44 protein-coding genes (1 of these 44 running past the window's edge) are annotated in these 57,671 nt (G+C 44.2%); 19 read left to right on the forward strand and 25 right to left on the reverse strand.

Annotated features, from left to right (window positions below; all coding sequences use genetic code 11):
* Positions 1-102: 102 nt before the first annotated feature.
* The 7 genes from QVC79_RS13425 to QVC79_RS13455 all read right to left on the reverse strand — a co-directional run bounded on the left by QVC79_RS13425 (position 103) and on the right by QVC79_RS13455 (position 8,033).
* Positions 103-1,281, reverse strand: a complete 1,179-nt coding sequence (locus QVC79_RS13425) for an AIR synthase related protein (RefSeq protein ID WP_270592440.1) — start codon at positions 1,279-1,281, stop codon at positions 103-105.
* Positions 1,282-1,433: 152 nt separating this feature from the next.
* Positions 1,434-2,150 carry a LytR/AlgR family response regulator transcription factor gene (locus tag QVC79_RS13430; protein ID WP_270592442.1) on the reverse strand — a complete coding sequence of 239 codons (717 nt, stop codon included), beginning with the start codon at positions 2,148-2,150 and terminating at the stop codon, positions 1,434-1,436.
* Between the two features lie 11 nt (positions 2,151-2,161).
* Positions 2,162-3,226: a sensor histidine kinase gene (locus QVC79_RS13435; RefSeq protein WP_270592445.1), complete on the reverse strand. Its 1,065-nt coding sequence runs from the start codon at positions 3,224-3,226 to the stop codon at positions 2,162-2,164.
* 139 nt (positions 3,227-3,365) lie between these two features.
* The gene (locus tag QVC79_RS13440; RefSeq protein WP_087420952.1) at positions 3,366-4,586 is read right to left on the reverse strand and encodes an ABC transporter permease; all 1,221 of its coding nucleotides are present in this window, start codon (positions 4,584-4,586) and stop codon (positions 3,366-3,368) included.
* Positions 4,587-4,741: 155 nt separating this feature from the next.
* Positions 4,742-5,485, reverse strand: a complete 744-nt coding sequence (locus QVC79_RS13445; RefSeq protein ID WP_270592446.1) for an ABC transporter ATP-binding protein — start codon at positions 5,483-5,485, stop codon at positions 4,742-4,744.
* 21 nt (positions 5,486-5,506) lie between these two features.
* On the reverse strand, positions 5,507-6,676 hold the full coding sequence (locus QVC79_RS13450; RefSeq protein ID WP_270592447.1) for an efflux RND transporter periplasmic adaptor subunit: 1,170 nt from the start codon (positions 6,674-6,676) through the stop codon (positions 5,507-5,509).
* Positions 6,677-6,701: 25 nt separating this feature from the next.
* Positions 6,702-8,033: a TolC family protein gene (locus QVC79_RS13455; protein ID WP_270592450.1), complete on the reverse strand. Its 1,332-nt coding sequence runs from the start codon at positions 8,031-8,033 to the stop codon at positions 6,702-6,704.
* Positions 8,034-8,677: 644 nt separating this feature from the next.
* Here QVC79_RS13455 and QVC79_RS13460 point away from each other — a divergent pair.
* From QVC79_RS13460 to QVC79_RS13510, 11 genes are all read left to right on the forward strand, one after another.
* Positions 8,678-10,045: a Gfo/Idh/MocA family protein gene (locus QVC79_RS13460; RefSeq protein WP_124317638.1), complete on the forward strand. Its 1,368-nt coding sequence runs from the start codon at positions 8,678-8,680 to the stop codon at positions 10,043-10,045.
* A 190-nt stretch (positions 10,046-10,235) separates the two neighbouring features.
* Complete coding sequence (locus tag QVC79_RS13465; protein ID WP_270592452.1) at positions 10,236-10,760, forward strand: RNA polymerase sigma factor; 525 nt, start codon at positions 10,236-10,238, stop codon at positions 10,758-10,760.
* 56 nt (positions 10,761-10,816) lie between these two features.
* On the forward strand, positions 10,817-11,992 hold the full coding sequence (locus tag QVC79_RS13470; protein WP_270592455.1) for a FecR family protein: 1,176 nt from the start codon (positions 10,817-10,819) through the stop codon (positions 11,990-11,992).
* 94 nt (positions 11,993-12,086) lie between these two features.
* Positions 12,087-15,392, forward strand: coding sequence for a SusC/RagA family TonB-linked outer membrane protein (locus QVC79_RS13475; protein ID WP_270592457.1), 3,306 nt, complete (start codon positions 12,087-12,089; stop codon positions 15,390-15,392).
* Between the two features lie 19 nt (positions 15,393-15,411).
* A complete protein-coding gene (locus QVC79_RS13480; protein WP_270592459.1) occupies positions 15,412-16,908 on the forward strand; it encodes a RagB/SusD family nutrient uptake outer membrane protein in 1,497 nt (498 codons plus the stop codon).
* Positions 16,909-16,933: 25 nt separating this feature from the next.
* The gene (locus QVC79_RS13485) at positions 16,934-17,626 is read left to right on the forward strand and encodes a DUF4843 domain-containing protein (RefSeq protein WP_270592461.1); all 693 of its coding nucleotides are present in this window, start codon (positions 16,934-16,936) and stop codon (positions 17,624-17,626) included.
* A gap of 45 nt (positions 17,627-17,671) precedes the next feature.
* A complete protein-coding gene (locus tag QVC79_RS13490; RefSeq protein WP_270592464.1) occupies positions 17,672-19,351 on the forward strand; it encodes a hypothetical protein in 1,680 nt (559 codons plus the stop codon).
* Between the two features lie 29 nt (positions 19,352-19,380).
* A complete protein-coding gene (locus QVC79_RS13495; protein ID WP_270592467.1) occupies positions 19,381-20,307 on the forward strand; it encodes an ABC transporter ATP-binding protein in 927 nt (308 codons plus the stop codon).
* 25 nt (positions 20,308-20,332) lie between these two features.
* Positions 20,333-22,648 carry a Gldg family protein gene (locus tag QVC79_RS13500; RefSeq protein ID WP_270592469.1) on the forward strand — a complete coding sequence of 772 codons (2,316 nt, stop codon included), beginning with the start codon at positions 20,333-20,335 and terminating at the stop codon, positions 22,646-22,648.
* Between the two features lie 23 nt (positions 22,649-22,671).
* Positions 22,672-23,592: an ABC transporter ATP-binding protein gene (locus QVC79_RS13505; RefSeq protein ID WP_270592471.1), complete on the forward strand. Its 921-nt coding sequence runs from the start codon at positions 22,672-22,674 to the stop codon at positions 23,590-23,592.
* 20 nt (positions 23,593-23,612) lie between these two features.
* On the forward strand, positions 23,613-25,910 hold the full coding sequence (locus QVC79_RS13510; protein WP_270592474.1) for a Gldg family protein: 2,298 nt from the start codon (positions 23,613-23,615) through the stop codon (positions 25,908-25,910).
* Positions 25,911-25,956: 46 nt separating this feature from the next.
* Here the strand turns inward: QVC79_RS13510 and QVC79_RS13515 are convergent, their stop codons facing one another.
* From QVC79_RS13515 to QVC79_RS13560, 10 genes are all read right to left on the reverse strand, one after another.
* Positions 25,957-27,378, reverse strand: coding sequence for a monomeric [FeFe] hydrogenase (locus QVC79_RS13515; RefSeq protein ID WP_270592477.1), 1,422 nt, complete (start codon positions 27,376-27,378; stop codon positions 25,957-25,959).
* Positions 27,368-27,622 carry an NADH-quinone oxidoreductase subunit NuoE family protein gene (locus tag QVC79_RS13520; RefSeq protein WP_118304432.1) on the reverse strand — a complete coding sequence of 85 codons (255 nt, stop codon included), beginning with the start codon at positions 27,620-27,622 and terminating at the stop codon, positions 27,368-27,370. Before QVC79_RS13520 ends, QVC79_RS13515 begins: the two co-directional genes overlap by 11 nt.
* A 36-nt stretch (positions 27,623-27,658) precedes the next feature.
* Positions 27,659-28,843, reverse strand: a complete 1,185-nt coding sequence (locus QVC79_RS13525) for a SpoIIE family protein phosphatase (RefSeq protein ID WP_124317635.1) — start codon at positions 28,841-28,843, stop codon at positions 27,659-27,661.
* Positions 28,844-28,854: 11 nt separating this feature from the next.
* Positions 28,855-30,573: a [Fe-Fe] hydrogenase large subunit C-terminal domain-containing protein gene (locus QVC79_RS13530; protein ID WP_270592484.1), complete on the reverse strand. Its 1,719-nt coding sequence runs from the start codon at positions 30,571-30,573 to the stop codon at positions 28,855-28,857.
* Positions 30,564-30,812: a (2Fe-2S) ferredoxin domain-containing protein gene (locus QVC79_RS13535; protein WP_018338306.1), complete on the reverse strand. Its 249-nt coding sequence runs from the start codon at positions 30,810-30,812 to the stop codon at positions 30,564-30,566. Before QVC79_RS13535 ends, QVC79_RS13530 begins: the two co-directional genes overlap by 10 nt.
* Positions 30,813-31,077: 265 nt before the next feature.
* On the reverse strand, positions 31,078-34,083 hold the full coding sequence (gene secDF, locus QVC79_RS13540; protein WP_270592487.1) for a protein translocase subunit SecDF: 3,006 nt from the start codon (positions 34,081-34,083) through the stop codon (positions 31,078-31,080).
* A 97-nt stretch (positions 34,084-34,180) separates the two neighbouring features.
* The gene (locus QVC79_RS13545; protein WP_124317881.1) at positions 34,181-34,606 is read right to left on the reverse strand and encodes a retropepsin-like aspartic protease; all 426 of its coding nucleotides are present in this window, start codon (positions 34,604-34,606) and stop codon (positions 34,181-34,183) included.
* Between the two features lie 466 nt (positions 34,607-35,072).
* Positions 35,073-36,473, reverse strand: a complete 1,401-nt coding sequence (gene creD, locus QVC79_RS13550; RefSeq protein WP_124317880.1) for a cell envelope integrity protein CreD — start codon at positions 36,471-36,473, stop codon at positions 35,073-35,075.
* A gap of 65 nt (positions 36,474-36,538) precedes the next feature.
* Positions 36,539-36,841, reverse strand: a complete 303-nt coding sequence (locus QVC79_RS13555; RefSeq protein WP_151411517.1) for a winged helix-turn-helix domain-containing protein — start codon at positions 36,839-36,841, stop codon at positions 36,539-36,541.
* A 20-nt stretch (positions 36,842-36,861) separates the two neighbouring features.
* On the reverse strand, positions 36,862-37,515 hold the full coding sequence (locus tag QVC79_RS13560) for a hypothetical protein (protein ID WP_124316727.1): 654 nt from the start codon (positions 37,513-37,515) through the stop codon (positions 36,862-36,864).
* A 371-nt stretch (positions 37,516-37,886) separates the two neighbouring features.
* On the opposite strand from QVC79_RS13560, the gene QVC79_RS13565 reads away from it, so the two are divergent.
* Both QVC79_RS13565 and QVC79_RS13570 read left to right on the forward strand, forming a co-directional pair.
* Positions 37,887-40,925, forward strand: coding sequence for a SusC/RagA family TonB-linked outer membrane protein (locus tag QVC79_RS13565; protein WP_270592495.1), 3,039 nt, complete (start codon positions 37,887-37,889; stop codon positions 40,923-40,925).
* Positions 40,926-40,937: 12 nt separating this feature from the next.
* Positions 40,938-42,704: a RagB/SusD family nutrient uptake outer membrane protein gene (locus tag QVC79_RS13570; RefSeq protein WP_270592498.1), complete on the forward strand. Its 1,767-nt coding sequence runs from the start codon at positions 40,938-40,940 to the stop codon at positions 42,702-42,704.
* Between the two features lie 357 nt (positions 42,705-43,061).
* On the opposite strand, the gene mdh is transcribed toward QVC79_RS13570, so the two are convergent.
* Together mdh and QVC79_RS13580 are read right to left on the reverse strand one after the other, a co-directional pair.
* On the reverse strand, positions 43,062-43,997 hold the full coding sequence (mdh, locus tag QVC79_RS13575) for a malate dehydrogenase (protein ID WP_027202820.1): 936 nt from the start codon (positions 43,995-43,997) through the stop codon (positions 43,062-43,064).
* A 197-nt stretch (positions 43,998-44,194) separates the two neighbouring features.
* A complete protein-coding gene (locus QVC79_RS13580; protein WP_270592500.1) occupies positions 44,195-45,610 on the reverse strand; it encodes an MATE family efflux transporter in 1,416 nt (471 codons plus the stop codon).
* Between the two features lie 96 nt (positions 45,611-45,706).
* Between QVC79_RS13580 and QVC79_RS13585 the strand changes: the two genes are divergently transcribed.
* Together QVC79_RS13585 and QVC79_RS13590 are read left to right on the forward strand one after the other, a co-directional pair.
* Complete coding sequence (locus tag QVC79_RS13585) at positions 45,707-46,678, forward strand: D-alanine--D-alanine ligase (RefSeq protein ID WP_124316729.1); 972 nt, start codon at positions 45,707-45,709, stop codon at positions 46,676-46,678.
* A gap of 16 nt (positions 46,679-46,694) precedes the next feature.
* On the forward strand, positions 46,695-47,219 hold the full coding sequence (locus tag QVC79_RS13590; protein WP_124316730.1) for a hypothetical protein: 525 nt from the start codon (positions 46,695-46,697) through the stop codon (positions 47,217-47,219).
* Positions 47,220-47,342: 123 nt separating this feature from the next.
* Here QVC79_RS13590 and mnmA read toward each other — a convergent pair whose 3' ends face one another.
* From mnmA to QVC79_RS13620, 6 genes are read right to left on the reverse strand one after another with little or no spacing between them, the layout of a single operon-like run.
* Positions 47,343-48,473 (reverse strand): tRNA 2-thiouridine(34) synthase MnmA, encoded by a 1,131-nt coding sequence (gene mnmA, locus QVC79_RS13595; protein WP_270592502.1) that lies wholly within the window; start codon positions 48,471-48,473, stop codon positions 47,343-47,345.
* 10 nt (positions 48,474-48,483) lie between these two features.
* Positions 48,484-49,242: a tRNA (guanosine(46)-N7)-methyltransferase TrmB gene (gene trmB / locus QVC79_RS13600; protein ID WP_270592505.1), complete on the reverse strand. Its 759-nt coding sequence runs from the start codon at positions 49,240-49,242 to the stop codon at positions 48,484-48,486.
* Positions 49,229-49,708, reverse strand: coding sequence for a gliding motility lipoprotein GldH (locus QVC79_RS13605; protein ID WP_270592507.1), 480 nt, complete (start codon positions 49,706-49,708; stop codon positions 49,229-49,231). Before QVC79_RS13605 ends, trmB begins: the two co-directional genes overlap by 14 nt.
* Before the next feature lie 14 nt (positions 49,709-49,722).
* Positions 49,723-50,343, reverse strand: coding sequence for an NUDIX hydrolase (locus QVC79_RS13610; protein WP_124316733.1), 621 nt, complete (start codon positions 50,341-50,343; stop codon positions 49,723-49,725).
* Positions 50,344-50,392: 49 nt separating this feature from the next.
* On the reverse strand, positions 50,393-52,153 hold the full coding sequence (locus QVC79_RS13615) for a gamma-glutamyl-gamma-aminobutyrate hydrolase family protein (protein ID WP_270592511.1): 1,761 nt from the start codon (positions 52,151-52,153) through the stop codon (positions 50,393-50,395).
* 58 nt (positions 52,154-52,211) lie between these two features.
* Positions 52,212-53,102: a S66 peptidase family protein gene (locus QVC79_RS13620; RefSeq protein WP_270592515.1), complete on the reverse strand. Its 891-nt coding sequence runs from the start codon at positions 53,100-53,102 to the stop codon at positions 52,212-52,214.
* A 91-nt stretch (positions 53,103-53,193) separates the two neighbouring features.
* Between QVC79_RS13620 and metG the strand changes: the two genes are divergently transcribed.
* The 4 genes from metG to QVC79_RS13640 form a co-directional block, all read left to right on the forward strand.
* A complete protein-coding gene (metG, locus tag QVC79_RS13625; RefSeq protein ID WP_270592517.1) occupies positions 53,194-55,224 on the forward strand; it encodes a methionine--tRNA ligase in 2,031 nt (676 codons plus the stop codon).
* A gap of 437 nt (positions 55,225-55,661) precedes the next feature.
* The gene (locus QVC79_RS13630; RefSeq protein ID WP_087420982.1) at positions 55,662-55,901 is read left to right on the forward strand and encodes a hypothetical protein; all 240 of its coding nucleotides are present in this window, start codon (positions 55,662-55,664) and stop codon (positions 55,899-55,901) included.
* 184 nt (positions 55,902-56,085) lie between these two features.
* Positions 56,086-56,667: an RNA polymerase sigma-70 factor gene (locus tag QVC79_RS13635; protein ID WP_167513902.1), complete on the forward strand. Its 582-nt coding sequence runs from the start codon at positions 56,086-56,088 to the stop codon at positions 56,665-56,667.
* A gap of 361 nt (positions 56,668-57,028) precedes the next feature.
* A protein-coding gene (locus QVC79_RS13640; protein ID WP_270592520.1) for a FecR family protein crosses the window boundary here: on the forward strand, positions 57,029-57,671 show its 5' portion. Its footprint extends 521 nt past the window's final position; only the first 643 of its 1,164 coding nucleotides appear in the window; its start codon is at positions 57,029-57,031; its stop codon lies beyond the right edge, outside the window.

The raw sequence follows: 57,671 nt of genomic DNA on the forward strand, positions 1-57,671 counted from the left end.
GCGAAACTAACTACTGGTTATCAATCAATTATCAAACAAAAAAAGTTTGCCTGCAGGCATCCTTTTATTTTATATATAGGTTTTAAGGATCAAACCCACGGTTCAGTATATGAACTTCCCGAGTCCGCTGATTATCGTGAGCTTATTACCTTTTCCCTCATCGTTATCGTAGCAACGACCGACGATTTGGGCATCGATGTTAAAGCTTTTGGAAATGGCGATGATGTCATCTGCAATCTCTTCGTCCACGTAGATTTCCATACGGTGACCCATATTGAATACCTTGTACATTTCGTCCCACGGGGTTCCCGATTGTTCCTGAATTAATTTGAACAGGGGAGGAACGGGGAACATATTGTCCTTCACGATATGCATGTTCTCCACGAAATTCATCACTTTGGTCTGGGCCCCACCGGAGCAGTGTACCATACCGTGAACTTGTTTCCGGTATTTGTCAAGTACTTGCTTGATTACCGGGATATACGTGCGGGTCGGGGACAATACCAGTTTCCCGGCATCAATGCCCAATCCGGCAATTTCGTCTGTCAGTTTACATTTTCCGGAGTAAACGAGTTCTTCCGGCACGGAGTTGTCATAGCTTTCCGGGTATTTCGTCGCCAGATATTTGGCAAACACGTCATGCCGGGCAGAAGTTAGTCCGTTGGACCCCATCCCACCGTTGTATTCTGTTTCGTAAGAGGCTTGCCCGTATGACGAAAGTCCTACAATTACATCTCCCGCCTTGATACGGTCGTTAGAGATCACGTCCGAACGTTTCATCCGGCAAGTCACCGTGGAGTCCACGATAATGGTCCTCACAAGATCCCCCACGTCTGCGGTTTCGCCTCCGGTAGAATAAATGTTTACTCCCAGTTTCCGGTATTCCTCGATCAGCTCTTCCGTTCCGTTGATGATGGCTGCGATAACTTCTCCCGGTATCAGTTTCTTGTTTCTCCCGATCGTGGAAGAGAGCAGGATATTATCCACGGCACCCACGCAGAGCAAGTCATCGATGTTCATGATCAAGGCGTCTTGTGCGATACCTTTCCACACGGATAAGTCTCCGGTTTCTTTCCAGTACATGTAGGCGAGTGAAGATTTGGTTCCGGCCCCGTCGGCGTGCATGATGTTGCAGTAGCTTTTCTGTCCTCCGAGGTAATCGGGGATGATTTTGCAGAAAGCTTTCGGGAAAATACCTTTGTCGATATTTTTTATGGCGTTATGCACATCTTCTTTGGATGCGGACACTCCTCGCTGGTTATATCTTTCGTCTTTTCTCATGGCAATTGAAAATTGAAAATTGAAAATTGAAAATTGAAAATTGAAATGTTTTCATGAATTTCTCATTTCCAAGAATTCAAATTTTCCTAATACTAATTCTATTTATCTGTTCGCAAAGGTAGATATAATTTTCAATTTTCAATTTTCAATTTTCAATTAATTGCTCGTTTATCCAGCAATTCCATGAAACGTTCCTTGTAGGAATCGGAAATAGGGATGTAGAGTTTCCCGAACACGATTCGGTTCCGTTCGATAGTTTTAATTTTGTTGATATTGACAATATAGGAACGGTGTACCCGGATGAATATATCGCCGGGAAGATGGTCTTCAATACTTTTCATGCTCATCAGCGTGAGAATACCGCCCTCCTTGTCCTCGGTTTGGATACGAATGTAATCTTTTAGTCCTTCGATGTAAAGAATATCCTTCAACTGGATCTGGATCAATTTGTAATCGCTTTTCACGAAAATAGAATCCGGCACGTTGGTGGAAACGTTCTCCGCCCGGCTCATCTCAATCCAACGTAAGGCTTTCGTGGCAGCCCGGAGAAATTCCGTGTAATTGAACGGTTTTAGCAGGTAATCCAGTGCGTCAACCCGAAAGCCTTCCAGCGCGTATTGTTCGAAAGCGGTGGTAAAGATGATTTTCACTTTGTTGCCCACGAGACGGGATAGTTCCAACCCGTTGAGTTCGGGCATCTGAATATCCAGAAAAACCAAATCTATCGGTTCTTCCTCTATAACGGAAAGCGCTTTCACGGCACTATCACATTGTGCGATCAGGTGTAGGAACGGTGTCCGGCTCACGTAGCTCTCTAGCAAATCCAAGGCTAACGGTTCATCATCCACAATGAGGCAATTCAGAGTCATGTCCTTTCATTTTAAAGTTGAATAAGCAATTCCGTGATAAATCGGTTGTTAAGGGTTTCAGCCTTAAAGATATATTTTCCGGGATAGAGTAACTCCAGACGGCGTTTTAAGTTGGTTAACCCGATACCGGAGCCACTCCGGTCGTTGTCTTTTTTAGGATAGTTACTGTTTTCCACGAGACAGTTGATCCGGTTATTCCCCTGCAGTTCGAATTTGATGTTTATAAATGATTCCTGCGTGCTACTGACCCCGTGTTTGAATGCGTTTTCAATTAGCGGGATAAACAAGAGCGGGGCGATCATGATTCCGTTGCCTCTTTCCGGGATGGAAACTTCCAGCCGTGTGTTTTTAGGTAAGCGGAGGCTCATTAGCTCGATATAGCTTTTCATGAACTCGAATTCTTTATCTACCGACACGAAATGCTGGTTGTTCTCGTATAGCACGTGACGGAGCATACGACTGAGATCATGGACGGCATACTGGGCCTTGTCCTGATTGATAGCGATGAGTGAATAGATATTATTCAACGTGTTGAACAAGAAGTGTGGGTTCAACTGGCTTTTCAAGTTTTGGAGTTCTGCCTCAGCTTGTGCTTTTTTCAGTTCTTGTTTCTCGTTCTCGGTTTCATACCATCCCCCGGTCATTTTGATTGCCACGCTGAGGGCGACGGTCAATGCCATGAGCATCATGTCCCGGGCGATAAACACGTACCGAGGCGGTTTAGGTAAGGACTCTTGTAACTCTTTCAATGCTTTCGGAACGGGTTCAGATAAATGTTTCCGGTGAAAGTCCTGCCAGAAATGAAGACTAGCCCCTAGGAGCATCACGAGAACGATGTTACTTAGAATAAATGTTGATACTTTTCTGCGGAAAAGCTGCCGTTCGATCAGCCAGAGAAAATTCGTGTAGAATATGATCAGGCAACTTAACGGGACGAAACAATATCCCAAATATCTGTTCAGGGTAATTGAAACACCTTCTCCGCGATAGAAGAAAAAGGGAAGGGCAAAGAATATTCCCCATCCAAGCACGTGGATGGCTCCCGTTAATATCTTCTTGTTCCGTGTCTTTTGCATTATATCGTCTTTCTCCACTTGCAAAGGTATAAAAAAAGTTACAAGTTACAGGGTTGCAAGTTACAAGTTTATGGAAGAAGTTCTGTCGAACCGGTAACTTAAAAACTTGCAACCTGTAACTGCCGGGTTCCCCGGCAATCTATTCGTATCGTATAGCATCGATTGGGTTTAACTGGGATGCCTTTTGTGCCGGATACCAGCCAAAGAATATTCCGGTAACCGTGCAGACCAGGAAGGAAAGCACGACAGAATACATCTGGATGTATATGGGCCAGCCGATAGCGTATTTAATAATAAGTGATGAACCGATTCCAAGAACTACCCCGATAATACCTCCCGTGACGCTGATAATGACCGCCTCGATAAGGAATTGGAATAGGATGTGTCGTCCTTTTGCCCCGATGGACATGCGAAGGCCGATTTCCCGGGTTCGTTCGGTGACGGATACATACATGATGTTCATGATTCCGATTCCGCCGACAAGTAAGGATATTCCGGCGATACAGGCCAACAGGACGGTCATCAAGTCGGTTGTCGTACTCATCATGGAGCTGAGTTCTTCTTGCGAGCGCACGTGGAAATCGTCTTCATCTCCAGTAGCTATTTTATGGTTTTGGCGCAAAATGGCGGATATTTCCTCGATAGCCTCTTCCGAATCGTCTTCCGTGACGGCCGAGGCGAATATTCCTTGAATGTAGGTGATGGCCAATAGACGTTTCTGTATAGTGGTATAGGGGGCGATAATCATATCATCCTGATCCTGTCCCATGGAGTTATATCCTTTGGGTGTCAATACCCCGATGATGCGGAAGGGGGTTTTGTTGAACCGGATGGTCTTTCCCAGTGGTTCTTCTCCCTTCGTGAATAGGTTATCGACAACGGTTTGTCCCACGATACATACTTTTGCGGAAGTTTTGATGTCGTGATCCGTGAACATCTCACCTTCCCCCACGCTGAACTTTCGGATGTCAAGATAATCTTGGTTTACTCCGTAGATGGTTGTCGGGGCATTATTGGCTCCGTATATAACCTGACCGCTTGAATTCACGGAAGGGGTGCATTTGTCGATCAAGTCCACGTCACGAACGATCGCCTCGTAATCTTCCAGTTTCAGCGTTTGCATACTGCTGGCACTTTGACGGACTCCCCCGAACTTCCCGTTTCCGGGATGGATCATGATCATGTTGGAACCCATCTCTGATATTTGGTCACGAATGCTACGCTTTGAACCTTGTCCGATAGCCAGCATGGAAATCACGGACCCCACCCCGATAATGATTCCTAACATGGTCAGGAATCCCCGGAACTTATTGTTTGCCAAGGCTCGTAAAGCAATTCGTATTAAATTTGCGTAGTTCATCTTTCAATTTTAGATTTATGATCCTATTAATTTCTTGATTTATGATTTTAGATCCTATCGATTAAGTGATTTAATGATTTTCGATTAAGTGATTTTAATCACCCAATTATCGAATCGGCAATCACGAAATCTTTTTCATTCTAAACTCTAAATTTTTAATCGTTCTCCTTCGGTAGTGCGTCCAGCGCTTCCTTGGCCGAGGCCACGTTCTGGTTGATCGTGTCTTCCGTGATGTGGCCGTCCCGCAGGACGATGTTGCGACTGCTGAACTGGGCGATTTCGGGATTATGAGTCACGAATATAATGGTTCTTCCTTCTGCGTGAAGGCGTTGAAAAAGCGTGAGGATCTCGAATGAGGTTCGGGTATCCAAGTTTCCCGTTGCCTCGTCGGCCAGTAGGATCACCGGGTCATTCACGATTGCTCGTGCGATAGCTACACGTTGTTGCTGTCCGCCGGACATTTGGTTGGAACGATGGTTGACTCGATCGCTTAAGCTCACCGCTTTTAATGCTTCCATGGCTTTCTCCCGACGTTCGCGAGAAGAAAAGGCCGGGTTGTAAAGTAACGGTAATTCCACGTTTTCCAAGGCGGTTGTTTTGGGTAACAGGTTATAGGACTGGAACACGAAACCGATCTTGCGGTTTCTCAACGTGGCCCGGTCATTTTTTCCCATGTCTCTGACCGCGATACCATCGAGGTAATAGTCCCCCGAGGTGGGAGTGTCGAGACATCCGAGGATATTGAGCAGGGTGGATTTCCCGGAACCACTCGTACCCATTATCGTCACGAACTCTCCGGCACGGATCGAGAATGATATACCGCGCAAAGCATGAACGGTTTCTGATCCCACCTTAAAATCCCTCCTCAGGTTTTCTATTTTTATAATATCATTTGTCATGAGTTCAATCTTATACGGTAACTATTTTTTCTTTTGTCCCGGACGTGGCGGCATGAACGGGTTGGATTCCTCGCTGCCTCCTTGGGGGGCCATGTTTTTACTGCGTTGGATTCCCACGATCAAACGAGCGCCTTCCGGTAGACCGTCTTTCACTTCCGAGTATATTCCGTCGCTGACTCCAACTTTGATTACTTTAGGAACGATACCTTCTGCCGTTTGTAACCAAACGACTTTTTCACCTCTTCCCGCTTGCGGGGCTTGTGCGGTTTGCGGGTCTTCCGGGTTGGCCTCCGGGGTAAAGCGGAAAGCCTTCAACGGGGCCAGCAGGATATTGTCTTTCTCCATCGTGTAGACCGTGATGTTGGCGGTCAATCCCGGTTTCAGTTTCAGTTCCGGATTCGGGGCATCAATAACCACCTCGTAAGTGACCACGTTGGATTCTGTTGTCGGGTTTAGACGAACTTGAGTCACGCCGCCCTCGAACGTGTCATCCGGGAAAGCGTCAACTGTGAATGTCACGCGTTGTCCTTCGAGTACCTGACCGATGTCAGCCTCGTCCACGTCTGCGATCACTTGCATCTTGCGCAAATCGTTTGCGATCGTGAACATGGTCGGGGTTTCGAAACTGGCAGCTACCGTTTGTCCCTCTTCCACTTCTCTGGATAGAACAACCCCGTCAATCGGTGAGGTGATCGTTGCGTAATCGAGGTTTGATTGAGCCTTTACCATCGTGGCTTGTGCTTTCTCGTAAGCTTGTTGTGCTTTCTCGTATTGATATAATGCTTCCTCGTATTCTGTTTCACTAATCAAGTTCTTTTCGTGTAACTGGCGCAGGCGTTTGAAGTTTTTATCTTGGTACTCGAATTCGCTTTTGCTTGATTTCAGGTTTGCCATTTCCGATTTCAACTCGGCTTCTAGTAGTTTCCTGTCGAGTTCCGCGAGTAATTGTCCTTTTGTTACGACTGAATTGTAGTCCACGTAGATGTGTGAAATCGTTCCGGATACCTGTGTACCCACGTCCACCTTGGTAATCGGTTCTATCGTTCCCGTGGCGGTCACCGTGTTGTTGATGGATCCTTTTTTTAGTTCGACAGTCTCGTATGTCGTCACTTTTTTATCTCCCGAGCGGAAGAAGAAAAAGGCCCCGACAATAACAGCTATGACGATGATTATGGTAACAATCTTTTTCATGTTGTTCTATAATTAATATTTTACATTAGATTTCGATAGGTTGATTGCGGTAGAAGTTGAGTAGTTTGAGTGAAAGAATCGCCTCGAACTTTGCTTGAATCTGTTCCTGCAAGGCGGAAAGATAATTATTTTTTTCTGTGAGTAATTCCACCGTGTTTTTCATACCGGCGTCGAATTGGGCTTGAACGAGGTTGTAACTCATCGTGGCCGATTTCACGCTGTTCGTGGCAGCGACGTACCTGCTTTGCGCGGAGATTACGTTCTGGTGGAGTGTCTCTACCGTTTTCCACAGTTCTTTGCGTGTATTCAGTTCTTCCAGACGGGCTGTTTCCGTTTGTAATTTTGCTTTTTCAACGGCTGATTTGATCTGGCGATTTTTAGAAATGGGGATACTGATGTTGATCCCCACGTTCTCGTTTAATCGATTATTTAGTTGTTTTGAAAAAGAGTGGTCTGATTCCGAGTCATGGTTCGTGCCCACGGATGCGTTGAGCGAGATGCTGGGTAAGCGATCTCCTGCCGCGATCTTTTCTTCCAGCTGTGCCGATTCCACGTTCAATTGGCTGTTTTTCATTTCCGGCATGGTTTCTAGGGCGATCTGGTAAACTTCCAAGAGGGAAGGTGCGGGGGTGAGTACTTGCGTGTCCTCCAGTTCCGGGAAATAGACGTCGAAACTATCTGTCGGTTCCAGTTCTAACAATTGTTTCAATTGCAATTTATTCAAGGTGAGCGTGTTTTCTGCCATCGTCACGTTGTACTGATCGTTGCTGTACTGTGCCTCAATCTGGGCATAATCGCTGGCGGCAATCGAACCGGCTGCTAGTAATTCTTTGGAACGTGCCAGCTGGGCGGCAGAAGTTTCCAATGTTTGTCGGTTGGTTTTTAGCGATTCGTTCGCGTAAAGTATTTGCAGGTAGGCCTCGGTGACGGCAATTTCGATGTCATTTTCGGCCATGTTTACCTGATACTCCTGTGCCGTGTTCGTGATTTGCTGTTGACGGATGGAACGGGTTAATTTACCCCCATTATAGATTGTCAGTCCGCCGTTCAAGGTGTAGCTGCCCGTGTAGGCGTTCTGCGATTTGAATTTACCATCTGTTTGTTCTGTTTTCTGGTGTCCCCAGCCTTGAGAACTACTAAATGTCAACGAGGGAAAAAGCTGGGCTTTCGCCTGTAACAAATCCACGTTAGCGCTTTGTTGCGTTACTTTTGCCGATTGCACCTGAATGTTGTTTTTCCGGGCGTAATCGATGCAATCCTTCAAATTCCAGGAAGAAGTGGGCTTTTCCTGAGAAAAGCCCACTAAGGACGGAATGATTATAAAAAGGATGGTTGCAATGTTAGTCTGTATATTCATCTTGTTTTCTTTTTTTGCTTTTTACAAAGATATAAGGTGTTGAAAGCGAATACAATTAATTTAGATATTGAGAGATTTTTTCCCGATGAATGAGTGTTTTTTGTCGACGAGAACAGGTATGTTCAGTTTCTCGTTTATCCGGGGTAATACCACTGAAATACTATTGTAGTTTCCTAAAATTGAGTAAACCGATTTTAGGAAACTACACTGGTATTACTTTGGGATTAGGCTATATTTACTAAGCATTCACCTGAAAGTTACTTTATAGTTCATTTAGACCATCGAGCATTCAACCTGCATTCATCTTGCATTTATCCTCGATAAAATTAGTTCTTGATACGATTATGTTTGCATATCGGGTATTTCGTGTAGTATATTAGCTATTTGGAGAGATATACTTGGTTCATTGGCTAGGTATAGCCATTATATATCCAAGAATATCGAAAGGATAGCGAGGGATGGTTTGTTATGCGAATTAGATGAAACGTGTTTATTGGTAAAAACAAATGAACTAATGGCTGGGAGAGGTATTAATGTTATTTAAAATTTATATCTTTACACGTGATATGTTTGTTGTGTTTTTAATTTGACAATTTATGAGGAAAATAACGTTTGTATGTGTCGTGGCAGCCATTTTGTGCGGGATGATCTGTTCCTGTACTAATGGTGTATCAGAAAAAGAGACGAAGAAAAGTTTAATGATTGAGGTGCCTGTTCCCGAGCGTCCCGCTGGGCAGAAGGATGTAGTAAATTTGGTAACGCCGAAACTGGATACCGTGCGGGTAGGGTTTATCGGTTTGGGAATGAGGGGACCCGGTGCGGTGGAGCGGTTCCTGCATATACCCGGAACGAAGGTGGTTGCCTTGTGTGATATTCGCCCGGAGCAAGTGGAGAAATGTCAGGGAATTCTGAAGAAAGCAGGGATTCCGGAGGCTGCCGGTTACTCCGGGAGCGAGGATGCGTGGAAACAGCTTTGTGAACGGGAGGATATTAATTTAGTGTATATTGCTACGGATTGGCTACATCATGCCCCGATGGCGTTGTATGCCATGGAACATGGGAAGCACGTGGCGATCGAGGTGCCTGCCGCCATGAACATGGAGGAAATTTGGGCGTTGATTAATATGGCAGAGAAGAAACAGTTGCATTGCATGATGTTGGAGAATTGCGTGTATGATTTCTTTGAATTGACGACGTTGAATATGGCACAACAAGGTGTGTTTGGTGAAATCTTGCACGTGGAAGGGGCTTATATTCATAATTTGGAGGAATTCTGGCCTTATTATTGGAATAACTGGCGTATGGATTATAACCGGAAACACAGGGGAGATGTTTATGCTACTCACGGTATGGGACCGGCTTGTCAGTTGCTGGATATTCACCGGGGGGACAAAATGAATTACTTGGTATGTATGGATACGAAGGCTGTTTCTGCTCCCGAATATTTGAAGAATAAGACCGGGGAGGACGTGAAAGACTTCAAGAACGGGGATCACACGATCACGTTGATTCGCACGGAGAACGGGAAAACCATCCAAATTCAGCATGACGTAGTGTCGCCTCGTCCGTATAGCCGGATGTACCAATTGACGGGAACGAAAGGGTTTGCCAATAAATATCCGGTTGCGGGATATGCTTTGAAACCAACACAAATTTCATCAGATGTGGCTCCCGATCACGAGGATTTGAATTCTCACGGTTTTGTTCCGGAGGATGTGAAGAAGGCCCTGATGGAAAAATATAAACACCCGATTCAGATCGAGTTGGAAGAGCAAGCCAAAAAAGTGGGGGGACATGGTGGAATGGATTTTATCATGGATTACCGTTTGGTATATTGCTTGCGGAATGGATTACCGTTAGATATGGACGTGTATGATTTGGCAGAATGGTGTTGTTTGGGCGAGCTGACGGCTCTTTCTTTAGAGAATAACAGTGCCCCGGTGGCGATTCCCGATTTCACCCGTGGTGGTTGGAACAAGACGAAAGGGTATCGTCACGCGATGGTGAAATAACTAATAATTTAGAAATATCATTATTTTCGAGGCTGTTGGGTGCAGCCTCATTTTTTTGATTGATAAAGAAAAAATAGAATTTGGCTGATGGATTGATTTTTTTTATATTTTTGGGAAAACAAAGGGAGTGGTTTGGAGCATGGTGTCTCAAGATAAATATAGTATAGAGAAATTGGTAAAAAAAGATCCGATGGCTTTTCGTGCTTTTCATCAAGAGCATGTTAGGTTGTATTGCCAATTCGGATTGCGATTTATTGATGATATGGAGGCCGTGCGGGATATTGTGCAAGAGGCGTTTATTGCCATGTGGGAACGGATAACGACTTTTCGGGAAGAGGCTCACGTGAAAGCTTTTCTTTATGCCACGATTCGTAACAAGGCTATCAATTATTTGCGGGACAGGCAGGTAGAGATAAAAAGTCGGGAAAAGATGTTTCAGTTGCAATGTGAAGCGGAATTTCGAGATATAGCGATAGAAGAAGAAATGTACGATTTCCTTTGCAAGAGGATAGAGAGGTTGCCGATAATGCAACGGGATGTATTGTGGATGCACGTGGACGGGTTCTCGAATGAAGAAATCGCAAAAAAATTAAATATATCTGTAAATACTGTATTGACTCATAAACAGCGGGCTAAGAATGAGTTAAAAAATTATATTCAATATTTTGCCTTGTGTATGGCAATTTTTTTGAAAAAAAATGAAGATCCCATGTAGTCGTTTTTTACCGGAAGCGTGTGTATATATAAAATTAAGTCAACAACACGTCTGGTATGAACGAGAAAGATGTATACGGAGAAATAGAAAAATATCGTCTTTTACTACAAAAATATTTTGAGGAGACGCTGGAACCGGAAGAACGGCGGCAGTTAGCCGTATGGTTATGGGCGGATCGAAAAAATCGGGACTTACTTGCAAAACTACGTGGAGACCGTACTTTGCATGATCGATTCGAAGAGTATGAAAAGATAGACGTGGTACGAGAGTTCGAACTATTGACTCTGCGTTATGATCGGGTAAAACGAAGAAGGATGATTATCCGGTGGAGTGGGGTAGCTGCGGTTTTGATTATAGCTTTTTGTTCGATTCCGTTATTCCGGTTGTCGGATTCACAATTGCAGGATGAATTGGTTGTGAAGGAAGGAAAGCTACAAGCGATGTTAACTACCGCAGATGGAAATGTTATTTCGATACAGGAAAGAATGGCTTTGCGGGATTTAGGGGTATTCCAAATCAGGGATTCCGTGAAAGAATTGATTTGCGGGCCGAATCTGCCGGCAAGAGATTCTTTACGCTATAATCGATTGAAGGTACCGAGAGGGGGTGAATACACGTTAGTATTGGCGGATGGGTCTTATGTGAGGCTGAACTCGGAGTCGAGCATTCGTTTCCCGGAAAGGTTTTCCGATTCGTTTCGGGAAGTTGAAATTGAGGGGGAGGCTTACCTTGAAGTGAAAAAAGATTCGACCCGTCCTTTTATCGTTCATGTAAAAGAGTTGGAAATAGAAGTGCTGGGAACTCGTTTCGGGGTGCGGGTATATCAAGATGAAAGCATGGCCAGTACGACTTTGGCGGAAGGGCGGGTGCGTGTCGTCGCCGGGAAGTCAAAGGTGGTGTTAGTCCCCGGCGAACAGGCCTACTGGACAGAAGGAAAATTGCGAAAGCGAGAGGTGGATGTGAATGCGGTCTTGGCGTGGGTGGATGGCCTGTTCGTTTTTAAACATGATGAATTATCGTATGTTATAAATCAATTGTCTCGTTGGTATGACGTGGAATTCCGCTTTAAAGATGAAAAATTAAAAGAGTTCCAGTTTACGGGAACGGTGAATCGAGATGAAGGTCTGGATGGTATTTTAAATTTAATGGAAAGGATGAATGTGGTCTCTTTTGAGAAAAGGAACGGATATATTTGGGTGAAAGAAAACGACAAAGTCAAAGCATATAATTAATTGGGGTAAATTACGTTTGACTTTGCCATTTTAAATTTAACATGACAAAATTATGGAAAAAAATCGAAGATTTCGATCTTTGAAGGATCGTATTATGCGAAAAAAAATGTTCGCTCGTGTGGTGAAGGTTCTTATCGGGATAATTCTGGTTTTTCCCGCGCAGGCTCAAGAGAAACAACAACGTGTTTCATTGTCCGTGGAGCAGCAGACCGTGGTTGATATTTTTAAATTGTTGGAACAGCAGGTCTCTTACAAATTCTTGTATCATGATGCCGACATCTTGAAGTTAGGTAAAAAGAATTTGACTTTAAAGGATGTGTTGTTAACGGTTGCGTTAGATTCTTGTCTGAAAGGGAGTGCTATCGGGTATGAATTTGTTGGGACTTCTATTGTTTTTAAACGGTTGGAACGGCGGGAAGAGAGTCGAGCAGTAAGAATCACTGGTGCCGTGGAAGATGAATTCGGTAATTCCTTGCCCGGGGTAACCGTGCTTGTGGAAGGTACGACAATAGGCGTGACGACTGATGAAAACGGAAATTTTGGTTTGGTTATTCCCCAGTTTAAAGAGGTGTCTCTTGTCTTTTCTTTCGTGGGGATGAAAAAACAGGTGGTTAAGTTAAGTATGGACTCTTGGGGAGTGAAACAGGAAAAGTTGAAAGTCGTGTTAGTGGAGGAGAATGTTCGTATGGAGGACGTGGTTGTCACTGGATATGCCAATCTTTCCAGGCAGTCTTTCACGGGAAATGCGAAGACCGTGACCGCAGATGAGTTGAAGAAAGTTTCACAAACGAATGTGCTCAAGTCTCTTCAAGTGCTGGACCCGTCTTTTCGTTTGACCGTGAATAACGAGATGGGGTCAAACCCGAACGCTTTGCCTAATATCAGTATCCGGGGGGCATCCGGGATCGGGGTTACCGAGTTTGACTCGGAAGATCTTTCTGAAACGGCATTGAGGAACAATCCGAATTTGCCGACATTCATTATGGATGGTTTTGAGGTTAGTGTTGAGAAATTGTATGATTTGGATATAAACAGGATCGAGTCAATTACATTGTTAAAAGATGCGGCCGCAACGGCAATATATGGTTCCCGTGCTGCGAACGGGGTGGTCGTGATTACGACGGTGGCTCCTCAGCCGGGCGAGGTTTTGATCACGTATAATTACAATCTGGAAGTTCAATTGCCTGATTTACGTGATTACAATTTAATGAACGCGAGGGAAAAGTTGGAGGCCGAAAAGGAGGCAGGGCTTTTTGATGAGAACGTGTGGGGGATTCGGTACTATAACGAGAAACTTCGTTTGCTGGAAAAAGGAGTAGAAACGGATTGGTTATATAAACCTTTGCGTAATGTGGCTAACAGTAAGCATTTTATTCGTCTGGAAGGTGGTGCTAAAGGATTGCGCTATGCCATTGATATGAACTATTACGGGAATAACGGTGTGATGAAGGATTCCGAGCGGAAGGTGTACGGGATTGGTTTTGAATTGCAGTATCGTGCCGGAAAGTTAACATTCAGGAATGCAACCGGGTATACCGGGGTAAATGAAAAAGAGTCTCCTTATGGGAGTTTTTCTGACTACACGACGATGAATCCTTATCTGCCTTATCTGGATGATGACGGGACGATGTTGGAGATTATTCCGGTTCCGGGAAGTACGGATGTTCCGAATCCCCTGTACGATGCGACGTTAGGAAGTTATGATAAGAAGAAAACGGAAGAGTTTTATAATAATTTCAGCGTGCAGTATTTCCTGTCTCAAAAACTGAATTTCAAGGCCACGTTGGCTTTAACTCGTAAGATTGGAAACTCTTCGGAATATATTTCGCCTCAGGCCGGGAAATACGCCACGACTACTTACAAGGGGGAGTTGACCTTGGGAGATAATTCCGAGACTTCGATAGACGGTAGTTTGTTTGGTTATTATAACGATATTATTAATAGTCACAACATTAATTTCGTATTCGGGGTGAATCTTCGGGAACGGAAGAATGACGAGGAAACCTATTATTTGAGGGATCTTCCAGCGGGAGGTTTTTCAAGCCCGCAATTTGCGAGGGAAATGGCCAAGTCACCGAATGCTTTCGGTCAGACAAATCGGCTTTTCGGGGCGATGATGTCGTTGAATTACACGTATGATAATATTTATTTGATGGATTTGACGGGACGTTTGGACGGGAACTCTTCTTTCGGGAGCGATTCGAGGTTTGCTCCGTTCTGGTCTGTCGGTCTGGGAATTAATATTCATAACTATCATTTTGCGCAGAATTTGGAATGGCTTTCCGAGTTTAAGATCCGGGGGTCTTACGGGATTACCGGTAAGGCTGATTTCCCGGCAAAGACGGCTCGCACGGTTTACACGATGAATAGTGATTACGTGTATGCCACGGGGGTAGGGGGAAATATTACCGCCATGGGAAATAAGAAGTTGAAATGGGAGAGGACGAAAATCAGTGACATCGGTATTTCGTTAGGCTTGCTAGGTGACAAGTTGAGAGTGAACGGGTCATATTATGTGCGCCGGACTTTGGATTTAATTGCCGATATGTATATCCCGTCATCTTCCGGTTTCCTTTCTTATAAAGATAACGTGGGAGAGATTACCAATAAGGGATTTGAGTTAGATCTTCGTTGGAGAGTGTTTAGTACAAATAAGATGCAACTATATGTGAATGGTAATCTTGCAGCAAATAAGAACCGGATCGAAAAAATTTCGGAGGCGCTGAAATCTTATAATAAACGGGTGGAAGATAGTTATGCGCAAAATGCGCTGATAGACCGGAAACCGATGTTGAAATTTGTGGAAGGAGCCTCGACGACCTCGATTTATGCGATGCGTTCTTTGGGTATAGATCCTCAAACGGGTAAGGAGATGTTTATTTCTAAAGACGGTACGGTTGGGAACAAGTGGATCGCATCAGAGAACGTGGCAGTAGGTAATACCGAACCGAAAATAAACGGCTCTATCTCCACGAACTTTTATTACAGGGGATTAACTCTTGATCTTTATTTTACATATACCTATGGGGGACAGCAGTATAATCAAACATTGCAATCCAAGATTGAGAATGCCAATATTGAAAAGAATGTGGACAAACGGGTGTTTACCGATCGTTGGAAAAATGAGGGAGATATTTGTCAGTTCAAGAGTTTGAAGGACTACCGGGAGACGACGAATCCTACCACTCGTTTCGTGCAGGATGATAACACGTTGACATTTCAGTCCCTATCTTTAGGCTACGAGTTACCTGATAGGATTGTACAGAAACTGTATCTGAATAAAGTAAGATTTTCATTTAACATGAATGATGTTTTCCGTCTTTCAACAATCAGGCAAGAAAGAGGATTATCCTATCCTTTCTCTAGAGGTTATAGTTTTTCGCTGAATATTGGTATTTAAATCGACAAAACAGATGTTTATGAAGAAATATATCATTTTAAGCCTATTGTGTATAGGTCTTGGTGGTTGTAACTCTTGGTTAGACGTGACGTCCGATCAGGAAGTGTACGAGGAATCGATGTTCGAGGAGAGCAGGGGATATTACACGGCATTAAACGGGTTGTATATCCTGATGTCGGAAGGAACGTTATATGGGGCAAACTTGAGTTATGGAGCTATGGAGGCTTGGTCTAGAAGTTATGATCTAGATAATAATAACTTGACGACATTTTTGGATCTGGCAAATCTTAAATATGAGAATTCGGGACCGAAGAGTTTGGGGGAGGCTATCTGGTTACGTTGTTACAAGATTATTGCGGAGGCGAATAATTTGATTCAAGCTTTGGAGGCGGACAAAAATGTCGTGTTCAAACACGGGGATGCCACTCGTAACATGGTACTGGGGGAGGCTTATGCAATCCGCAGTTTAATGCATTTTGAGGTTGTACGTGTATTCACGAAAGCTCCTGTGATTGATGGGGGTGGCGTGACGGCAACCGTGCCTTACGTGACGGAGTACCCGTCTCGCGTGAATCCGCCTGTTCCCACGAAAGAGATCTTGGCATCCGTTATCAAAGAGTTGGAGAAGGCGAGAGAGTTGGTAAAACCGTTTGATACGGAGTCTGAGTACCCGGGTTCTCTCTCTTATTTAGATCGAAATGTTGATCGTCGTTTAAAGTTAGAGGTAACCGGAGATATAACTGTGACTCATGCCAGCGAGGAATTCTTTCGGTATCGGGCAGATCGATTGGGATATTACCCGATGACCTTGTTATTGGCAAGGGTGTGTCTGTATGCGGGAGATAAAGACAAGGCGTACGAGTATGCCAGCGAGATCGTGGAGATGGTGAATACCCAGACCATTTACGATTTCACGGCTCCGGGATTTATCGGTAATCCGGAAATTGCAATTTCTTCCGTTCATCCGAGGCTTCATGAAGAAATTATCTGGGGGCTTTATAATTCGAAATTAACGGATCTGACGGAGAGCTATTTTGGAGAAAGTGTGACAACCAATAAGTTGAGAATCAAGGATCCGAATGATCTTTTTGATAATGCGAATGATGTGCGCCTGAAGGCTATCGTGGATCGGATGCCGACCAAGTTTTCGATAACCGGTAGTAACGAGTCTGATATGAAGCGGGCGAGTACGACAATTCCGGTGATGCGAATCCCGGAAGCCTATTTTATTGCGGCAGAGTGTGTCTTCGAAAAAGATAAGGAGAAAGCCCTTGAGTTGTTTCATACCGTGTTGAAAAAACGTTTGAACGAGGTGTATTCTTTACCTGCGGACGTGGATAGGGTGCGGTTTATGGATGCTTTGGTGGAGGAATATCGACGGGAATTCTTGTGCGAGGGGCAATTAATATTTCTTTACAAGCGACTCAATATCCCGATACGGATTACTGGGGGAGAATTTGCTCATGATGGAAAGTTAGTGATACCTGTACCCGATACTGAAGCGGGAATTGAATAAATATTGATAATTAAAACAGAAAGATATGCGTACATGTTTATTTATTCTTTTAAGCGTGTTGTTTGTGGTCGGGTGTGAAAAAGAGAAAGCGGATCTTTTTACCGATACGAGATATATAAAATTCCGATTCTATAATGACTTGGGAGAGGATTATTACAAGTTGAATTATTCTTTTGCTTATGAGCCGGATGACGTGCAGGAAAAAGAGCTGAAGATTCCGGTAGAATACAGGGGATACACGTTGACAGAAGGTTTGGCCTATGCCGTGGCTGTTGACACGGGGACAACGTTACCACAGAGAGGATTTAATCTGACCGTGAACCAGATTTTTCAGGCAGATTCGAGTTCCATTGATTCTTTGACCGTGGTGTTGTTTCGGGATGAGAGTTTGAAACAGGAAAGTAAGAAGTTAAGAATCAAATTGATTTCCAATGAGAATTTTCAAACTTATATGTCAGATTCTCTGTTCGTGGAAATTACGGTAGATGATATTTTCACGAAGCCATCTTGGTGGGATTTGGCTGTGGAAGAGGCTTATCTTGGGAAATATTCGGCGCTTAAATATCAGGAGTTTATTGACGAGACCGGTATTGTTGACTTCGGAGAGTTGGATGCTTCCGAGAAGAGGCATTATGCCCTGTTGTTCAAGCGGGCTTTGGAATGGGAACCTCGGATGGATGAAGATGGAAAACCGATGTCAGTGACGATTACTGGATGATGGGTTTATGTAGTAATGGTAATAATAGATTTAAAATCACGAGATATGAAAATAAGGATAATTATGATATGCCTTTTGGGGTTGGTATTGTTGAATGCCTGCCTGGAGGATCACACGAATCTGGATTACAATGACGTGATGTTGCCGGATACGGTGAGAGTGATTGATAAGGTGAGTGGGAAAGCAACAACCTTGTCACATTCTGAAATGTTTCAAGGATCGTTTTCCCTGTTGGCCGGGACGGAAGTTGAGTTAGAGGCAGAGGTCGTCTATTCCGGTGGAGCGGAATTGGGCTACGAGTGGCAATTCGATGGAAGTATTATCGGAAACGAGAAAAAGTTGCATCACGTGTTCACGAAAGAGGGACGTTTGATTTTACTTGTTTACCGGGGCGATAAAACAAAAGTGACGGATTATCATATGCTTATCAATCTGATCCAGCCTTTCGGTAGTGGAGTTTACGTGTTGGCAAAACAGGGTGGGAAGACCGTGGTGGACTTTATGCGGTATTACACGGAGAAAGAGAGCGTGACTTTCTTAGGGCAGCCAATGGAAATGAATATACCTTATTATGAGGAACAAGAAAATGTTTTCTCGTTGTATAATGATGGAGAAGAACTTCAAGGTAGCGAACCGGTGAAACTGGTTTGGGGACAAGGGAAAGATAAGACACAAGTGATGCAGGTACTGGATCGGGATTGGCGTCATTCGATGGCATTTTATGGGAAGACGATAGAAAAGGTTGTCGGGATGGACGATGAGTTTGTCGGAGAACCAGTAAATCTTTTCGTGAAGGGTATGGTGAACGTGGGAATGTCAACCTTATTATACGGGGAGCAAGGGGATGTTTATGTTCGGACAAATTATGACAATGGAACGCCTAACACGGGAAGATTCAGTTCTCAACGGTTACGGTTTGATGATCCGAACGATGTACCCGATCAAGGATGGATGGACGTGGAGGCTAATCTTGTAGTAGCGGATAAACAAGTATCGAACAACTGGGCGATTATTCATGAGAAGAGTAAAGAGAGATTCCTGTTTTTCTCGGTCAGTAGTACTTTTATGCCGGATGATACGGGAGGGGTTGATTATTCTGTCGTGCTTCAGTTTCCGGAAATTAGACTGAAAGATAACGAGGTTGCGTTACACAAGTTTGACAAGGACGTGATTGCCGTGTTGCCACCGTTGGGTTATCCTCAACGTACGCATATTATTTACAAGGACGGGGCAAACTATCGTTTACAGGCACACACAATTTCAGCCAGTATTTATAGTGTTCCACACACGGTGAGATACACGATCGACGGGAATACTTTGTTGGGGGCAGACGTGGCAGCTTTGTTGGACAAAGAGGGAACAATTGTCATGAAGAGTCAGAATGATTCCCGGCAGGATATTTTCTATGTCATATCAGAGAATACGATCTATCAATTGGATGCTAACGGGGGAAATAAGTCCGTACTCTATTCTTTCGAATCGGGACGTAAGATTACGAATTTCTTCCGGTTGACCCCTTGGGCCTCTCAATCGGCAGCTCCGGCAACGCAATATTTTAGTGGGTGGTTGTTTGCGGTTGCTTTTGATAACGGGGAGTTTAAGATCGGAAGATTGTATAAAGATCCGTTGAAACCCAATGAAATGCAATGTACTTACTTGTTGGAAAAGAAATATGATGGTGGGGTAGCCGACATTAAGTTCATTTATAGTAACGTGATCATGTAGATGGAGTAATTGTATGTAAATCACATAGTATGGAAAAACCAATTTTACAGGTAAAGGATTTGTCCCATCGCTATAACGTGCAGTGGGCAATCCAAGGGATTAATTTTGAAATATCAAAACATGGTATTTATGGTTTACTCGGCTCTAACGGAGCCGGTAAATCAACCACGATGAATATTATCTGCGGGGTACTTAAACAGACCCGGGGTAGTGTGTTGATCAAGGGGATAGATGTGCGAGAGAATCCTGTCTCGGCGAAACGCTGTATCGGCTTCTTACCACAAAAGCCCCCTTTACACATGGATCTTTCCGTGTATGAATATCTCATGCATGCGACCCGGATGAGGCACGTGCCTTCCTCCGAGCGGAAAAAAGCGGTGAAAGAAGTGATGGAGCGTTGTGGTATTGCCCATTTTGAGAATCGTCTTATTCGCAATTTGTCGGGAGGTTACCAGCAACGTGTCGGGATTGCGCAGGCGATTGTTCATAAACCGGAATTCGTTGTGTTGGATGAACCCACGAATGGTTTGGACCCCAACCAGATATTGGAGGTTCGACGTTTGATTCAAGATATATCGAAGGAGTGTACGGTGATTCTTTCTACGCATATCCTTTCCGAGGTACAAGCTGTTTGTGATCACGTGTATATGATCGAGCAGGGAACTATGGTCTTCTCCGGTTCGCTGGAAGAATTTGATAATTATATTATTCCGGATTCTTTTGTCGTGTCATTGGCCTCTCCGCCCGTGACGGAAGATTTGAAAGTGATACAAGGGGTAAAAGAAGTTGAAGAGTTGGGAGGAATGAATTTCCGGGTACATTTCACCGGAGAGGATGCCAACCCGGTGATGGAGTTGATGGTAAATACCAGCCGGCAGAGAGGGTGGAATCTGAAAGAAATTCGTTTAGAGAAAAGTTCTTTGGATGTCATTTTTGCTGAGTTATCCAAGAAGTAAAGCGTAACACTAAAAATTGAAAACGATGAATATGAAACGGAATAAATGGAGAATGATATTGGATATTGCAAGAACAGAGTTACAAACTCTTTTCTATTCTCCGATCGCTTGGTTGACATTGATTATTTTTGTCGTGCAGGCTAGTATGACTTTTTCAAGTGTATTCGGTACTTATGTCGAACGCTTTAATTTGGGATACCGTCCGGTGAACCTGACGCAGGGCATTTTCTCTGGTTTCAGAGGATTGTACTCCTCAATATTACCCTATTTGTTTTATTACTTCCCGCTTCTCACGATGGGATTAATGAGTCGGGAATTGAGTAGTGGGTCGGTTAAATTGCTTTATTCTTCACCGGTAAATAATATTCAGATTATTCTTGGGAAGTTCGTATCTATGATGATTTACGCCTTGGTATTCGTGGGGATATTGTTGGTGTTTATCATTTTCGGTGCTTGTACGATAGATCATTTTGATTTCTGGTTAACGGTGTCTGGGTTATTGGGTGTTTACCTGTTGATATGTTCTTATGCGGCCATTGGGCTTTTCATGTCTAGCTTGACGTCCTACCAGATTGTCGCCGCTTTGGGAACGTTGAGTATCCTGTTTGTGTTGAACATGGTTGGGGGACTATGGCAGGATATAGAGTGGGTGCGTGACATCACTTGGTGGCTTTCTATCAGTGGAAGGGCTAACGAGTTTATCAGCGGCTTGATATGTAGTGAGGATGTTCTTTATTTTGTTTTTGTAACCGGACTTTTCCTGACGTTATCTGTTTTGCGTTTGAATGCGATCCGGCAGAAAATATCTTGGAGAAAAGCGTGGAGTAGGTATCTGTTGGCTTTTCTGGTAACCTTTTCGTTGGGGTATATTACTTCTCGGCCGAAACTCATGTTCTTTTGTGATGCGACACGTTTGAAAGTAAATACGCTTACGCCCAATAGTCAGGAGATTATTAAGAAATTAAAAGGTGGGCTGACGATAACGACTTACGTGAATATCTTGGATGACCTATTTTACTTGGGACAACCTTCAAGTGTGAACTCTGATTTTCAAAACTTTAAAAAGTATTGGAGATTTAAGCCGGAGATCAAGATGAAGTATGTTTACTACTATGATCGGGGATATAGTCCTTCGCTTGACCGGTTGTTTCCGAATCTTTCGGATCGGGAGAGAATGTTGGAGTTGGCTCCCCGTTATAACATGGATTCGACTGATTTCAAGACCCCAGAAGAGATGAAACAGATCATTGATCTTTCCGGTGAGTACAATCGATTTGTACGTGTTGTTGAACGGGAAAGTGGAGAGAAAACTTTCTTGCGTGTATTCAATGATCCTTTATTAATGCCTTTCGAGTCGGAGATTTCCGTGGCTCTGAAACGGTTGGTGATGGATATGCCTTGGGTCGGATTCTTGACAGGACATGGCGAACGGGATATGGACCAAATCGGGGAAAGAGGGTATAATTTATTTGCCAAAAATAAATTGTTCCGCCATTCTTTGCCTAACCAGGGATTTGACGTGACAGGAGTGACTTTGGAGCAGGATATTCCAGATAGTATAAATATTATTGTTATTGCGGATATGCACACCGCGCTATCTGAAAACGAGATGCGACATCTGCAAAATTATATTGCCCGGGGTGGAAATCTTTTTATTGCGGGAGAGCCTACTCGTCAAGAGGCCATGAATCCTATCGTGGAACAGTTTGGTGTTCAATTTATGCCCGGACGGCTGGTTCGAAAATCCGAGCATTATGATCCCGATATGATATTCTCTTTACCGAGGCCTGCGGCGTGGAAATTATCTTATCCTTTCGGTTACTTGTTCCGGCGGTTTATCCCGATGCCTACCTGTGTGGGGTTGGATTATTCTTTGGCTGAAGAGAAAGGATTCGAGGTGACAACTCTTTTCACGAGTGACACGCTACATACTTGGAATGAGGTGGAAACCGTTGATTTTATTGATGATCCGGTAGAATTGAATCCGGAAGTCGGGGAGAAGGAAGATATATATGCGACGGGTATTGCGTTAGCACGGGAGATGAATGGTAAGGAGCAACGGATTATCATATTGGGAGATGCGGATTGTATCAGTAATGCAGAGCATAATATAAAACGGAAAGGAATCCCGGCTTATAATTATGCTGTGATTACCGGATCGTTCTGTTGGCTATCTGACGGGGTGGCTCCTTTTGATGTTCGTCGTCCTAAAGCGGTGGATAACAAAGTAAGTGTTACAATGGAAGGAATGACCGTGGTGAAAATTCTATTCCTCTGGGTTTTCCCCTTCTTGCTTTTGGGTATAGGAATTTTTATTTGGATAAGAAGAAAAGGAAGATAGTCAATTAATTAATGAATATAAATATGGATACTCCAATTGTACGCATAGAGAATCTATCCCATCGTTATAGTGTTCAGTGGGCCGTTCGGGATATAAATTTGGAAATCAGACAGCATGGTATTTATGGACTTTTAGGTTCAAATGGAGCCGGAAAGTCAACGATTATGAATATCATGTGCGGCGTGTTGAAACAGACGGAAGGTGATATATATATAAAAGGAATAAATACGAGAATAGATCCCGTTGAGGCAAAATGTCATATTGGCTTTCTACCCCAACAACCCCCTTTACATCCGGATTTGACGGTGGAGGAATATTTAGATTATTCGGCTCGGTTGCGCTATATCCCGCATAAGGAAATTCCGGCTGCAATAACAGAGGTGGTGGAGAAATGCGGAATCTCGCATTTCAGAAAACGATTAATACGAAATCTCTCCGGGGGATACCAGCAACGGGTAGGAATTGCCCAAGCTATTATTCACAATCCGGATTTTATCATTTTGGATGAACCGACGAATGGTTTGGATCCGAATCAGATTGTAGAGATTCGTAATTTAATCAAACAGATTGCACAGGAGAGAACCGTGATTCTATCCACTCATATCTTACCAGAAGTGCAGGCTACTTGTGAATATATCTACATGGTAGAAAAAGGGAAAATGGTTTTCTCCGGGACGGTCGATGAATTTGATAATTATATTTTGCCAACCACGATCCGGGTAACCCTTCTCGCTCATCCGACCGTGGAAGAGTTGACCATGATTCCCGGTTTGGTGGCAGCCCAGCATCTGGGAGAGATGGATTATCGTTTACAGTTTGCAGATGCTCGGAACATGGTGGATGAAATTATCGAAACTTGTGGCATCCATAATTGGCGATTAAGTCAGATCTATATGGAGAAAAGCTCCTTGGATGTTGTATTTGCCGAACTTTCGAAGAAGTAGAATTTTAAATTACGTCAATTATGAAAACAGCATTTAATATAGCCAGGGTAGAATTACAGGTTTTGTTTTATTCTCCTATAGCCTGGTTTATTCTTATCATGTTTACTTTTCAAGTGGGTATGTTTTTCTGTCCGACTTTCGGGGGATTAGTGACTAGTCAGGCTATCGGGAACCAATTGCCGGGGGGACTTTCATATCAGGTTTTTGCATCCCGGGCAGGAATTTTCGGGATCATGCAGGGGTATTTATACCTTTATATCCCGTTGATCACGATGGGTTTAATGAGTCGAGAGCTGGGAAGTGGGTCTATTAAACTACTTTATTCATCCCCTGTCAGTAATTGCCAGATTATTTTGGGAAAATTCATTTCCATGATGATTTACGGATTGGTTCTGATTGGGATTCTCTTTTGTTTTGTCTTGTTTGCCGCTTTTACGATTAAATCTTTTGATTTTCCTTTAATCCTGTCAGGATTGCTAGGCGTGTATCTTTTGATATGTGCCTATGCAGCCGTGGGATTATTCATGTCCAGCCTGACTTCCTATCAGGTGGTGGCTGCGATGTTGACTTTAGCCGTGCTGGCCGTGTTGAATTATGTGAAAGGATGGTGGCAGGATATTGATTTCGTGCGGGATATTACTTGGTGGTTAGCCCTTTCCGGTCGTTCAGACACTTTTGTGAACGGGCTTATTTGTAGCGAGGATTTTATCTATTTCTTGCTCGTGATCACGTTGTTCCTGATGTTTGCCATTATTAAATTGAAAGCGGTACGCCAGAAAAGTTCTTGGACCGTGACGTGGGGTAAATATATCGGTGTATTTGTGCTTGCGGCTTTGTTGGGGTATATATCTTCCCGTCCGAAGATGATGTTTTATTATGATGTCACGGAGACAAAGATGAATACGTTGACAGAGAACAGTCAGGAAATCATGGCAAAGATGAAGGGGGGACTAACGATTACTACCTATGTCAATTTGCTGGATAAACATTTTCGCATGGGATTGCCGGAAGAGAGGAATCGGGATTTGTCTCGTTTCAATCGATACACCCGTTTTAAGCCGGAAATAGATTTGAAATACGTGTATTATTATGACAAGGCTGATAATAAGAGTCTGGATGAGCGATACCCGACACTTACGGATCGGGAACGCATGATAAAGATCGCTAATAATTATGATCTGGATTCTAATATGTTTTTGCGTCCGGAGGAGATTCGTCAGGTGATAGACCTTTCCGGGGAGAAGAATCGCTTTGTCCGTCAAGTAGTACGGGAGAGTGGGGAAAAAACTTTCCTGAGAGTCTTCGACGATGCGGTAGTATTTCCCACTGAGGCGGAAATTACGGCTGCATTCAAGAGACTGGTCATGGATTTGCCTACCGTGGGATTCTTGAAAGGACATGGAGAGCGAGATTGTTTGAAAGAGGGGGATCGTGACTATAATATCTTTGCTTGGGCTAAAACTTATCGTTATGCGTTAATAAATAGTGGTTTTGATGTAAAGGAGATTTCATTGAACGAAGAATTACCGGAGAAGTTGGATATATTGGTTATCGCAGATATGAAAACCCCGCTATCGGAGAATGAAATGACTCGCTTAAATGCTTACATAGAGCGGGGAGGTAACTTGTTGATTGTGGGAGAACCGAGACGGCAGGAGGTGATGAATCCTCTCGTGGAACAATTGGGTGTCCGATTCTTGCCGGGACAACTCGTGCGGCCAACAGAACATTTTTTACCGGATCTCGTACTTGCTAAGGCGACCCCGGAGGCAAATGCAATGTCTTATCTCTTTAATAGTTTGAGTTATGCCAAGGGTGTCATTGCCATGCCCGGCTGTACGGCATTGGAATACGTGGATGATAAAGGGTATGACGTTATTCCCTTGTTTGTGAGCGATTCCGCAAGGGGATGGAATGAGTTGCAAACGGTTAATTTCATTGATGATAAAGTGGAATTGAATCCTGAAACGGGAGAGGTGGAACGTTCTTATGTTACGGCTTTGGCTTTGTCCCGTCAGTTTGGAGAAAAGCGACAAAAGATTGTTGTTTTAGGTGATGCGGATTGCTTGAGTAATGTGGAATTAAGTCGGGGAAGAGCTAACGTGAAAGCGGCTAATTACATCTTAATTTCAGGTATTTTCTATTGGTTATCAGATGAGGAGGTGCCAATTGATGTTCGTCGTCCCCCGCTGCCAGATAATGAGGTTTATATTGGAGAGACAGCTATGGAGGTGTTTAAGATCATTTTCAAATGGATATTACCAATTGGTCTATTGATCTTTACAATATTTATGTGGATAAGGAGAAGAGGAAAGTAATATCGTGTAAATGAAAATCCCCGCTCAAAAGGCGGGGATTCCTATTTTATTTTTCTAACGCTTTCTTGATCTGTCGTTTGGCTAATGTAAGAGGAGCCAGTGAACAAGGTCCATTCACGCAACCACCATCACAAGCCATTACTTCGACAAACTGGGCTTCCGGTTTTTTCACCATAGTTTTCAGTAAAGTCTGATTTTTCTTGTCAAGTCCTTCGATGGAAAGAGTCGTGTAACCATTTCCAACAGCCTCTACAATAGCATTGCGAACCCCACCGGCTTGAGCGTATCCGCGGGCGAATTTCGTAACTTCCGGATTCAATGGTAATTCTTCACAAGTTTCCGGATTAATGTCATAAGCCACCATGAATGCTCCCAATTCTTCGAAACTCATCACGTAGTCTACTTCCGGAACGTACATTTCTGCTTCGTAACGTTTAGCCAGACACGGGCCGATAAATACGACTTCGGCATCCGGATATTGTTCTTTTACCCGGCGGGCGGCATAAACCATCGGGCTACGGGTGTCGGAAACAAATGGTTTTACCATGGGGGCGTGTTTGTCGACCCAACCCACGTAAGCCGGGCAGCAGGAAGTGGTCATGAAAGGTTTCCCTTCTTCCATGCGTTCCAAGAACTCGGCTGCCTCGTTGCGGGAAGTATCTTCTGCACCCAAAGCTACTTCTACCACGTCATCAAAACCGATGGCTTTGATGGCGGAAAGAATCTGTCCCGGAGTTGCGTTGAACTGTCCGTAGATAGCCGGAGCCGGGATAGCTATGATTTTCTTGTCCGGGGCGGTAATGCTTTTGTACACGTCGATTACCTTGGAACGTTCCATGATCGCCCCGTAAGGACAAGTTTGCATACATTTTCCGCAATAGATACATTTATCTTTGTCGATATGCTCGGTTCCGTCTTCGCCTTTGGTGATCGCTTTCACCGGGCAAACATCCTCGCAAGGTACGGGCGTGTACACGATCGCGTGGTAAGGGCAGACTTTAGAACATAGTCCGCAACCCACGCAGTCTTCCTGCGTGATGCAAGCTTTACCACCCTTGAAAGAGATAGCCGCTTTCGGGCAGTTCATCAAACAAGGACGTCCCTCGCAACCGCGACACATGTTGGTTACGAAGTACTGGGATTGCATACAAGCACTACAAGCCTCATGAACCACGGAAAGAATATTCTCTTTCGTGTTCTTGTTATCAAGTGCTTTCTGTGCGAAGTCAGACAAGGGGATTAGGTCGATTTCCTCGTCCGTGATCTCGAAGCCCAAGATAGAGATAATCTTATGCTTCAAGATGTAGCGATCTTTATGCACGCAACACTTGATCGGTCTTTTATTTTTTGGGCGCATTTCCACTGGAATGTACTTCACCCCATTTACTAGATTTTCTTCCTTTAAAAGTTTTACAATTCTAATCAGTAACTCACGTTTCGTGAGCATCGCAAAATTGTCATATAACATTTCTTACTTCCTCTTTAACGATTTGTATTAAACTATTTTTACTAACGCCAGCAATACGTTTTCCATTTACTTCAATAAACGGTGGGGCTTGTTCACCTTTGCCACACCCTAAACATGGAGAATAGCTTACATTCAGATGTTCGAGGATATTTTGGGGAAGAGATTCAATCGTGTCTCTCAACTCTGCGCCACCCATGACATAGCACATGGTTCCTACGCATATTTTTACATTTACTTTTTCCATCGTGTTGTGAGTTGGTTTTGTTTTTGATTTTATCCCCTAAATATACATAATCTCTACATCTTTCAAATACTTTGTCTCCAATAAAAATTTTATTTTTTTGACCACGTTTCTCCGGATCTCTAACTCCACGGGAAGATTGGGATCCTGGTGCGCCGTGTTGATACGGGTTCCCACGAGTAACGTGATTTTATCACTATTCAACAACATTCTCACCATCAGCTCTGCCGGTCCGGCTTCCCGACGGCGGTCAATATCTCCTTCCGTCAGGATACGCTCAACCTTACCTAACGTCAGAATTCCTTCGGTGACAAGATCGACACCTTCCATCTTGGAGATGGGAGGGAGTTCTTTGTCCACGATATTCATGTCAACTTCCATTTTTGCTCCCAGTTCACGGGAGATAATGGTGGCCGTGGTTCCCCCGCACAGGATCTTTTTCCCTTGAAATTCCCGTACCCGGTTAGCCAGGTATTTATCGTTCTTCTCGTCGTAGGGAGGTCCGGTGCATACAAGCAAGTTACGGGGTTTTCGCATATAAATGACACAACAACTCGTGTCATCTTTCAGCGAGTAACCGTCGTTCTTTTCCGCTTGATTCACTATCTTATGTGCCAATTCCTTGGCGGATATATCATTATATTGATTTACTAGGTTTGCAATATATTCTTTTGCCCCGTCTTCCCAGCCAAAGGGCATTTTAGCCGTTCCCATGCCGGATTGGCTAACCCCGTCACTGAAGAAGATAATTCGATCTTCTTTTTCCAGCGTGAACTCGGAGATCCACAGAAACGTATTTTCAAGGTCTTCCCGTTCCACCGGAATTTTCTCCTTGGAAATACTGACAAAACGCCCGTTCCGGTACAAGTAGTAGGAGGGGGTTTCGTACTCGATAATTTTCACGTTACCGAAACAGTCGATGTCACAGATACAAAAGGTCGAATAACTGATCTTTCGCACCATGTCTTTCGGCAGGGTATTCATGATCGAGGTGGAGGTGCGTAGGATGCTCTCGTTCATGGCGGTAAAGTTCATGGCCATGGTTGCTGTCATCGTGGATAGGACACAGGCTTTGATCCCGCTTCCCAGACCATCTGATAACACGCTGATAACACGTCCCTCACCTTTTAGTTTTTGAGACATGAAACAATCCCCGCAGACAACATTGCCCGCTTTATTCTTCTGGAAGAAGTCAACCTCGATGAAATTACCGTTGTTTCTCAAGACAAATGAAATTAGAGTGGTTTCTTTTGATCATTTTTCTTGTAAGCCTCCATTACGGAGCGTAACGTTGCATCCGTGAAAGCGGCATTTTCTCCAAGCAAACAAGCTACTTGCTGGACGGTTTCCATGTGTTTCTTGATTACTTCTTGGGTCTTTTCGAGCATCCATTCTTTACGGACATAAGGTTCGCGTAAATCCTGTAATAACCCGAAAACCAACCGGTGAGGTTGTATGTTATAGATGGATATAATCCATGTGCGGTCTTCTTCCCGTACCTGTCGTTCGATAATTTCCTTACCGGTTGTCAACACGGCACGGAACAAGTCCTCGTAGGAACAGATGTTTTTCAGCTCCATACCGTTCAAACCGGGATCGACCTCGTAAATAGAGGCAATGTCCTCTCCCATGAGTGTGGCGCAGGATTGATTCATGTCTACGACTTTCAATTCCGAGTTGACGAGTAATACTCCGGCCGGAATCTTTTGGAGGAGTACGGTGGCCTTATCATGTGCGATTCTTCTCATGTAAGATACACACATATTTTCTTCGGCCCGCCCTTCCAGCATGGCAATGGCGAAATCACGACAAGTGTCGTAACCGCAACCACTACAATTTAATTCGTCTTCAGGTCCGGTTTTGCCCACGACGGCCATAGCCTGTTTGATTTCCTCTTCCGTGTAGGTGTGATCTTGCACGTGAGGGTCTTTGCAGAATAGAATCTGCAAATCGATATTTTTGAAATCATCCTTGGGGTTTCCCAATTCTGATTGATGAATAATCTCGTATCTTTTTAAGGCCGGGGATATGTGGCTCAATTTGGCAGGACCGTTGATGCATCCGCCCTTGCAAGCCAATAATTCCAAGAAAATGGAATCGTTCTCCCGGTGTGAATCCAGTTCTTTCAACACGTCTTTCACGGTTGAAAGTTCCGAGAAAGCCATGTGATGTATTTGTTTTTTGCCCTTTTGCATCCCTTTCAGCATCCCGCCCTCGATGGGGTAGTAGGCGCCCATTCCGGAACGGTAAGGCACGAAACGAGCCTCCGGTTGATTCGGTGCGATATTTTTCAAGTTGATATCGGATTGTTCGAACCATTTTTTCAAGTCCTTGAACGTGATCACCACGTCGACGAGGTTATTAAAGTAGTCCGCTTCCAACTTCTTGCAGATACAGGGACCTGCAAACACGATTTTCACATCTTCCCCATATAACTGTTTCAGAATCTTGGCGTGAGCCAGCATGGGAGAAATAATCGGTGTGATAAAACGTACGTGATCCGGGGAATATTTCCGGATGTATTCAACAACAACCGGACAAGCCGAAGAGATGTACACGCCATTTTCGGCTTCTTCTAGGAATTTCTCGGTTCTATCCGTGACGATTTCAGCTCCAAGGGCAGTTTCTGATACACTTGTGAAACCTAAACGTTTGATGGCGGCAATCAGCACACTGGAATGAATTCCTTCGAATTCACTCACGTACGAGGGGGCCAGTGATAGAATGACTTTGGGATTCTGCGTAAGGGTTAATTTCGCACGGGTTAACCCGTCACGTATCTTTTTAGCCCCGGTTGGGCACACTTGCGTGCAATGCCCGCAGTAGATGCAACGATCTTCAATGATAGATGCTTGGTTGTTTTCCATCCGGATTGCCTTCACGGGACATTCCCGGATACATTTATAACAATCCTGACAATTGTCCGGTTCTGTATAGATGGGTCTCAGTTGCATGGGAATTCTTCTTGTAAGATTTTGTACAAACGCGATAGATTTACTTCTTCATACACTTTGTCATCGATCCGGATAATAGGACCCTTACTACACAATTCCTCGCACAAATGCCCGCAGAAATCGATCTCTGCTTCCAAGTTATTTTCACTCAGATATTTCTTGATTGCTCCGAGGTTGGTATTGTTTCCCCGGGAAAAACAAGAACTTCCTAAACAGATTCTGATCTGACGCTTTGACATACTTGTAATTGTTCGATTATCCTGTTGCTGCTTTCTACGTTACAAAAGTAGGATATTTATTGTTATAAACCCAATTATATTGCAACTTTAATATTGATATATCATTTTTACTTTCAATTTGTAACTTTTTTGATGTTATGGAAGGGGGATTGTGGGACACCGGCATGTGTATACTGCAATACCGGGGAGTGAGCCTTTTTATCTCGTGTGCAAAAAAATAGCTCCTTTTTACAGGAGCTATTTTGTATAAACTTGAAATATTTTTTTATTTCTTCTCTTCTACTTTCTTTTTGAATCTTCTGGTTAAGTCGAAAGAAATAGGAGTTGCGATGAACAGTGATGAGTATGTACCGACAATGATACCTACTAACAAGGCGAAAATGAATCCCTTGATTGAAGCACCACCGAAAACGAATATCGCTAACAACACGACGATGGTTGACAATGAAGTACTGAATGTACGACGTAACGTAGAGTTCAACGCATCATTTACTACTTGTTCATCATCACGTTTGGGGTATAGTTTACGGTACTCACGGATACGGTCGAATACAACCACGGTATCGTTGATTGTGTAACCAACAACCGTCAACACGGCAGCGATAAAGGATTGATCAACTTCCAAAGAGAACGGTAACAGACCTGCAAACAAGGAGAATGCCCCGATTACGATGATCGTGTTATGAGCCAAGCCGACAACAGCTCCGGCACCATATTGCCATCTGGAGAATCGTACCATAATGTAGATAAAGATACCGATCAAGGCGAATAATACGGACCATACAGCAGCTCTTGTCATGTCCTCAGCCACGGCGGGTCCGATCTTTTGTGTCTGTTGCAAGTTCACGCTGCGGAAAGTTTCGTAGTCTGTTCCGGCGGGAAGAATTTCTTGTAACCCGATATATAATAATGAGTCCACATTCGCATCAACCTCAGCTCCGGTTTCAGCAATCCGGTATTTCGTGGTGATCTTCACGTTATTTGCAGTTCCTACGGTCTTCACTTCCGGAGCGCTTCCGTAAACTTCTGCCAGTTTCTCTGCAACATCACCCACTTGTACGTCTTGTGCAAAAGTCACGGTATAAGTTCTACCTCCCACGAAGTCGATACCTTTATCCAAACCTCTAGTAAACAGGGATACGAAACAAAGTACAATCACGATACCGGAAATCGTGTAACTGATTTTCCGTTTTTTCAAAAACGGGAACTTGGTATTTCTCAACCAGTTTGCAGTTAACGGGGTTGTGAAGGTAACATTGTCACTCTTGGATGCAGCTCTTTCAAGGATCAAACGAGTGATGAAGATTGCTGTGAATAGAGAAGAAAGGATACCGATGATCAACGTGGTTGCGAAACCTTTGATCGGGCCTTCTCCGAAGTAGTACAGGATAAATCCAGTTAATAACGTGGTCAACTGACCGTCGATAATAGCCGAGTAGGCATTACTGTAACCTTCCTTGATTGCAAGTTTCAATCCCTTACCGGCTCTGATTTCCTCTTGGATACGTTCGTAGATCAACACGTTGGCATCGACGGCCATACCCATGGTCAACACGATACCGGCAATACCGGGTAAGGTCAATACGGCTCCAATGGATGCCAGAATACCGAACAAGAAGAACAAGTTGGCGAGCAATGCGATATCGGCAGCCAAACCGGCATTCTTACTATAAAAGAATAACATATAGGCCAATACCAACACGAACGCAATGATGAATGACCACATACCGGATTGAATAGCCTCTTGTCCCAGTGATGCTCCAACCACCTCGTCAGCGATGATACGTGCGGGGGCGGGTAATTTACCGGATTTCAAGATGTTTGCAAGGTCTCCTGCCTCTTTCACGTCAAAACGTCCGGAAATCTGAGAGCTACCGCCCTTAATCTCGTCGTTTACGTTAGGAGAGGATGCAACCATACCGTCAAGTACGATAGCGATGCAACGTCCGATATTATCTTTTGTCAAACGAGCCCATGTTTTGGTTCCCTCTCCGTTCATCTGCATGGAAACAACCGGACGACCTTGTTGATCATAGTCTTGTCTTGCATCAATTACAGCGTCTCCTTCAAGCGGAGCTTTGCCGTTACGTGTGGTAATCTTGATAGCGTGTAAAGGAACCATGCCATTTATAGCTTTCATTTCCCACAACAGACGTGCATTTCTGGGGAAAGCTGCTTTTACTTGCGGTAATCTTAAATAGGCGTTGATTTTAGCCGTATCTTTAATGTTGGCATATCCAATTGTAGAACCACCCACGGGTTGACCCTGTTGAGTCATGTTGGGTGATAATATGGCAAGAAGTGGATGTTCTTTCTCGTATTCAGCCATGCTGGTTACCGTTTTCAATGAATCGGATTCACCTTTGATTGCGTCTAGGATGGCTGATTCTTTATCTTGCACTTTAGTCGTGTCTGTTACCTGAGCGGTTGTTTCTTCATTTGCAACTTTGGATGTTTGGGCGTCAAGAACCTCTTTTAGTTTTTGATCCGCGGCAGCCAAGTAGTTGATGAATGCATCTTCTCCGGCATCTTGTCCCTTTGCGTTGTCGAATGTTTCATAGAATTCCAAAGCGGCAGTTCCTTGTAACAACTCTCTCACACGTTGCGGTTCCTTGATACCCGGCAACTCGATAACGATTCTTCCGGAGATGTCAGCTTTACGGATATTGGGTTGAGCAACACCAAAACGGTCGATACGAGTACGAAGAATGTTAAACGTGTTGTCGATAGCTCCGTCAGCCTCTTTGCGGATCACGTCAAGAACTTCCTTGTTGCTAGCTCCGACTTTGATCTTTTCTTTCATTTCGTGAGTACCGAAAATAGCCGGGGATGCCAGTTGCGCTCCCGGGGCAATTTTTTCGAAAGCCTCACCGAAAAGGGTTACGAAGTCTTTCGGGCTGGAAACTCTCATCTTCACGGCTTCCTCGATTGCTTGATTGAAAGCGGGATCCGTGCTGTGGTTTGCTAGACTTTTTACCACGTCTACCACGTCAACTTCCATGGTCACGTTCATACCACCCTTCAAGTCCAAACCGAGGTTCAGTTCCAACTCCTTACATTCCTTGTAAGTGAATTTGGCCAAACCGAGGAAATTGTAGACGGGTTGGTTCGCAACCGAATCTAAATACTCTTTCTCTTTAATAGGGTTACCGTTGGCGAACTCCTTCGCCGCGTTCTCTACCTGGTTGGTTTTATAAGTAAAAAACAACTGATAAAGACTCACCAATGCCAAAGCAACAGCGAGTAGTGTAATCGCTCCTTTATTCTGCATCTGTTTAATGAATTTATAATTACTTAAGCTTCAATTCTTCTTTTAACACATATTTAGTGCGCAAAAGTATAACAATTTTTTCAAAATTGCTATACAATTAGGCAGATACTTTTAATGTTAACTCCTTATTTCCATAATCAATGACCGCCTCATGCCTAACGAGAAAATCACTTCCCAACAATCCGGCAACCCTGCGCTGCAGGTGTTTGTCGTATAGAGAATTCACGTACTGCAAGTCGATGACTGCCGCGTGGATATTCTCGATTGTGTGGTTATCGATCTGTAGAGCCGTGATATTCACAAGCTGGACCTCATTAATTTCTCCGCACACCCCCCCGGAGTTAATCTCGGAAACATCATCCAGCGGTTCATAGCTAAACGGTGTAAGTTTGTCTATGACCGTCACGGATGCTCCCGTGTCTATAATGAAATCTCCCTCAATGCTACCGATTTGCAGAGAGACGATGATGTGAAAGCTGTTATCTTCCAGTTCAACGATCTCTATCGGAATCTTTATCTCCATATTTTAAAGTTTGCACAAACTTACGCATTTTCGGTGAAATCCAAAAAAGAGGAATGTTAATTTCAGAAAGAAATCGAGGAATAAAGCTAATAATTACAATTCGTTAATCCTGAAGTATGCTGTTCTTAGCACGATATGAATAAACAGTTGAACGTGTAAATGGTTATTAGAGAAGAAAATGCTACGGATAAAATTCCCAGTAAAATTATGTTGGCAGTTTGGGACTTAATATTGTAAAGGCCTATGATCACACTGGCTATGGATTGCAATCCGGAAATCCCGGAAATCGCTAGGGCAAGATAATGGCCGAGACGATTGTCGTATATTCCTATCGAGTACAAGGTAACTAGGAAAACAACGAGTAGGGATAGCGTGATGGATAAATTGTGTATCCAGAATTTTTTCATGATGTTGTCGATTTTTGTTTTTCCCCTTTCCGGTTGATCCCGGAAAGAGGAAAAAGTGGTTATTGGTTATTATACCAGTTTATTTTTTGAGAGAAATACATGATAATCGCTAAGATAACGAATAATCCGATGCTCCCCACCAGCAAGGCGTAGGTTTCCAGTTGGATCAGGAAGAAAATGTAGGCGTAAAGGCAAGCCAGAAGTCCCCCGATCGTTAATGCCGTTTTCTTTATTTTTAAAATACCGATCATGTAGAATGTGATTAGTAAAGTAGTCATGAGAGCAGAGATGATATAGGCAGGGGTGAATCCGATATGTTCGGACGTGGAGACTAATAGCGTGTAGAACAAGCATAGGGCCAGCCCGACAAGTAAATATTGAACCGGGTGAATGTTCTTTTTCTGGAATATTTCCACGAAGAAACTGACAACGAAAGTCAATATGATGATTAAAAAGGCGTATTTAGCGGAGCGTGTGGATTTCTGGTATTGGTCTACCGGGAACAGGAGATCTACCCCGAATGTGGATTCCGTAATGGCGTAGTTCGTGTATTGGAATCCCAAATTGTCATCCGTTATGTCCCTGTATGCGTTCGTGGTGGCACGATAGGGACTCTCTTTGAGAATCTGTGAATAGTTCCGGTTGAATTCCAGTACTTCCCATTTGCTCGTGAAACCTTCTGGCGAGACCTCTCGTTCCGTGGGTAAAAAGGCTCCATTAAAGCTTGGGGTTTGACAATTTGAACGAATGGCGACTTTTGTTGTTCTGCCAAGAGGGGTAAATTGAATGGACTCGGAGCCTTTCAGTTTGAGTTTTATCGTGAAATGAACGATCGAATCGTTTGCAAACAGTTGTTGTGGCGTGATTTTCGATGATATGCCGGAAACGACGAGGCTGTGGGGATCAACCCCCGGTGTGAAATTCAGTTTCCGGTTGTCCCATTCCAGCGAGATTTGTTCGTTGATTCCTCGCAAATCACTGATTCCAAGGTTGATTGTGGCACCTTCAATCAATTTGTCGTTGGGGAATAGGTTGCTTTCTTTTAAGTCTCTGGCCGAGAATGTCCCGGTAATCTCCAGCGTGGAATTGTAAACGATAATTTCATATAATCCTCGTTTGAGTTCCTGCGTGTTGACGTCTCCAGTGATATTCAGTTGTTCGGGAAGATAATTGATATATCCCTTTTTGTTCTCTCCTTTTTCGTTCTGGTAAAAATAAGGGATGGTTAATATCGGACCAATGAGGGTTTGAGACTTGCTCCATTTTTGTTGAACCTCTTGTGCGGCAGCATCTGCTGTCATTTCCCTTTCATTGATTAGCCCTCGAATCATGCTCATGGGGATGAAAGACAAGAGGATAAGGAAGGCTATGAGTACGATCTTTAGAACTAAAGAGTCTTGTTTGTTGAGACTTTTTCGTGTGCCGTTCTCTTTTTGATTTTTTGCTGTTTGTTCGTCCATGGTGTATTGTATTTAATGTTATTTGAAAAGAACTTTGAATTTCAAAGTATAATGAGTAAAAAAAATTATATATTCTGATTCTTTAAAAACTCTTCCAAGGCGTTTAAATGTTTCGCGAAAGCTTCCCGGCCTTTCTGCGTGACGGAGAACGTCGTGTTGGGGCGTCGTCCGATGAATTGTTTCTGGCATTGGATATATCCCAATTCCTCAAGACTCCTTGTGTGGCTGGCTAGATTCCCGTCTGTGAGATCGAGTAAATTCTTGAGTGTTACGAAATCTACCGATTCGTTGACAACCAAGATGGACATGATTCCTAGGCGTGCCTTGCTTTCAAAAGCCTTGTTTATATTTTCAAGGTATTCTTTCATGGATCGCAATTTACATTTGGTTACGGTCTTGCCGGATGCTGTTTGTGTTCAACTTTATAATAAAAGTATATTCCTGCCGCTATATGAAGTAATCCGAAACCTATAACCCAGAATAGAAGGGCATGGGTGATCACGAAACTGTCAACGAGGCCTAACAGTATCTCTGCGTAGCCTAAGTAGCGTATGTCCGAATAGGTGTATTTGGAACAATTCACGAGAGATAACCCGTAGAAAATGAGCATTATGGAAGAGGTTAATCCGTAGTATTGCTGCCAGATTAAAGAGAAACAAAGGATTCCCCCGGTCAGCAAGGGAAGAAAGAAGTTCCAGAGTAAACGGTGGACGGATTTATCTTTAAAGATGTTTCTACATCCTTTTTTGGCTTTTTGGTAGCTCATCGTGAATGCGGTGAGGAGTGAGAGTGCGAGTACTCCCAGCGCGATCAAGCAAATTGATGCGAGCTGGTAAGTGGTGTTGATATTTAATAATGGTATATTAAACAAGGTGTCAAAAGAGTCTTGTTTGTTTAGAATAAAGTAGGCCAAGCCGGTTCCGATGCAGGCATAAATGCCAACGAGAATAGCGGAAATTCCGCTTATCGACATGAATTTCGTGGATTTTTCCATGAGTTCTTTGATGTCGTGTAATGTATCGAGCGCTTCTTTATTTTCCATATTCTAAAAGTTCTTTGTGTTGCAAAGTTAAAATAGATTTTTTATTAAATCAATAAAAAGGTGAATTATTTTGCAGGAGATATTGTTGTTGAAATTTATATAAATTTAAATGATGTGGAATGTTGGTGTTTGGTGTGTGTAAAAATTCCACACTTTCTTATTGTCTCATGATGAAATTTAGAGGCCTTCTTTGCAGAAAATCAATTCGATATTTTCTTCCTTGTGTTTTGGTGTGTTTGTTGTGTAGGAAAAATTACGTGAATTTTTGAAGGAAAATTAATGCATATACGTGATATAAAATGAAGGATCTAAATTTTTTTCAGAAAGGCGTTAGCAAGTTCAGAATGGTTCTATTACTTGGCTGCCTATGTATGATGGGAACAATTTCCCGAAGTGTTGCGGGTGAAGTCGATTCGACGCAAGTTGCAACGTGGAAAATGTTTGGTCGAGTAATTGATGAACAAGGAGAACCAATTATCGGGGCCGCTATCTTGGAACAAGGAACAACAAATGGATGCGTGACTGATACTTTGGGCAATTACAAGTTAACGGTAAAGGCTGGAGCCGTACTTCGGGTTTCTTTTGTCGGGTATGTTACCCGGGAAATAGTGTTAAAAAAGGCAGGAATGCGAAATGTTCGGTTGCGGGTGGATAATGAAGAGTTGGATGAGGTGGTTGTCGTGGGGTATGGTTCCGTGGCCCGGAAGAATTTTACGGGGTCCGTGAGCGTGATTAACACTGCGGAATCTCCTTTAGCTTTATTACCGAACACAAACTCGATGGATGCATTACGGGGAACGGTAACGGGTATTACCGTGTCGCAACAACAAGGAGCGGGACAGGCGCCTTCTTTACAAGTACGGGGACAAAAGTCGATTGGGGGATCGACATCTAACCCGTTGATCGTGATGGATGGGGTGATTTTTATGGGGAGTTTGCGGGATATTGATCCTAATATCATCGAAAGCATGAGCGTGTTGAAAGACGCGACTTCTTTGGCTGCTTATGGATCACAGGCTGCCAACGGGGTAGTGATGATCACGACGAAACAGGGGAAATTAGGAAAACCCGTGCTGAATTTTAATGCATCGTGGACATTGTCGGAGATGGCGAATCGTCCGGAAGTGCTGAGTCCGGAGAATTATATTAAAAAGATTAATGCAACCCAGCATCTAGCGGAGGACGCTGACCCTTCAGCTTGGATGAGTGGATTCGAGCTAGAAAATTATAAAAACGGCAAGACTACGGATTGGTTGGATTACGTGAGCCGGGTAGGATTGATGCAGAGTTATTCGGCATCCGTATCCGGTGCGACGGAAAAATTAAATTATTTCCTATCCGCCTCTCACGTTGATCAGGAAGGTGTGATTATTGGAGATGATTATAAACGAGAGGCTTTGTCGCTCCGTTTGCAGAGTGACGTGGCTTCTTGGTTGCAAGTCGGGACGCAAATAGGATATACCTTTAATGATTACTCCGGTCCTACGACTTACAATCTGGTACAGGCCTTGCGTTTGACTCCTTACGGCCGTGTGACACGTCCGAACGGTGAACTGGAGAAGTACCCGAGAGAATTGGGGGGCGGATTAACAAATCCCTTGTGGTTGGTGAATAGTGGTACGGTGGATGATCATGATACTTATGCCACGACTTTAATTAAGGGGCATGTGCTTGTGAAATGTCCTTGGTTGGAAGGGCTAACTTATCGGGTAAATGCGGCTTATTCTTGGGAGAACGTGGAACGGGATTATTTCGAGCATGAGGGGTATTTCGTGGCTGAAGGAACTTCTGAAGATCGGTATTCAGCCTCGGCATTATCCGGTTTCTTGAGTAAGGCGAATGGGTATAGCGCCCGCACGAAGAACACGTACTGGGTAATGGACCATATCGTGAATTTTAATCGTCAATTCGGGAAACATTTTGTTGATGCGACCTACGTTTACACGAGGGATTCCAAGCGGTATGACTACCGGAAGATGACCGGAAGCGATTTTTCGGATCAAGGGAATACCGTGTTAGGAGCCGATGGGTTGGTGTATGCTAAAACACAGAAAATTACGAATATAGATAAGACAAAGCATAACAATATCGGGTATCTGGGACGAATCAGTTATAATTATAACGACACGTATCATTTAAGTGTTTCCGTGCGTCGGGATGGATCATCCGTGTTCGGGAAGAACTCGAAATGGGGTGTTTTCCCGGCAGTCGGGGTGGCATGGACGGTTTCGAATGAACGTTTTATGAAACGGGTGTCGTTCATTGATTATTTAAAGTTGAAGGGATCGTGGGGTAAGAATGGTAATCAATCTCTGGACCCGTACATGACATTGTCTCAGATAAAATTAGGACAAGAAGGCGGTATCGGTTATCCTTTCGGGAATGAATCGACGATTAGCTGGGGCCAACGCTATGATAAACTCGGAAATGCCGATCTGGGTTGGGAGACAACGGAGGCATTTAACTATGGGTTTGACCTCGGTTTATTGGGTAGCCGGATTTATTTGGAATTTGACGGTTATTTCTCGAAGACGACCGATCAGATTTTTGATCGATTGTTGCCCGTGATGAATAACGGGTTGACAAGTATGAAAGCCACGATGGGGCAGATTGATAACTGGGGGATAGAGGCCACGTTGACCACGCAGAATGTCCGGACGAAAGACTGGAATTGGAGTACGGCTGTCACGTTCTATTTAAACCGGAATAAATTGAAAGATTTATACGGTGACGGGAAAGATGATATTTCCAATAGTCTGTTTATCGGGAAATCTTTGGGAGCCATTTACGGTTATAAGTCAATAGGAATTGTACAGGAAGAAGATATTGAATACATCGAGGCAAACAACGCAGCTCCCGGTGACGTGAAATTTGCCAATTTGGACGGGAGTGAGGATGGTAAGATTACAGCAGACGATCGTACCATCTTGGGATACAACAAGGAAAATTTCCGGATGAGTTTGAGTAGCACGCTTAAATACAAGAATCTGGAATTGTATTTCTTGTTCGCAGGGGTGTTTGGGGGAAATGGTTACGGACTGAGCCAGAACACGTATGCTTACCAAACGGCAACAGGAACCGTGTGGGATAATAACTTGGATCATGGTTGGTGGACCCCGGAAAACAGAAGTAACAAATATCCCCGTGTGGATTATGCAGACAGTCGTTTTACCCCGCTGCAAAGTTATGGATTCGTACGTTTGCAGGATTTAAGCCTTTCCTACACTTTCCATCAGGATTGGTTGAATCGTTTGCAGATCACCGGGTTGAAAGTCTTTTTTGCTGCAAAGAACGTGTTCACGATAACCAATTGGGTTGGTGGTGATCCGGAAATCAAGCAAACGTTAGGAGGAAGTTACGGTTATCCGTTGGCAGCCATGTATTCATTTGGAGTTAATTTGACATTTTAAATTTGGAGCGTGATGATGAAAACTAGAAAATATATTGCGGTTATTTTTGCCGCTATGGTAATGGGAATTTCCGGGTGTAACGATGATCTTTTTCTGGAAGAACATCCCGACACGTTTTACACGGCTGAAGATGCTTTCAAGACCGTGGATCAGGTAAAAGCTTGCGTGACGAATATGTATGCCCACGCTCGTTATTGGTTACAGAATGACGTGTTTTTAAAAGGGGCAGGTACCGATATGTTTGATACCCCGATGTGGCGGTCAAGTGGTAACGGGATGTCTAACTTCTCTTCTTGGTCCACGGATAAAAATGAAGTGAAGAATATTTACGAGGCCTATTATCAGTTAGTGAGTTATGCCAACCAGACTTTGGAGGGGGCAGAAGTAAAGACCTTGAACTGGGATAGCGAGAATGACCGGGCGCAGGTACGGGCACAGGCTAATTTCTTCCGGGGATTTGCTTACCTCACTTTGGGTGAGTTGTTCGGGGGAGTTCCCGAAGTGACGAAATTCTATCAAGAACCCCGGTATGATTTCACCCGGATGACCCGGGAGGAAACGTATCGGTTCGCCATTCAAGATTTGAAGAATGCGGCGGATACTTTGCCTGATTATCCGGGAGAGGCGGGATGCGTGGCGAAAGGTGCGGCCTATCATTATTTGGCAGAGGCTTATCTGGCTTTGGCTACCGAGTTGGGGGATGATCGGGAATTGTTGCAGCAATCCATTCTTTACGCGACCAAGGTTACCGAGTTACACTCTTTGATGACCGAGCGGTTCGGTTCCCGGGCAAAACCGGGTTCTGGTGAAGCCATGAATGGAGTCGAGGCTTATTACCCGGACGGGGATGTCTTTTTTGATCTTTTTCAACGGGGAAACTTGGATTATGCCGAGGGAAATACCGAGGCTTTGTGGACGTTGCAAAATGATGTGACGGTCTGGCATGACTTCGGGGGAAATCATTTTTTGCCTTATGCCGGAAGTTTTTCTCCCGTGTTGAGGGAGATGCGTTGGAAAAGCGAATATTCGGAATCGGATGCCGGGTATGGCCCGTGGAACACGAATATTGATGAATCAATCTATCCCGGGGGAAACCTCTGTGCCTATGTTGGTGGCCGGGGAGTGTCTTTTAATGCCCCGACAAACTACATGATCAATGATATTTGGGCGGGTGATTTTGCCACGGATATTCGGAATTCAAAGGCGAATATCCGTCGGGAATTCGTGTGTATCGATACCAAACACAGTAAATACGGTCAGATCGTGACAGCCGATATGTTGGATGAATCAAACATGGATCATTATTACCCGGTATGGACCAAATTCGCTCCCGTGGATGATTGGGGATACGAGGATTTAGTGTACGGGGGAAATCGTACGAATACTTTCCGGGACGAGTATGCTTGTCGTTTAGCCGAAACTTATTTGTTACGGGCAGAGGCTTATTTCCGTATGGGGGATGCCGGTAGTGCCGCTAATGACATAAATCAGTTGCGCGGTCGGGCGCAATGCAGCCGCATGGCAACAACGGGAGATATTTCTTTAGCTTTTATCTTGGACGAGAGAGCAAGAGAGTTGTTCATGGAGGAAAGAAGATGGTGTACGTTATTACGTATGCAAGGCTCTGTCATGGAGGATCAACTTCGGGCTCATGCGTATTACATTGCTGATTACCCGACTTACACGGGAACAATCGAGTGGAAATTATTCCCGATCCCGCAGAAAGCGATTGACGCGAATATAGATGCCAAGCTGGAACAGAATCCGGGGTGGAACTAGAAAACTAAATTCTGACATAGGTTTACCCTGGTTTACAGTAGCTTTTTTAGGATAATATCCTTGAATCCACTGTAATGCTACTGATATACTAGGGTAATAATCTCTCTCTTGCGTTACATCCCCGGAGATCAACCGTTACTCGGATAATGGGGAAGGGCGATGAAAGGGTGATGAAAGGGCGATGAAAGGAAGGTAGGAGATCTAAACGGTAGTATTACCATTTATTTACGGTTAGATTGCTTGGAATAGATGATATGTCATGAAAGGATTTTTTCACAACAAGGAAGATTAAAATAAAAACCGTCCCGGCGCCCCGGAACGGTTTTTTAAAGAATGATCGTGAAGTACTATTGTTAGTTAAAATAATTTCATGTTGTCAAGTACATCCATTACTGATCTAACAGCTTTAGCTGATTGAGCCAATAATTCTTGTTCGTCCTTGTCAAGTTTTACCTCGATAATTTTCTCGATACCATTCTTACCCAAGATTACCGGAACTCCTAAATAGATGTTGTTCATTCCGTATTCGCCATTCAACAAAGCGCAAACCGGGAATACTCTTCTGTGGTTGCACACGATTGCCTCAACCATTTGAGCGGCTGCTGCACCGGGAGCGTACCATGCTGAAGTACCCATCAATTTAACTAGTTCGCCACCGCCAACTTTCGTTCTTTCGATGATAGCGTTCAACGTGTCATGGTCAATCAAGTCAGTTACAGGAATACCTGAAACCGTGGTGTATCTTGGGAGCGGAACCATCGTGTCCCCGTGTCCACCTAATAACAAGGCTTGAATATCTTTCGGGGAAACATTCAATGCTTCAGCTAGGAATGCTCTGTAACGGGCGGTATCCAAAATACCGGCCATACCGAATACACGACTTGAATCGACTTTGGCAGTCAAGTAAGCGCAGTAGCACATTACGTCAAGCGGGTTAGACACGATAATAATCTTGGCATTCGGAGAATGTTTGATAATATTTTCAGTAACTGATTTTACAATACCGGCGTTTGTTGCGATTAAGTCATCACGGCTCATACCCGGTTTACGGGGAAGACCTGAAGTGATTACCACAACTTCTGAATTATTGGTAGCCTCGTAATCGTTAGTTACACCTTTGATACGGGTGTCATAAAGATTGATCGGGGCGGTTTGCCACATATCCAATGATTTACCTTCTGCAACGCCTTCTTTAATGTCCAGAAGAACAACTTCATTCACGATGTCCTTTTCAGCGATGCAGTTCGCGCAAGTTGCACCAACGTTTCCTGCTCCTACAACTGTTACTTTCATTTCTGTAATTTTTTTATTGTTATACGTTTCTTAAATGGCTATTTGTTGCTTTTTAACGCCGTCAAATGTAAGCCTTATTTTTTACATCAACAATCTTTATGCCGAAAAATTACAGAATTTTTTCTGTAATAATTTCATGTCGTTTTGACACGAAAAGAACGAGATTCTTATTGAATTCCGGTTTATACTTTCAATTTTCAATTAAATTGCTGCCAAAGACGACTTGCCACGGCGTGCATTTTTCCTAGGATTCCAGTGGGTTTGTAGCGTCCACTTAGTAGGCGTTTTTGAAATGATTGATACCAGATAGCCAGCACGATGCCCTTCATCACGCTGGAGATCGAGATGCTCCACCAGATGCCGTTTAGGCCGAGCGAGGGGAAGGTAACCAAGTAATAGGCCAACGGGATTCTGGCTCCCGTGAGGATGATTCCCACGATGGCGGGCGGGGTGGTACGTCCGCAACCGTTGAAAGCCCCGGCGGTGACCTGTTCGATGGCTGAGAATATTTGGGAAATAGCGAGAATTTTCAGGTATGCACTTCCTGCAACAAGTGTCTGCGGTTCGTTGATAAACACGCTGAATATTTCTTTGCTGAAAAACAGAAAGGCGAGACAAGCGATCAAGGCGATTCCCCCGGCGAGTTTCAACGTGTAATGGTATCCCAAGCGTATGCGGTCCAAGTTGCGGGCTCCGAAGTTTTGTCCAGTAAAAGCTGCCAACGCGGTGGAAAAACCGGCGGCGGTCATCCACGTGATCGCCTCTATCTGGGCGCCCACGCTTTGCACGGCAACCCCGATATGTCCCCATTGGGCCGCCACGGTGGCCAGAGTCAAGGAGAACATGGCGAATAAAGCACTTTGCATGCTTACGGGTAAACCGAGCGAGACGACGCGTTTCACGAACCGGGCTCTTAGCCGGGTGACAAAGTAGAGTTTTCCGATGGATGAATTACGGAAATAAAGGTTATAAATGAAGATGGAAAACACGACTAACTGGGAGAAGGTCGTGGCAATGGCTGCCCCTGCCGTTCCCATTGCGGGAACAAAACTGTACCCGTATATTAATAGCGGATCAAGAATGATGTTGAATATTAATCCGGTGGCGACAATCTTCAACGGGGTTTTACTGTTTCCTTGCCCATTATATAGCCCGCTATAAGTGTTGTTATTGAACGTGAAGAACAGTCCGGGCGTGATCAGGCGCATGTACATGATGGACAGCTCCGAGATATTCTCTTCCAAGTGAAACAACCCGACCAGCATGGGAGCCGCGATATAAATAAAACAAGCGTAACCCAAGGCAATGATGGATGACAACATGGTCGATTGGTTGGCGTATGCCCGGGCCCTTTTGCTTGCCCGAGCCCCCAAGGATTGGGAGATCGTGACCTCTGCCCCGACTTTACTAATGAATGATAAAGCGTTACCTAACCACGTGAAGAATCCGGCGACACCGACTGCGGCCACGCTTTCGCTACCTAGATGTCCCAGCCAGATCATGTCGGTCATGCTGTATGCCATTTGAACGAAAGAGGCCGTGATAAGGGGAATTGCCATACTCCAAATTCCCTTGCTGATGCTGCCTTGTGTCAGGTCGTTTATCTTTGTCATATCCTTGTGTTATTGAGGCTTGCAAAAATATAAACTTTTTGTCATCTCCTATTCTCTTTTTTGTATTTTTGTTGTGTTATAAAAGATGAATTCAAAATGAAAAATATTGCCATTATCGCTGGTGGAAATTCCTCAGAATATGAGGTTTCCATGAAATCTGGGAAGAATATATATGATGAGGTTGATGAAACTAGGTACAATAAATATCTTGTTGTTCTGAAAGAACGGGATTGGCACGTGGAGATCGGGGAGGAAAAATACCCCGTGGATAAGAATGATTTTTCGTTTACTCGGAACGGGGAGAAGATCTTGTTTGATTTTGCCTATATCACGATACATGGTGTTCCGGGGGAGAACGGGTTGTTGCAGGGGTATTTGGATATGATGGGTGTACCTTACGGGTGCTGTAACGTGTTGGCCTCTGCCTTGACTTTCGATAAACACACGTGTAATACTTATTTGAAGAGTTACGGGGTAAACGTGGCTGATTCCGTGATGTTGATTCGGGGAATGGCATACGATGTGAACGAGATTATCAACGAGGTAGGGTTACCTTGCTTCGTGAAACCGAATGCCGAAGGTTCCAGTTTCGGGGTGACGAAAGTAAAGGAGGCTGCCCAGTTGGAAGATGCCTTGAAAAAGGCTTTTGCTCTCTGTCGGGAAGTGTTGATCGAGACATTTATCGACGGGACGGAACTGACTTGCGGGGTCGTGAAGGCCGGGGATATGGATATTACCATGCCGATTGCCGAGGTGGTTCCGAAGAACGAGTTTTTTGATTTCGAGGCAAAATATGATCCTACGAAGTCGGATGAAATTATCCCGGCTCGCATCTCGCCCGAACTGACTAACCGGATCAAGACATTGTCTTCGATGATTTACGATATATTAAGATGTGAAGGGATTATTCGGGTGGATTATATCGTGCGGGAGGACGAGATTTTTATGTTGGAGGTGAACACTACGCCGGGAATGACTTCCAATAGTTTCGTGCCGAAGATGGTGCGTGCCATGGGAGGAACGTTGCGGGAGGTATTGACGAAGATTATAGATAACAAGTTAAACTGATAAATTTAAATTACAAATGAGACGAATTGTTACCACGTTAATGGCTGCCTGCCTACTATTTTTTGTCGCTTGTTCGGATGAGGGGGATGATGTTACTATATATAATGGTGATACATTCACGTCTGATTACAAGGCGAATCAAATGTATTCCACCCTTTCATTATATGAAAGTATTGCCCGTCAGCCGGAAATGGCAAAAGAGTTGATACAAGCTACGGCAAAATTAGCTCAGTATGACACGATTACTGCTATCACTCCATTGGATAAAGAGGCGGAAGTGGAACGGGGAACGGCTCGGGGAAAATGTCTATCAGCTTGCTTTTCCGCTATTGCCCGCCAACCGGAAGCGTATGATAATATTGTCTGGGCTGCCGAGAAGTTTCTAGGGACAACAGAGATAAAATCGATGTCCGAGAAAATATTGAAATATTCCCGTTTATACGCTTTGGAAGGGGTGACGGAGTCTTTAGCTCGTCAGCCGGAAATCATGGACGTGTTTGATTCTTTTTCTATGAAGTTCTTGGGTACCGGAATAAAATAATCCCACTTTCACTTCGCGAGTATGGGTAAGGGATTTTGTACCCGCGATTAGGTTGAGGGATTATAATACATTAGGCTGGAAGAAGAGAGTTCGATTTTCTTTTTCCAGCTTAAATTTTTGTATTCAGATAATGATTCCTCCCCCCACGACGTCGATCCCTTCATATAGAACCGCACTTTGCCCCGGGGTGATCGAATCCATTCCTTCGTGAAATTCTACTCGGAGTAAGTCATTTTCGTGATAGACGGAAGCTTGCGCTCCCCGGTTTCGATAACGAATTTTGGCGTTTACTTCGAAGCCATCGGGTAGGGAAGCGTACTTCATTAGGTTAATATCCTTTGCCCGGAACGTCTTTCCTTGTAGTTCTTCCCGGGTTCCCAGCACGACCTCATTGCTTTCCGGTCGAATATCGACCACGAACATGGGATGCCCTAGGGCAATGCCAAGTCCTTTGCGTTGTCCGATCGTGTAGTTGGGGAAGCCCCGGTGTTCTCCCAAGCGTTTGCCGGAAGTGTCAACAAACAATCCGGGACCGTATTTCTCTGTAAAGTTTTCCACGTTCTCTGCGAGGAAGGTACGGTAATCATTATCCGGGATGAAACAGATTTCCTGACTCTCGCTTTTCTTGGAGAGTTTCTCGTATCCTTTCTCCAAGGCAATTTGTCGTACTTCAGGTTTTGTTAATTCCCCCAGTGGAAAGATCGTGCGAGCAAGATTTTCTTGGGTTAACGTCCAGAGAAAATAAGTCTGGTCTTTGGTCTCATCCACTCCTTTGCGCAGAAAATAACGTCCGTCCTGTTGACCGATGCGGGCATAGTGTCCCGTGGCAATATAATCACAGTCTAGCTCGTCGGCCATGGCAATCAATTTTCCCCACTTGATCGTGGAATTACAGAGTACGCAAGGATTGGGCGTGTGCCCTTGCAAGTATTCATCGATGAAATTCCGAATCACCAGATCATTAAAATCTTTCCGAATATCGAGAATATGATGTTCAAATCCCATTTGCTGGGCCATGTGTTTAGCCTCGAAAATGGCGTTCACGCTGCAACACCCCTTTTCTTTCTCCATGCAGGCTTGGGAGATTTGATCGTATACCCGATAAGTAACTCCTACCAGCTCGTACCCTTGGTCTTGTAACAACATGGCTGCCACCGTGCTATCAATTCCACCGCTCATCGCCATTAATACCCGGGGAGAATTCGCCTTCGGCGAGTTACAAATTGGCAGGTTACAGGTTACAGGTTCTTTCATTTTTTCATTTTCAATTTTCAACTTTCAATTGTCTCGTCATGAATTGTGTTTCACTGTGATAATCATCCTTTTCAATGTCGATTTCAGGTTCCATGAGTTGGGACGATCCGGCCAATGAAAATTGGATATATTTAATGGTTTTACCTCGTGACAGCCACTGCCGTTCATAAAAAGTCTTGATACCTAAAATCTTATCATCCACTCCAACCCCGTAAAGATCATCCGTGTTGACGTTCACGGGGAGGTGGTTCACCTTGACCAGTTCTGCCGTGTATTGATAGAGGAAAGGGCTGTCTGTTTTCAAATGGATAAGGCCGTCTTCCTTCAGGAATTTTCGGTACAAGGAGAGAAAACGGGTTCCCGTGAGTCGTTTGCGGGCTTTTGCCATTTGAGGGTCGGGAAAGGTAATCCAAATTTCGGAAACTTCTCCGGGTGCGAAAATAGATTCCAGTTCTTCCGCGTGAGTACGCAGGAAAACGACGTTTTTCATTCCTTTTTCTTTCGCGGCTTTCGCCCCTGTCCACATTCGGGCTCCTTTGATGTCAAGCCCGATAAAGTTCTTTTCGGGATAGAGTTCGCCTAATCCCACGGAGTACTCCCCTTTACCGCATCCCACTTCTAAAACGATCGGGTGATCATTGCCGAAAACTTGTTCTCCCCATTTTCCCTTTAACTTGTAATCCGTGCGGAATACTTCTTCATGGGTGGGCTGGAACACGTTTTCCAAGGTTTCCATTTCGGCAAATTTCGCCAGTTTATTCTTCGCCATAATAAGTTGTGGATTTTATTTTAATTCCTATGTTTTTAATCCCTTTCAGTTGTTTATCTTTCATCCGGTGTTTGATTTCCATGGTATAAATACCCGTGGAGTCAAAATGGAAAATCCGGTCAATCGGTTGTACGACTGTTTTTAGTCCCGTGAGTCCTTGGCCGACCCACCTGCCGTTATTGTCTACAATAATAATGTCTGAATTCTCTTTATCCACTTCTGCTCCTTGATGTCGGATGATCAAGTAGCAACTGATATTTCTTTGTTTGTAGTCAGTAGAGTGACGGATGCAGGTGCTGACATGATAACTGCCGGGTTGCGTGATGTTGAATTCGAATTTGTAATTGCTGTCTCGTTCCCATGTTTCGCTGCCAAGTGTTTTGTATTTTTCCTGTGTGGTGGAAAAATTACAAGCCATGCAGCCGAGTAACAGGAAGAGAATGTATATACAAAATTTGTTCTTCATCTTGCGTTCAGTCGTTATTGTTCGTTTTTTACCATGGCTTCCAGTTCCGCGATCATCATGGCCGTGGCTCCCCAGATGAAATTTTCTCCGATCTTGTAACCCGGGGCTATGATTTTTTGTTCCTGCCGGTACAATACCTGACTTGTTTTATTCTTGTCGTCCAGTAAGTCTTTTAACGGAATGATGATCACTTTTTCTACTTCATTTTTCGAGAGTACAAAATTAGGCATTTCCGGGATAGTTCCAACAAAGGGCGTTATATTAAAGTTACTTAATGGAATATACACGTCACTTAATTTTCCGATAACCGTGACCTCCTTGGGGGGTACCCCAATCTCTTCTTCACATTCCCGTAATGCCGTGTTTAGGCTATTCCCGTCTCCCGGTTCACTTTTACCACCGGGTAAGGCCATTTGTCCCCCATGATATTTCCCTGCATTTGTTCTTTTGATGAAAGGTATCGCCAAGTCTCCTTGGTAGGGAACAAGGAGCATCATAACGGCACTGCTAATGGGATGACCTTGATGGATTCCCTCTTTCCCTTCCACGTATTTCGGCTGGGGAGACATCCGTTCTTGTGCTGTTTCACCGGGTAGTTTGTGTATAAATTTCTGGTGTAACGTTTCGATCGTCATGGTTTAAAATGTGAAATTTAGCATGAGCTGAAAATTGCAAGCTTGTATTTTAATTTTGCACGGTATTCAATACTCTCAATAAATTATCTCCCCATAATTTATGCAGTTCTTCGGCGGTGTACCCTTGTCGGAGAAGTTCAACCGTGAGGTTGATCACTTCATTGGCAGCTCGGCAACCGGTTAGCTTTTCGGTGTCGTCACCGTCAAAGTCCGTGCCGATACCCACATGGTCAATGCCGACAAGTCGCACGATATGATTGATATGTGTCACGGCGTCCAGAATCGTCGGGTTGGGTTGTTTGCTTAGGAACCAGTTATAGAGGCATACCTGCACCACTCCACCTTTAGCCGCTATCGCTCTGATCTGATCATCCGTGAGGTTTCTTGGGTGATCGCATAAAGCTCGTGCGGAAGAGTGGGATGCGATGATGGGTGCCGTGCTGAGTTCCAGAACATCCTGCACTGTTTTTGCGCTGGTATGCGAGATGTCGATGATGATACCGAGACGGTTCATCTCTTTCACGACTTCCCGACCGAACGGGCTCAATCCGTCATGTTCCGGCTCACCCTTGGCGGAATCACAAATATCATTGCTCCCGTTATGGCATAACGTGATGTACGTGATCCCCATGTCTTTGAACATGGAAAGATTGTTGAGGTCTTTGCCGATGGCATACCCGTTTTCGATGGCAAGGAAGATGGCTTTCTTCCCGGCATTTTTCAAGTAGATCAAATCATCCACGTTATAGGCAATGCCTACTCGGCTTTCGTTGAGTTTTACCTGTTCGGAAATCTGGTAAAAGATATCCACGGCTTTTTGCGTGGCAGCTTGCAGGGATTCATCATCCCGGGCATCTTGATGAAGATAGGCTACCATGAAAACGGCATCTTCTCGTCCTTCCTGCATTTTGGGGAGATCGACTTTGACATCCTCGTGACGTTCCCCGAAATTGAATCCTTCGGTGAATTTCATCGGGGTGTCACAATGGGAATCCACGATAAGACTGTTTCGATGAATCTCTTTGGCTTTCTTAAACAAGGTTGCCTCGTCCACAAAATAATGAAATAACTTCATCATTTGCTCATCCGGGCGAACGGCCATTTTCTCCGGGTGCCATTGCACGCTGAATACGCAGTGCCCGGGCATCCCTTCCATGGCCTCCACGATCCCGTCGGGAGAGGTGGCACTTACCCGGAATCCGGGAGCCACGTCTTTGACTGCTTGATGGTGGTATGAATTCACGATCAAGGAGTCTGTTCCGAGAACAGAATGGAGTACGGTGTTTTTGACAACGTTTACCGTGTGGGAACCGAATTCCCGGCTGATGGACTGGCTGTGTTTCAGTAGTTGCTGTTCATGCTGGGAATAGATGTCCTGGTAGTTTGTCCCCCCGAAAGCCATGTTAATGATCTGGTGTCCGCGGCAGATTCCGAAGATGGGGATTTGTCGGTCGGCAGCCAGTTTTACCAGCGTGAAATCGAATTGATCTCTGGCGGCATCAATACTTCCGAGCGGGGGGAGAGGCTCCTCGTTTCCGTACAGCGGATTAATATCCCCACCTCCGGTAAGCATCAATCCATCGAGCGTTTCGATGGTCTTCCGGAGCGTTTCGATGTCGTTATGCACGGGAAGTAGCACGGGTATTGCGCCCGCTTGCAGGATCGAAATCACGTACGAGTGTTCGATACACGAGTTCCCGTTTTCGAAATTGGCAGAAATGCCGATCAAGGGCAAATCGTGTTGTGACTGGCGATGGTCAATCGCCCGGTATAGGGTGTCCAGCTTTGCCGGATAAACAATATTATTCATTGCAATGTAAATTAAAAATAGAGTTACCAATAAAATTTTGTGCATGGCTTGTACGTGATCAGGGGAAATGTAGTTCCGCTCCTTTTGGGTGAACGATTAATTCTACGTTTGCTCCCAGGATCAGGGGAAAATTGTCGCGCACGTGTCCGGCCGGAAGACCGAAACACACGGGATACGTGTAATCTTCCACGGCGTCATGAATCAGTTTATACACTTCTGCTTTAAATTCCGGGGTCGATTCTTTTCCGAATTCCCCGACTACCAATCCGGCCAGATGTTGGAATTTCCCGGCGTATTTCATACATTTCACGTTCCGGTCAATTTCGTACAGATCGTTAGACGGGTCCTCGATGAAAAGGATCGTCCCTCTCGTGTTCCGTTCGATGCAAGTGTCATGCAAGTTATGCACCCATTGCAACATTCCACCGATCATTTCGGTTTCCACGATTCCCGGTCGGTTGAACGGGTGTGCAGGGATGGCGTACGAGGAAATGATCCCGAAAAGGAAATTCCGTAATTGCGTGACCACTTCCGGGGAAGTTGTGTTGTAATCAGAAGGCATGAAGGCGTGTAAACTCTCGATTCCGAGGGAATGGAGTTTGGCGTGTAACACCGTGATGTCGTTCATCCCGATCACCCATTTGGGGTTTCCTTGAAATATGGAATAATCCGCCTCTTGTACGATACGTAACATCCCGTAATCTCCCGCCATGCACCAGATGGCCCGGATGTCCTCGGCGTCAAGGGCTGTTTGTAAATCATGTAATCGTTCTTCATCCGTGCCTGCCAATCTCCCGTGTCGGGAAAGAACGTGTTGTCCGGGTACAGGCACTAACTCCCAAGAGGTCAGGAGTGAACAGGCCGCATCCAGCTGTTCTTTTGTTGCAACGCCAGAGGGTGAAATTAAAGCCACCTTATCTCCCGGCTGCAGGTATATAGGTCGTAACATAAAAGTTGAAGTTTTGTTATTATAGTACGAAGGTAACTAATATTTTTCTAACTTTGCGCCACTAGAGTTCAAAAGTTTATAAACTGGATATATGAGTAAGTTCAAGAGAAATTTGATTACCACGGCTTTGCCCTACGCGAATGGACCCGTGCATATCGGACACTTGGCGGGGGTATACGTGCCTGCCGATATTTACGTGAGGTATCTGAGGAAGAAAGGTGAGGATGTGGCATTTATCGGTGGATCGGACGAACACGGGGTGCCGATCACGATCAAGGCTCAAAAAGAGGGTGTGACCCCGCAGGATATTGTCGATCGTTATCACAAGATCATCAAGGATTCTTTCGAGGAATTGGGTATTTCGTTTGATATATATTCCCGGACAAGTTCGAAGACGCATCACGAGTTATCTTCCGCTTTTTTCAAGAAGCTGTATGACGAGGGAAAATTTATCGAAAAGACCTCGATGCAGTTCTACGACGAAAAGGCAGGGCAATTTTTGGCAGACCGTTATATCGTGGGGAAATGTCCTCATTGCGGTAACGAACGGGCATACGGGGATCAGTGTGAGGCTTGTGGAACTAGCTTGAACGCTACCGATTTGATTGACCCGGTGTCTGCGATCACGGGAAACAAACCGGAACTGAAAGAAACAAAACACTGGTATCTGCCTTTGGATCAGTATGAAGGTTGGTTGAAAGAGTGGATTTTGGAAGAGCATAAAGAGTGGAAACCGAATGTTTACGGGCAATGTAAATCTTGGTTGGACAACGGTTTGCAACCTCGTGCGGTGACCCGTGACTTGGATTGGGGTGTACCCGTTCCAATCGAGGGAGCCGAGGGAAAAGTGCTTTACGTGTGGTTTGATGCCCCGATCGGGTATATCTCTGCCACGAAAGACCTGACTCCGGAATGGGAAAAATACTGGAAAGACCCGGAAACCCGGATGATTCATTTTATCGGGAAGGATAACATTGTTTTCCATTGTATTATTTTCCCGGCAATGTTGAAAGCCGATGGTTCTTATATATTACCGGATAATGTGCCGGCCAACGAGTTCTTGAATTTGGAAGGAGATAAAATTTCCACATCCCGGAACTGGGCGGTATGGTTGCACGAGTATCTCGTGGAGTTCCCCGGTAAACAGGACGTGTTACGCTACGTGTTGACGGCAAACGCTCCCGAGACGAAAGATAATGACTTTACTTGGAAAGATTTCCAAACTCGGAATAACAGCGAATTGGTGGCTATCTACGGGAACTTCATTAACCGTACGTTGGTGTTGACACAAAAGTATTTTGCCAACCGGGTACCGGAACGGGGCGAGTTGACGGATTACGATAAAGAAGTCTTGGCTGAAATTCCGCAAATCGTGGAACGTGTTGAGAAGAGTCTGGAGACCTTCCATTTTCGCGACGCGTTGAAAGAGGCGATGAATCTGGCTCGTTTGGGTAATAAATACTTGGCAGATACCGAACCTTGGAAAGTGATCAAGACGGACGAGGGACGGGTGAAGACGATTCTGAATATCTGTTTACAGATTTCTGCCAACCTTTCCACGTTGATGGAACCGTTCATGCCATTCTCTTCTCAGAAATTACGTGAGTTCATGAATATTGACGTGATTGATTGGGCTAAAATGGGTGATGGCGTGATTCCTGCCGGGCATGAATTGGGAGAGGCCGGATTGTTGTTCGAGAAGATCGAGGATGCGACGATACAGGCTCAAATTGATAAATTGTTGGCTACCAAGAAGGCAAACGAGATGGCTTCCGTGAAGGCCGCCCCTGCCAAGGAGAATATCCAGTACGAGGATTTCATGAAGATGGATATTCGGGTAGGTAAGATCATCGCTGCCGAGAAAGTGGCTAAGACTAAGAAGTTGATGAAATTAACCGTGGACACGGGAATTGACGAACGTACGATTGTTTCGGGTATTGCCGAGCATTACACGCTGGAGGAGGTGATCGGGCGTCAAGTCAGCGTGTTGGTTAACTTGGAACCGAAACCGTTAAAAGGTATTGTGTCACAAGGAATGATCTTGATGGCCGAGAATGCCGATGGAACGCTTTCCTTTGTTTCTCCGGATAAAGAGGTGAAACCGGGATCGGAAGTTCGATAAAGACTATTTATGCGGGATAACCCGATAAAATCATTACGGAATGTAGCGAATGGGACTGAAATGACCTTCGTTACATTCTTTTTTATGCCTGTTTTTATAAATATCAGCATAAAATCAAGATTCCCCGATAAATCGTTTCCCTTAAAAAATTGAGGTTTTAGGGGGTGAATTATGATTTCGTTAACGCTCTGTTGTGAGCATGAAATACCCTTTAACTCCTTGGATAGACGGGGAAAGCCGCTTTGGTTAATTATTATAAAAGAGAGGATTATCTTTTTTAAGCCTAACATATATTTAACCTTATGACAACTAAAGTATAACTTGGATAATTTTCCCGGTAGGGGGAAGTGTCGTACTTTTGTATTGTTGAAAGATAACAACAACGAAATAAAGAGAGTGATTAAAAATAGTTGTCTAATTTTTAAATATAAAATAAAATGATGAAGTATATTATAATAGTATTCGTGGCTGTAATTACAGTGTTTATCGGTGGACGTAGTTTAAACCAAGCTAAAGCTGAAAAAATCGTATGTGCTTATGCCGATCAAGAGAATGTAGAAAACACTACCGCGGTTGCTCCGGTGCAGAAAGTAGCAAGTCAAGACACGATCTTCGGACCGGTTAGTCTTCCCGAAGTGAAGGTAAATGTAAAAAGAAAAGTAAGCCAAGTTATTTAAGATAAGGTTATCTATTGAGAATAAGTAAAGAGAAGAGAGCTGTCTGCCGAATGGAAGACGGCTCTTTTTGATATTTGAAGTATTTATTTTGATTTGATAAAATAATACTTATTTTTGTAAACGCTTCTATTTATCGGAAGTTTTGATAGGAACGTGCGATAAGCAAATTAAGCATAGGGATTTGATGTATAATATTGATATTCAGTCACCGGAATTTGTGAAATGTCTGGAACGGGGGGAGCGGGAGGCTTTTCAGCGATTGTTCGAGATGTATCATAAGGCGCTATGCTTTTTTGCGACTCGTATAGTGCGGGATAGTTTGGAGGCGGAAGACATCGTGCAGGATGTTTTTCTCGCTTTCTGGAGAATGGATCGGGGTGGCTTCCCTAATTTGAAAACAGTAAAAACTTTTCTGTATAATAGTGTGCAGCATCGGTGTCTGAATTATCTCCGGGATTTGGAGATTCGGGACCGGAATTATCGAAATCTGAAACGGGAAGAGTTGGATGAAGACTATTTTCTTTGTCAACAGATCCGGGCAGAAGTGGTGGCGGAACTTTTTGGGGCAATTGACGAGCTACCGGATAAGTGCAAGGAAATTTTTAAACGTTCTTACGTGGATGGACAGGAGGATAAGAAGATTGCCGAAGAATTGGATATATCGTTGAATACTATCAAAACACAGAAACAACGGGCAAAGTCTTATTTACGGGGTAGATTAGGTGATTTGTTCGTTTATGCAGGGATGTTTTTTCCTGGTTTGTAATGAAGGTCTTTTCGTAATGATTCCTCTTTTGCCGGGGATGATCTTATCTTAATTATGGGAATTACTAGGCTGTTACTAGACTGTTGGGCGACAGTTAGGCGCTGTCGCCGCATACTCGCCCCATTATAGCCCGATGATAGCCGCCATTTTAACAAACAATAAATAAAAATAACTCGAACAGAACTTCTGTTTTGGCATACGATAACGAATTTTCTCGCAAGTAAGAAGGTGTCTTCATGCATTTATTGTTACAGGGAATCATTAGAGGTTATGTGGTATTACGTGTACGTGATGATATTTTTTTCATACTCTTGTCACCTATTTGTCGATCGAGTGTGTTTAAGGTGTAAAATTCAGGTATATGAAAGTTACAAAAGACATACATGAGTTGATCCTGGCTTATTTACGGGAGGATATTTCGGAAGAGGAAATGAGCCGTCTTCGGGTGTGGTTGGATGAAAACGAGCGGCATCAGAGGTTATTGGAAGAGTTGTGGGATAAGGATGTTTTGCAACGGGAGATCGGGGAGTACGCATCGTTTGACACGTCCCGGCGGTGGGAACAGTTGAAGGAGGTGATGGAAAAACCGGTTCGGAAGGGACGTTCTTTGTTGAAAGTGTGGGGAGCGGTGGCTGCCGTGGTGGTGGCTTTCGTGGGAGGACTGATTTATTGGCAAATGGCCGGTTCGTCTCAACCGGAAACGAAACAAGTCGCTGTTGCCCGGATAGAACAGGGTGGAACACGGGCCGTGCTGATAACAGGGACGGGGAAACACGTGGTGTTACAGGGATTGAAAGATACCTGTTTAAATATAACGGGGATGGAGACCTTGAATATTGGCGAGGACGGTAGTTTGAAGTATTCTTTATCTGCACTTTCGAGTATGCCGGAATGGCACACGTTACGAATTCCGAAGGGAGGGGAGTACAAAATCGTGCTGGATGATGGCACTGAAATCTGGTTAAATAGTGCGTCCGAGTTGAAATATCCCGCTCACTTTGTCG

The organism is Butyricimonas sp. (assembly GCF_019423355.1).
Classification (GTDB): domain Bacteria; phylum Bacteroidota; class Bacteroidia; order Bacteroidales; family Marinifilaceae; genus Butyricimonas; species Butyricimonas faecihominis.

Bases quoted from the DNA above. Each gene is read 5' to 3' on its own strand.
- QVC79_RS13425 (WP_270592440.1), bottom strand. From the start codon at position 1,281: ATGAGAAAAGACGAAAGATATAACCAGCGAGGAGTGTCCGCATCCAAA.
- QVC79_RS13430 (WP_270592442.1), bottom strand. From the start codon at position 2,150: ATGACTCTGAATTGCCTCATTGTGGATGATGAACCGTTAGCCTTGGAT.
- QVC79_RS13435 (WP_270592445.1), bottom strand. From the start codon at position 3,226: ATGCAAAAGACACGGAACAAGAAGATATTAACGGGAGCCATCCACGTG.
- QVC79_RS13440 (WP_087420952.1), bottom strand. From the start codon at position 4,586: ATGAACTACGCAAATTTAATACGAATTGCTTTACGAGCCTTGGCAAAC.
- QVC79_RS13445 (WP_270592446.1), bottom strand. From the start codon at position 5,485: ATGACAAATGATATTATAAAAATAGAAAACCTGAGGAGGGATTTTAAG.
- QVC79_RS13450 (WP_270592447.1), bottom strand. From the start codon at position 6,676: ATGAAAAAGATTGTTACCATAATCATCGTCATAGCTGTTATTGTCGGG.
- QVC79_RS13455 (WP_270592450.1), bottom strand. From the start codon at position 8,033: ATGAATATACAGACTAACATTGCAACCATCCTTTTTATAATCATTCCG.
- QVC79_RS13460 (WP_124317638.1), top strand. From the start codon at position 8,678: ATGATCTGTTCCTGTACTAATGGTGTATCAGAAAAAGAGACGAAGAAA.
- QVC79_RS13465 (WP_270592452.1), top strand. From the start codon at position 10,236: ATGGCTTTTCGTGCTTTTCATCAAGAGCATGTTAGGTTGTATTGCCAA.
- QVC79_RS13470 (WP_270592455.1), top strand. From the start codon at position 10,817: ATGAACGAGAAAGATGTATACGGAGAAATAGAAAAATATCGTCTTTTA.
- QVC79_RS13475 (WP_270592457.1), top strand. From the start codon at position 12,087: ATGCGAAAAAAAATGTTCGCTCGTGTGGTGAAGGTTCTTATCGGGATA.
- QVC79_RS13480 (WP_270592459.1), top strand. From the start codon at position 15,412: ATGAAGAAATATATCATTTTAAGCCTATTGTGTATAGGTCTTGGTGGT.
- QVC79_RS13485 (WP_270592461.1), top strand. From the start codon at position 16,934: ATGCGTACATGTTTATTTATTCTTTTAAGCGTGTTGTTTGTGGTCGGG.
- QVC79_RS13490 (WP_270592464.1), top strand. From the start codon at position 17,672: ATGAAAATAAGGATAATTATGATATGCCTTTTGGGGTTGGTATTGTTG.
- QVC79_RS13495 (WP_270592467.1), top strand. From the start codon at position 19,381: ATGGAAAAACCAATTTTACAGGTAAAGGATTTGTCCCATCGCTATAAC.
- QVC79_RS13500 (WP_270592469.1), top strand. From the start codon at position 20,333: ATGAATATGAAACGGAATAAATGGAGAATGATATTGGATATTGCAAGA.
- QVC79_RS13505 (WP_270592471.1), top strand. From the start codon at position 22,672: ATGGATACTCCAATTGTACGCATAGAGAATCTATCCCATCGTTATAGT.
- QVC79_RS13510 (WP_270592474.1), top strand. From the start codon at position 23,613: ATGAAAACAGCATTTAATATAGCCAGGGTAGAATTACAGGTTTTGTTT.
- QVC79_RS13515 (WP_270592477.1), bottom strand. From the start codon at position 27,378: ATGTTATATGACAATTTTGCGATGCTCACGAAACGTGAGTTACTGATT.
- QVC79_RS13520 (WP_118304432.1), bottom strand. From the start codon at position 27,622: ATGGAAAAAGTAAATGTAAAAATATGCGTAGGAACCATGTGCTATGTC.
- QVC79_RS13530 (WP_270592484.1), bottom strand. From the start codon at position 30,573: ATGCAACTGAGACCCATCTATACAGAACCGGACAATTGTCAGGATTGT.
- QVC79_RS13535 (WP_018338306.1), bottom strand. From the start codon at position 30,812: ATGTCAAAGCGTCAGATCAGAATCTGTTTAGGAAGTTCTTGTTTTTCC.
- secDF (WP_270592487.1), bottom strand. From the start codon at position 34,083: ATGCAGAATAAAGGAGCGATTACACTACTCGCTGTTGCTTTGGCATTG.
- QVC79_RS13545 (WP_124317881.1), bottom strand. From the start codon at position 34,606: ATGGAGATAAAGATTCCGATAGAGATCGTTGAACTGGAAGATAACAGC.
- creD (WP_124317880.1), bottom strand. From the start codon at position 36,473: ATGGACGAACAAACAGCAAAAAATCAAAAAGAGAACGGCACACGAAAA.
- QVC79_RS13555 (WP_151411517.1), bottom strand. From the start codon at position 36,841: ATGAAAGAATACCTTGAAAATATAAACAAGGCTTTTGAAAGCAAGGCA.
- QVC79_RS13560 (WP_124316727.1), bottom strand. From the start codon at position 37,515: ATGGAAAATAAAGAAGCGCTCGATACATTACACGACATCAAAGAACTC.
- QVC79_RS13565 (WP_270592495.1), top strand. From the start codon at position 37,887: ATGATGGGAACAATTTCCCGAAGTGTTGCGGGTGAAGTCGATTCGACG.
- QVC79_RS13570 (WP_270592498.1), top strand. From the start codon at position 40,938: ATGATGAAAACTAGAAAATATATTGCGGTTATTTTTGCCGCTATGGTA.
- mdh (WP_027202820.1), bottom strand. From the start codon at position 43,997: ATGAAAGTAACAGTTGTAGGAGCAGGAAACGTTGGTGCAACTTGCGCG.
- QVC79_RS13580 (WP_270592500.1), bottom strand. From the start codon at position 45,610: ATGACAAAGATAAACGACCTGACACAAGGCAGCATCAGCAAGGGAATT.
- QVC79_RS13585 (WP_124316729.1), top strand. From the start codon at position 45,707: ATGAAAAATATTGCCATTATCGCTGGTGGAAATTCCTCAGAATATGAG.
- QVC79_RS13590 (WP_124316730.1), top strand. From the start codon at position 46,695: ATGAGACGAATTGTTACCACGTTAATGGCTGCCTGCCTACTATTTTTT.
- mnmA (WP_270592502.1), bottom strand. From the start codon at position 48,473: ATGAAAGAACCTGTAACCTGTAACCTGCCAATTTGTAACTCGCCGAAG.
- trmB (WP_270592505.1), bottom strand. From the start codon at position 49,242: ATGGCGAAGAATAAACTGGCGAAATTTGCCGAAATGGAAACCTTGGAA.
- QVC79_RS13605 (WP_270592507.1), bottom strand. From the start codon at position 49,708: ATGAAGAACAAATTTTGTATATACATTCTCTTCCTGTTACTCGGCTGC.
- QVC79_RS13610 (WP_124316733.1), bottom strand. From the start codon at position 50,343: ATGACGATCGAAACGTTACACCAGAAATTTATACACAAACTACCCGGT.
- QVC79_RS13615 (WP_270592511.1), bottom strand. From the start codon at position 52,153: ATGAATAATATTGTTTATCCGGCAAAGCTGGACACCCTATACCGGGCG.
- QVC79_RS13620 (WP_270592515.1), bottom strand. From the start codon at position 53,102: ATGTTACGACCTATATACCTGCAGCCGGGAGATAAGGTGGCTTTAATT.
- metG (WP_270592517.1), top strand. From the start codon at position 53,194: ATGAGTAAGTTCAAGAGAAATTTGATTACCACGGCTTTGCCCTACGCG.
- QVC79_RS13630 (WP_087420982.1), top strand. From the start codon at position 55,662: ATGATGAAGTATATTATAATAGTATTCGTGGCTGTAATTACAGTGTTT.
- QVC79_RS13635 (WP_167513902.1), top strand. From the start codon at position 56,086: ATGTATAATATTGATATTCAGTCACCGGAATTTGTGAAATGTCTGGAA.